At 55.0% G+C, this 56303-nt stretch carries 57 protein-coding genes, 2 tRNA genes and 1 other RNA gene (2 of these 60 only partly in view); 27 read left to right on the forward strand and 33 right to left on the reverse strand.

The features are described from left to right. From tdcA to garL, 7 genes are all read right to left on the reverse strand, one after another. Window positions 1–266, reverse strand: partial view of a transcriptional regulator TdcA gene (tdcA, locus tag ACOTZB_RS19465; RefSeq protein WP_047652748.1) — the start only. 655 nt of this gene lie to the left of the window's left edge; 266 of the gene's 921 nt are visible here — the first part of the coding sequence; its start codon is at window positions 264–266; the stop codon falls past the left edge of the window. An 872-nt stretch (window positions 267–1138) separates the two neighbouring features. Beyond that, window positions 1139–1336: a CPCC family cysteine-rich protein gene (locus ACOTZB_RS19470; protein WP_157189774.1), complete on the reverse strand. Its 198-nt coding sequence runs from the start codon at window positions 1334–1336 to the stop codon at window positions 1139–1141. 157 nt (window positions 1337–1493) lie between these two features. After that, the gene (locus ACOTZB_RS19475) at window positions 1494–2270 is read right to left on the reverse strand and encodes an S-type pyocin domain-containing protein (RefSeq protein ID WP_421628232.1); all 777 of its coding nucleotides are present in this window, start codon (window positions 2268–2270) and stop codon (window positions 1494–1496) included. A gap of 384 nt (window positions 2271–2654) precedes the next feature. After that, a complete protein-coding gene (locus tag ACOTZB_RS19480) occupies window positions 2655–2897 on the reverse strand; it encodes a PAAR domain-containing protein (RefSeq protein ID WP_421628233.1) in 243 nt (80 codons plus the stop codon). 884 nt (window positions 2898–3781) lie between these two features. Further along, an RNA gene (rnpB, locus tag ACOTZB_RS19485) (RNase P RNA component class A) lies at window positions 3782–4158 on the reverse strand. A 59-nt stretch (window positions 4159–4217) separates the two neighbouring features. After that, window positions 4218–5108: a 2-hydroxy-3-oxopropionate reductase gene (garR, locus tag ACOTZB_RS19490; protein ID WP_023309302.1), complete on the reverse strand. Its 891-nt coding sequence runs from the start codon at window positions 5106–5108 to the stop codon at window positions 4218–4220. Between the two features lie 21 nt (window positions 5109–5129). Next, entirely contained in the window at window positions 5130–5900 is a 771-nt protein-coding gene (gene garL / locus ACOTZB_RS19495; protein ID WP_421628235.1) for a 2-dehydro-3-deoxyglucarate aldolase, read from the reverse strand. A 373-nt stretch (window positions 5901–6273) separates the two neighbouring features. Here garL and garD point away from each other — a divergent pair, with 373 nt between their 5' ends. Then, complete coding sequence (gene garD / locus ACOTZB_RS19500; protein ID WP_421628236.1) at window positions 6274–7845, forward strand: galactarate dehydratase; 1572 nt, start codon at window positions 6274–6276, stop codon at window positions 7843–7845. A 46-nt stretch (window positions 7846–7891) separates the two neighbouring features. Here the strand turns inward: garD and ACOTZB_RS19505 are convergent, their stop codons facing one another. Further along, window positions 7892–8695 carry a DeoR family transcriptional regulator gene (locus tag ACOTZB_RS19505; RefSeq protein ID WP_126329214.1) on the reverse strand — a complete coding sequence of 268 codons (804 nt, stop codon included), beginning with the start codon at window positions 8693–8695 and terminating at the stop codon, window positions 7892–7894. Window positions 8696–8946: 251 nt separating this feature from the next. Between ACOTZB_RS19505 and kbaZ the strand changes: the two genes are divergently transcribed. From kbaZ to ACOTZB_RS19565, 12 genes are all read left to right on the forward strand, one after another. After that, window positions 8947–10242 carry a tagatose-bisphosphate aldolase subunit KbaZ gene (kbaZ, locus tag ACOTZB_RS19510; RefSeq protein ID WP_421628238.1) on the forward strand — a complete coding sequence of 432 codons (1296 nt, stop codon included), beginning with the start codon at window positions 8947–8949 and terminating at the stop codon, window positions 10240–10242. A gap of 20 nt (window positions 10243–10262) precedes the next feature. Further along, window positions 10263–10736, forward strand: coding sequence for a PTS N-acetylgalactosamine transporter subunit IIB (agaV, locus tag ACOTZB_RS19515; RefSeq protein WP_421628240.1), 474 nt, complete (start codon window positions 10263–10265; stop codon window positions 10734–10736). A 10-nt stretch (window positions 10737–10746) separates the two neighbouring features. Beyond that, entirely contained in the window at window positions 10747–11526 is a 780-nt protein-coding gene (gene agaW, locus ACOTZB_RS19520) for a PTS N-acetylgalactosamine transporter subunit IIC (RefSeq protein WP_024906387.1), read from the forward strand. Beyond that, complete coding sequence (gene agaE, locus ACOTZB_RS19525; RefSeq protein WP_126329212.1) at window positions 11516–12394, forward strand: PTS N-acetylgalactosamine transporter subunit IID; 879 nt, start codon at window positions 11516–11518, stop codon at window positions 12392–12394. Before agaW ends, agaE begins: the two co-directional genes overlap by 11 nt. A gap of 16 nt (window positions 12395–12410) precedes the next feature. Then, complete coding sequence (gene agaF, locus ACOTZB_RS19530) at window positions 12411–12845, forward strand: PTS galactosamine/N-acetylgalactosamine transporter subunit IIA (RefSeq protein ID WP_023333563.1); 435 nt, start codon at window positions 12411–12413, stop codon at window positions 12843–12845. After that, window positions 12842–13975 carry an N-acetylglucosamine-6-phosphate deacetylase gene (nagA, locus tag ACOTZB_RS19535; RefSeq protein WP_421628241.1) on the forward strand — a complete coding sequence of 378 codons (1134 nt, stop codon included), beginning with the start codon at window positions 12842–12844 and terminating at the stop codon, window positions 13973–13975. The genes agaF and nagA overlap by 4 nt, the downstream gene beginning before the upstream one ends. A gap of 246 nt (window positions 13976–14221) precedes the next feature. Continuing rightward, window positions 14222–15370, forward strand: a complete 1149-nt coding sequence (locus ACOTZB_RS19540; protein ID WP_421628243.1) for an SIS domain-containing protein — start codon at window positions 14222–14224, stop codon at window positions 15368–15370. A 12-nt stretch (window positions 15371–15382) separates the two neighbouring features. After that, window positions 15383–16258 carry a tagatose-bisphosphate aldolase subunit KbaY gene (kbaY, locus tag ACOTZB_RS19545; RefSeq protein WP_421628245.1) on the forward strand — a complete coding sequence of 292 codons (876 nt, stop codon included), beginning with the start codon at window positions 15383–15385 and terminating at the stop codon, window positions 16256–16258. A gap of 38 nt (window positions 16259–16296) precedes the next feature. Further along, window positions 16297–16773, forward strand: coding sequence for a PTS galactosamine transporter subunit IIB (agaB, locus tag ACOTZB_RS19550; RefSeq protein WP_421628247.1), 477 nt, complete (start codon window positions 16297–16299; stop codon window positions 16771–16773). 51 nt (window positions 16774–16824) lie between these two features. Beyond that, complete coding sequence (gene agaC / locus ACOTZB_RS19555) at window positions 16825–17628, forward strand: PTS galactosamine transporter subunit IIC (protein WP_421628248.1); 804 nt, start codon at window positions 16825–16827, stop codon at window positions 17626–17628. Next, window positions 17618–18409 (forward strand): PTS galactosamine transporter subunit IID, encoded by a 792-nt coding sequence (gene agaD, locus ACOTZB_RS19560; protein WP_421628296.1) that lies wholly within the window; start codon window positions 17618–17620, stop codon window positions 18407–18409. The genes agaC and agaD overlap by 11 nt, the downstream gene beginning before the upstream one ends. Then, window positions 18410–19120, forward strand: a complete 711-nt coding sequence (locus ACOTZB_RS19565; RefSeq protein ID WP_421628249.1) for a galactosamine-6-phosphate isomerase — start codon at window positions 18410–18412, stop codon at window positions 19118–19120. It abuts the gene before it with no gap. A gap of 120 nt (window positions 19121–19240) precedes the next feature. Here ACOTZB_RS19565 and rsmI read toward each other — a convergent pair whose 3' ends face one another. Then, window positions 19241–20104, reverse strand: a complete 864-nt coding sequence (gene rsmI / locus ACOTZB_RS19570; protein WP_421628251.1) for a 16S rRNA (cytidine(1402)-2'-O)-methyltransferase — start codon at window positions 20102–20104, stop codon at window positions 19241–19243. Window positions 20105–20166: 62 nt separating this feature from the next. Here rsmI and ACOTZB_RS19575 point away from each other — a divergent pair, with 62 nt between their 5' ends. The 4 genes from ACOTZB_RS19575 to dolP are packed head-to-tail and all read left to right on the forward strand — an operon-like array spanning window position 20167 to window position 23882. Next, a complete protein-coding gene (locus ACOTZB_RS19575) occupies window positions 20167–22332 on the forward strand; it encodes a penicillin-binding protein activator (RefSeq protein WP_421628252.1) in 2166 nt (721 codons plus the stop codon). Continuing rightward, window positions 22290–22685: a YraN family protein gene (locus ACOTZB_RS19580; RefSeq protein ID WP_198886078.1), complete on the forward strand. Its 396-nt coding sequence runs from the start codon at window positions 22290–22292 to the stop codon at window positions 22683–22685. The genes ACOTZB_RS19575 and ACOTZB_RS19580 overlap by 43 nt, the downstream gene beginning before the upstream one ends. A 21-nt stretch (window positions 22686–22706) precedes the next feature. Further along, window positions 22707–23297, forward strand: a complete 591-nt coding sequence (diaA, locus tag ACOTZB_RS19585) for a DnaA initiator-associating protein DiaA (RefSeq protein ID WP_003861754.1) — start codon at window positions 22707–22709, stop codon at window positions 23295–23297. 9 nt (window positions 23298–23306) lie between these two features. Then, the gene (gene dolP / locus ACOTZB_RS19590) at window positions 23307–23882 is read left to right on the forward strand and encodes a division/outer membrane stress-associated lipid-binding lipoprotein (protein ID WP_024906379.1); all 576 of its coding nucleotides are present in this window, start codon (window positions 23307–23309) and stop codon (window positions 23880–23882) included. A gap of 67 nt (window positions 23883–23949) precedes the next feature. Here the strand turns inward: dolP and ACOTZB_RS19595 are convergent, their stop codons facing one another. Next, window positions 23950–24987, reverse strand: coding sequence for a permease (locus ACOTZB_RS19595; protein ID WP_421628254.1), 1038 nt, complete (start codon window positions 24985–24987; stop codon window positions 23950–23952). A gap of 40 nt (window positions 24988–25027) precedes the next feature. Next, window positions 25028–25672 carry an NAD(P)H-binding protein gene (locus tag ACOTZB_RS19600; RefSeq protein ID WP_126329206.1) on the reverse strand — a complete coding sequence of 215 codons (645 nt, stop codon included), beginning with the start codon at window positions 25670–25672 and terminating at the stop codon, window positions 25028–25030. A 128-nt stretch (window positions 25673–25800) separates the two neighbouring features. Between ACOTZB_RS19600 and ACOTZB_RS19605 the strand changes: the two genes are divergently transcribed. Then, window positions 25801–26319, forward strand: a complete 519-nt coding sequence (locus tag ACOTZB_RS19605) for a type 1 glutamine amidotransferase domain-containing protein (protein ID WP_048981198.1) — start codon at window positions 25801–25803, stop codon at window positions 26317–26319. Here the strand turns inward: ACOTZB_RS19605 and ACOTZB_RS19610 are convergent. Then, entirely contained in the window at window positions 26299–26733 is a 435-nt protein-coding gene (locus ACOTZB_RS19610; RefSeq protein WP_421628255.1) for a YhbP family protein, read from the reverse strand. The genes ACOTZB_RS19605 and ACOTZB_RS19610 overlap by 21 nt on opposite strands. A gap of 14 nt (window positions 26734–26747) precedes the next feature. Between ACOTZB_RS19610 and ACOTZB_RS19615 the strand changes: the two genes are divergently transcribed. Further along, entirely contained in the window at window positions 26748–27077 is a 330-nt protein-coding gene (locus tag ACOTZB_RS19615; RefSeq protein WP_023309323.1) for a GIY-YIG nuclease family protein, read from the forward strand. Here ACOTZB_RS19615 and ACOTZB_RS19620 read toward each other — a convergent pair. Together ACOTZB_RS19620 and ubiT are read right to left on the reverse strand one after the other, a co-directional pair. Beyond that, entirely contained in the window at window positions 27064–27567 is a 504-nt protein-coding gene (locus ACOTZB_RS19620; protein ID WP_126329205.1) for a GNAT family N-acetyltransferase, read from the reverse strand. The genes ACOTZB_RS19615 and ACOTZB_RS19620 overlap by 14 nt on opposite strands. After that, on the reverse strand, window positions 27561–28085 hold the full coding sequence (gene ubiT / locus ACOTZB_RS19625; RefSeq protein WP_421628257.1) for a ubiquinone anaerobic biosynthesis accessory factor UbiT: 525 nt from the start codon (window positions 28083–28085) through the stop codon (window positions 27561–27563). The genes ACOTZB_RS19620 and ubiT overlap by 7 nt, the downstream gene beginning before the upstream one ends. Before the next feature lie 211 nt (window positions 28086–28296). Between ubiT and ubiU the strand changes: the two genes are divergently transcribed. The 3 genes from ubiU to ACOTZB_RS19640 all read left to right on the forward strand — a co-directional run bounded on the left by ubiU (window position 28297) and on the right by ACOTZB_RS19640 (window position 31264). Then, window positions 28297–29292: a ubiquinone anaerobic biosynthesis protein UbiU gene (gene ubiU / locus ACOTZB_RS19630; protein WP_023309326.1), complete on the forward strand. Its 996-nt coding sequence runs from the start codon at window positions 28297–28299 to the stop codon at window positions 29290–29292. A gap of 7 nt (window positions 29293–29299) precedes the next feature. Next, the gene (locus ACOTZB_RS19635) at window positions 29300–30178 is read left to right on the forward strand and encodes a U32 family peptidase (protein WP_421628259.1); all 879 of its coding nucleotides are present in this window, start codon (window positions 29300–29302) and stop codon (window positions 30176–30178) included. 78 nt (window positions 30179–30256) lie between these two features. Then, complete coding sequence (locus tag ACOTZB_RS19640; RefSeq protein ID WP_421628260.1) at window positions 30257–31264, forward strand: luciferase-like monooxygenase; 1008 nt, start codon at window positions 30257–30259, stop codon at window positions 31262–31264. Window positions 31265–31325: 61 nt separating this feature from the next. On the opposite strand, the gene mtr is transcribed toward ACOTZB_RS19640, so the two are convergent. The 12 genes from mtr to ACOTZB_RS19700 all read right to left on the reverse strand — a co-directional run bounded on the left by mtr (window position 31326) and on the right by ACOTZB_RS19700 (window position 45133). After that, the gene (gene mtr, locus ACOTZB_RS19645) at window positions 31326–32570 is read right to left on the reverse strand and encodes a tryptophan permease (protein WP_421628262.1); all 1245 of its coding nucleotides are present in this window, start codon (window positions 32568–32570) and stop codon (window positions 31326–31328) included. Between the two features lie 142 nt (window positions 32571–32712). After that, a complete protein-coding gene (locus ACOTZB_RS19650; protein WP_032639702.1) occupies window positions 32713–34608 on the reverse strand; it encodes a DEAD/DEAH family ATP-dependent RNA helicase in 1896 nt (631 codons plus the stop codon). Then, window positions 34601–34681: a protein YrbN gene (gene yrbN, locus ACOTZB_RS19655; protein ID WP_097397692.1), complete on the reverse strand. Its 81-nt coding sequence runs from the start codon at window positions 34679–34681 to the stop codon at window positions 34601–34603. Before yrbN ends, ACOTZB_RS19650 begins: the two co-directional genes overlap by 8 nt. Window positions 34682–34788: 107 nt before the next feature. Further along, on the reverse strand, window positions 34789–35673 hold the full coding sequence (gene nlpI, locus ACOTZB_RS19660; RefSeq protein ID WP_023309331.1) for a lipoprotein NlpI: 885 nt from the start codon (window positions 35671–35673) through the stop codon (window positions 34789–34791). A gap of 108 nt (window positions 35674–35781) precedes the next feature. Further along, window positions 35782–37920 (reverse strand): polyribonucleotide nucleotidyltransferase, encoded by a 2139-nt coding sequence (pnp, locus tag ACOTZB_RS19665; RefSeq protein WP_024906369.1) that lies wholly within the window; start codon window positions 37918–37920, stop codon window positions 35782–35784. Window positions 37921–38162: 242 nt separating this feature from the next. Then, window positions 38163–38432 (reverse strand): 30S ribosomal protein S15, encoded by a 270-nt coding sequence (gene rpsO / locus ACOTZB_RS19670; RefSeq protein ID WP_003861789.1) that lies wholly within the window; start codon window positions 38430–38432, stop codon window positions 38163–38165. Window positions 38433–38586: 154 nt separating this feature from the next. Further along, window positions 38587–39537: a tRNA pseudouridine(55) synthase TruB gene (gene truB, locus ACOTZB_RS19675; protein ID WP_421628264.1), complete on the reverse strand. Its 951-nt coding sequence runs from the start codon at window positions 39535–39537 to the stop codon at window positions 38587–38589. Next, window positions 39537–39941 carry a 30S ribosome-binding factor RbfA gene (gene rbfA, locus ACOTZB_RS19680; protein ID WP_003024988.1) on the reverse strand — a complete coding sequence of 135 codons (405 nt, stop codon included), beginning with the start codon at window positions 39939–39941 and terminating at the stop codon, window positions 39537–39539. The genes truB and rbfA overlap by 1 nt, the downstream gene beginning before the upstream one ends. A gap of 212 nt (window positions 39942–40153) precedes the next feature. Then, the gene (infB, locus tag ACOTZB_RS19685; RefSeq protein ID WP_421628267.1) at window positions 40154–42841 is read right to left on the reverse strand and encodes a translation initiation factor IF-2; all 2688 of its coding nucleotides are present in this window, start codon (window positions 42839–42841) and stop codon (window positions 40154–40156) included. 24 nt (window positions 42842–42865) lie between these two features. Next, window positions 42866–44368, reverse strand: a complete 1503-nt coding sequence (nusA, locus tag ACOTZB_RS19690; RefSeq protein WP_029739628.1) for a transcription termination factor NusA — start codon at window positions 44366–44368, stop codon at window positions 42866–42868. Between the two features lie 28 nt (window positions 44369–44396). After that, window positions 44397–44849, reverse strand: a complete 453-nt coding sequence (rimP, locus tag ACOTZB_RS19695; protein WP_014833432.1) for a ribosome maturation factor RimP — start codon at window positions 44847–44849, stop codon at window positions 44397–44399. 207 nt (window positions 44850–45056) lie between these two features. Beyond that, window positions 45057–45133, reverse strand: a tRNA-Met gene (locus ACOTZB_RS19700). A 287-nt stretch (window positions 45134–45420) separates the two neighbouring features. On the opposite strand from ACOTZB_RS19700, the gene argG reads away from it, so the two are divergent. After that, on the forward strand, window positions 45421–46767 hold the full coding sequence (gene argG / locus ACOTZB_RS19705; RefSeq protein ID WP_023309336.1) for an argininosuccinate synthase: 1347 nt from the start codon (window positions 45421–45423) through the stop codon (window positions 46765–46767). Between the two features lie 153 nt (window positions 46768–46920). Here the strand turns inward: argG and ACOTZB_RS19710 are convergent. The 6 genes from ACOTZB_RS19710 to rlmE form a co-directional block, all read right to left on the reverse strand. Beyond that, window positions 46921–47007: transfer RNA gene (locus tag ACOTZB_RS19710), tRNA-Leu, on the reverse strand. Window positions 47008–47016: 9 nt separating this feature from the next. Beyond that, complete coding sequence (gene secG, locus ACOTZB_RS19715) at window positions 47017–47349, reverse strand: preprotein translocase subunit SecG (protein ID WP_023309338.1); 333 nt, start codon at window positions 47347–47349, stop codon at window positions 47017–47019. A 223-nt stretch (window positions 47350–47572) separates the two neighbouring features. Next, on the reverse strand, window positions 47573–48910 hold the full coding sequence (gene glmM / locus ACOTZB_RS19720; protein ID WP_023309339.1) for a phosphoglucosamine mutase: 1338 nt from the start codon (window positions 48908–48910) through the stop codon (window positions 47573–47575). Further along, a complete protein-coding gene (gene folP, locus ACOTZB_RS19725) occupies window positions 48903–49751 on the reverse strand; it encodes a dihydropteroate synthase (protein ID WP_047650924.1) in 849 nt (282 codons plus the stop codon). Before folP ends, glmM begins: the two co-directional genes overlap by 8 nt. Window positions 49752–49849: 98 nt before the next feature. After that, window positions 49850–51784 carry an ATP-dependent zinc metalloprotease FtsH gene (gene ftsH / locus ACOTZB_RS19730; RefSeq protein WP_010436002.1) on the reverse strand — a complete coding sequence of 645 codons (1935 nt, stop codon included), beginning with the start codon at window positions 51782–51784 and terminating at the stop codon, window positions 49850–49852. A 102-nt stretch (window positions 51785–51886) separates the two neighbouring features. Beyond that, the gene (gene rlmE, locus ACOTZB_RS19735) at window positions 51887–52513 is read right to left on the reverse strand and encodes a 23S rRNA (uridine(2552)-2'-O)-methyltransferase RlmE (protein WP_003861812.1); all 627 of its coding nucleotides are present in this window, start codon (window positions 52511–52513) and stop codon (window positions 51887–51889) included. Window positions 52514–52640: 127 nt separating this feature from the next. Here rlmE and yhbY point away from each other — a divergent pair, with 127 nt between their 5' ends. Then, complete coding sequence (gene yhbY / locus ACOTZB_RS19740; protein WP_003861814.1) at window positions 52641–52934, forward strand: ribosome assembly RNA-binding protein YhbY; 294 nt, start codon at window positions 52641–52643, stop codon at window positions 52932–52934. Between the two features lie 151 nt (window positions 52935–53085). Here the strand turns inward: yhbY and greA are convergent, their stop codons facing one another. After that, a complete protein-coding gene (greA, locus tag ACOTZB_RS19745; RefSeq protein WP_014171793.1) occupies window positions 53086–53562 on the reverse strand; it encodes a transcription elongation factor GreA in 477 nt (158 codons plus the stop codon). A 228-nt stretch (window positions 53563–53790) separates the two neighbouring features. Here greA and dacB point away from each other — a divergent pair, with 228 nt between their 5' ends. The 3 genes in view from dacB to pmrB are tightly spaced (at most 2 nt apart) and all read left to right on the forward strand, a layout consistent with a single transcriptional unit that may run on beyond the window. Then, complete coding sequence (gene dacB, locus ACOTZB_RS19750) at window positions 53791–55224, forward strand: serine-type D-Ala-D-Ala carboxypeptidase (RefSeq protein WP_193805570.1); 1434 nt, start codon at window positions 53791–53793, stop codon at window positions 55222–55224. A 2-nt stretch (window positions 55225–55226) separates the two neighbouring features. Further along, a complete protein-coding gene (pmrA, locus tag ACOTZB_RS19755; RefSeq protein WP_023333595.1) occupies window positions 55227–55889 on the forward strand; it encodes a two-component system response regulator PmrA in 663 nt (220 codons plus the stop codon). Next, window positions 55886–56303 carry the start of a two-component system sensor histidine kinase PmrB gene (gene pmrB, locus ACOTZB_RS19760; RefSeq protein ID WP_421628271.1) on the forward strand. It continues 626 nt past the right edge of the window, so 418 of the gene's 1044 nt are visible here — the first part of the coding sequence; the start codon lies at window positions 55886–55888; its stop codon lies beyond the right edge, outside the window. The genes pmrA and pmrB overlap by 4 nt, the downstream gene beginning before the upstream one ends.

Here is a 56303-nt window from a genome sequence, read left to right on the forward strand (position 1 = left end):
TTAATCTCACTCACCATGTTTTTCATTTCGCGGGTGATCGACTCTGAGTACGAGAGCAGAACCTGACCCGCGGCAGTGAGTTTTACGCCGGTGTTTTTACGCACCATCACTTCCACGCCGAAGTAGGACTCAATATCGCTGATGATTTTGCTGACGGCGGGTTGCGTCAGGCCAAGCTGTCTTGCTGCAGAACCTATGGAGCCACTTTTAATGACTTCCTGAAATACCACGAGGTGCTGTGTTTTCGGTAGAATAATAGTGTTCATAATATTCTGCGCTTATTTCCCTATGACGGAGCGGATTCTACCTAATAGTGTTTAAGGGGGTATGTGCTGTCACTCACAATTTGCTTTTTCGCACGCTTCGCAGGAACAACAACAACCAAAAAAAACATTTATTATCAATAACATGAATAAATACAGCCACACCATTACGCTGATATCGATCAATAAAAGCAGTAGTAATAAATTTATTTTATGGCGATAACCTTGATAAATTTCTCAGCGTTAAAAAAATCAATAAAGACGATCTTTCAGGCAATTAAAGACCAATAAATAACCGCTATTTGTTTGAAACATTCTTTCAATTTATTAAATTTTTCCGACGCAAATTTTCAGGTTTGCGGAAAAGAGTGGAATGCGTCACATATTCACAGGAGAAATGTATTTGATTTCAATATATGCATATCAAACGAGAAAAGATTCGCGATCATAAAGGTAACAAACATAACAAATTATCAATACTGAAAATCGTGTGTTTTTTAGCGCGAAATTTTGTGATGCCGATCGTCTACAGGTACAGGATCGATACGAAAGGTATAAAAGCAGTGAAATGTGCTTAATGTCGCAAATATGAGAATTGATGTCGTTTGTCCGGCGCTGCGCTTCCCCATCCAGCATCACCCGGAAAGCAAAAACCCCGCCGAGGCGGGGTTTTTTAAGAAGTTGAAGCTGACCGATAAGTCAGCTTTGTATCCCATGCCACCAAGTACCAGAAGCGGTGGAATGCGGGTTGTAGCCCACAATGTATCCCATTCTCTATCCCACGTGAAGCGACAGATAAAACAGGTTAACAGGCAGAAGAAAGGCTGAGACAAGCCCAGCCAGTTCGTTCAGAAATGAAATCCGTCAAAACAGGGCTAACTTACCTTTCGGCCTTGCCGGAATGCTTCGCGCGCTTCGTTCAAACTCATTACATTAGCCCCGCCTTTGTAGCCAGGGTCCTCAGCCTGAACGGGATCATCTTCCCAGTTGCAAACTGGGCAAATCTCATAACTACCTTCTTCGGGGAATTCATACTGACCGCAGCAAGGGCACGAGTGTTTTGAATCTATCATTTCTGTTTCTCCCAGTATTCCATTCCACCCTTCGGCTTAAACATTGTCTTTGGTACTCCATCCTTAGTCTTCACGGAGAAAGTATTTGTCGCTGGATGATAGTACATTACATCGCCATTCTGTCGGGTCTTTGTTAGAGTCCCTGCGGGAGGTGTTCTTACAAAATCATGAGTGGCATCAACGTACTCTTCGAGTTGTTGAAAGACTTGTCTACGAATTCATGCCCGTGTTTAACCCAGTGACCATAAGCATTTTCCACAGGTTCGGCTGCTTTAGTTTTTGTCCAAATCGGGTCATCAGGATTTTTACTAAGGTAGATATAAATTGGGTCAAACGTCCCGGCTGGATGTACAAGGATATAATCCCGGAATGGACGCTCTCCCGGTGCTGGCGTTTCCGTTGACCACGGGCTGTTGATCTCACTTTCCGGGTAAACCAGCACATTCGGAGGAATGTATACTTTATCCTGATTGCTTGTGTTTGAAGGGGCGACATATCCAGGATCGTCCGGTGTCCATACGATAGTCGGTTTAGTTGCGCCATCTTCCCAGAACTCATAGTTCCCGGTGGTAGTGTTCTTTTGGAGCATACGCACAGGCACTTTGTCCTGCCCGCCTCTCGCGCTAACGTGGAAACCTTTAGGCTTCATCGTGCCATATTGATCTGCTTCCCAGCGAAAACGAACACGAGTGGGGACATCCTCTTTATTCTGTGCAGCCTGCTCAAGGCGCATCCTGTCGATATAATCCTGCTCACCGCTGTTGAGCTTTGGCGAGTAGAACATACCGAAGAGAAGAATTGTTGGGGGACTGGGGGCTATCCAACGACCAGCGGTAGCAAAGTTTCCACCGATTTGCTGCAATGCCGCATATCCAGCTTCGGTTGTTGCACCCGCTGTGATCCCGGTAGTTGTCGCCGCTCTCGCTGTTGCCATTCCTACTGTCGCAGCGGCTTTGGTTGTGTCCACAGAACTGAAAAGACGCTTATACCAGGGGCGATTGTCTTCTGGTGGTGGTGTCGGTTCGGCTGGTTTATGTTTCTTTGCTGCCTGGGCGTGCTGGACTGGTTCTTCCTGCGGTTGCTCCGCTTGAGGAGTTGCGCAGTAGTAGCCGCCATGACCAAAGTTATCAACGGATTCCTGATCTGTCCCCGCATCGGTACAACCATCACCCCGTAGACAGGATTTAGCGTAAACAGGTAATGCACTTAGCGCTGCCGCAGCGACAATAGCTTTATTAATGGGCCATTCTGCCGCCCATTTTTGATGCTCTTCAAAAGGGTTCTCTGGCGCATCTTCCGCCCATATTGTCGTGCTACCCTACACTTGGTTCATTTTGCAGTTACATAGGACTTGGTCTCCAGTAGCAACGCAGTCTTTACCTTCAAGAAAATGGTGCGCTGTACCGTTGATCTCAAAAAAACCTTTGCAAGTATCTTGAGGGCAATAAGCAGTGTCCCCCAATAAGGCAATTTTCCGTTCTTCAATAATCGTCGATGTTGCAGTAGCAATATACCCACCACTCGTCGTTTTATCTCCGAGCCTTGCCAGTGCTCTCGTCATAAGTCCCTCTACTTGTTATGGAAATAATCAAAGTGGTTATTTTACAAACAATAACCACAGGAGCAACAAGTATTAGACCTAAGTAAAACTGCGTTTCGTAACAGAAGATTAGTGAGGGCAGTTGCTTAAACCGTTAAGCCCGGATTTTTTGACGTACCCAGCAATAAACCGGCAAGCGTATCAAATATCTGTAAGCATTTTTTGGTTTAATGATCTTCAGAAACAATGACGTTTGCATACGCTTCGTCAGAAAGATTGAATCGCCACGGATAATCTAGACACTTCCGAGCCGTTGATAATACTGGTTTTCATATTCCGAGGCTATATAATCGATCTCCTCCGCCATGCCTGTAATGTCATACTGCCTGCTAAGATGTTCAATAACAGAGTCTTCCGACAAAGCTGGACCATCCGTTGTGATAGTATCACCAAGCACCTCCCCTAAGAGGGTGACGTTACTTTTTTCATAAGTTAATTAAGTCGAGCTACGCAGTCTCTTACGTACATTTGTTGGAATTTTTTTTGCTGCGGAATAAAAAGCGGCCTTAATACTGAGCAAATAATCATCAATGTCTTTTTGTTCTAATTTCTCCATTTTATGCACTATGTCCAATAGTAGGGCTGGCTCCATCTTGGACGATTTTACAAGAGAAATGAACATAGTGAGACGGGAAGATATAAACCTTGCTCTGCTGGCTGAATCGCAGCCCAGAGACACGCGAAAAAAACCGCCTGAAGGTAGTCGGAAATGAAGGCGGTAGCGGTTGCCGCGCTTTAGAGTATTCGGGATGGAACAGCCGTTGGTGTGCCTCGTTTGTATCACAGTCTGTGTCACATTTTCACCTATGAAGGCCTGAGACACACCAACGTATTGTTTTAGAAGAAGTTGAAGCTGACCGATAAGCCGGGTTCTGTCGTGGACAGTCATTCATCTAGGCCAGCAATCGCTCACTGGCTCAAGCAGCCTACCCGGGTTCAGTACGGGCCGTACCTTGTGAACCCCTATTTGGCCTTGCTCCGGGTGGAGTTTACCGTGCCACGGACTGTTACCAGCCGCGCGGTGCGCTCTTACCGCACCCTTTCACCCTTACCTGATCCCGCTTGCGCGGGCCATCGGCGGTTTGCTCTCTGTTGCACTGGTCGTGGGTTTCCCCCCCAGGCGTTACCTGGCACCCTGCCCTATGGAGCCCGGACTTTCCTCCCCTCCGCCCGTCTCCCCCGAAAGGGACGACGACGAAGCGGCGACTGTCTGGTCAGCTTCGGCGCGCAGTATAGAGGGTTTGCGCGCCGCTGTCACCCTCAGGTGTGGGCAAGGCGTGATTAACGCGCCACTTCCACCTTCGCCAGTTTTTCGTAGTAGCACGCAATCGCGCTGTGGTCGGCCGTGCCCAGGCCATCGGCACGCAGCGCCTGCATCATCTCCATGACCGCCGCGGTCAGCGGCAGCTGTGCGCCCACGCCGTGTGACGTATCCAGCGCGTTCGCCAGATCTTTGATATGCAGGTCGATGCGGAAACCGGGTTTGAAATTACGATCCATGACCATCGGCGCTTTGGCATCCAGCACGGTACTGCCCGCCAGACCACCGCGAATAGCCTGGTAGACCAGATCCGGGTTGACGCCCGCTTTGGTTGCCAGCGTCAGCGCTTCGGACATGGCGGCAATGTTCAGCGCTACAATCACCTGGTTTGCCAGCTTGGTCACATTACCCGCCCCGATGTCCCCGGTATGCACCACGGAGCCCGCCATGGCTTTCATCAGGTCGTAGTATCTATCGAAAATGGCTTTATCGCCGCCGACCATCACCGACAGCGTGCCGTCGATCGCTTTCGGCTCACCGCCGCTGACCGGTGCATCCAGCATATCGACGCCCTTCGCTTTTAACGCCTCGCTGATTTCACGGCTTGCGAGCGGTGCAATAGAGCTCATATCAATCAACACCAGGCCCGGCTTCGCACCGTCGATAATGCCGTTCTCACCCAGTGCAACTTCTTTAACATGCGGTGAGTTTGGCAGCATGGTGATGATGACATCGCACTGCTCGGCAATAGCCTTCGCGGTGGTGGCCGTTTCAGCGCCAGCCGCTATCACCTCTGCCACGGCCTGCGGATTGTGATCGGATACCACCAGCGAGTAACCCGCTTTGATGAGGTTCTTACTCATTGGTTTACCCATAATGCCCAGGCCAATAAAACCCACTTTCAGCGTCATAATCTGTTTCCTCAATGATGGTTATTTTTTAAAAGCGTTGGCTAATTTCTGCGTGGCCGAGCGGAATACGCCGAGGTCGCTGCCGACGGCTACAAACGTGGCTCCCCACTCCAGATAGCGGCGTGCGTCAGCCTCAACCGGCGCCAGAATGCCGCACGGTTTACCGTGTGCTTTGGCGCGGGCAAAGATGTGCTGGATCGCGCGCTGCACGTCAGGGTGGCCGGCGTTACCCAGATGACCAAAGGCGGCAGCCAGATCGCTTGGGCCGACGAAGATCCCGTCCACGCCGTTTGTGGCGGCAATCGCGTCGACGTTATCAACGCCCTGCTGGCTCTCGATCTGAACCAGAATGGTGATGTTGCTATTAGACTGCGCGAAATAGTCCGGCACGGTGCCAAACATATTGGCGCGATGCGAAACGGAAACGCCGCGGATCCCTTCTGGCGGATAGCGCGTTGAGGCTACGGCCAGGGCCGCTTGTTCTTCCGTCTCCACAAACGGGATCAGGAAGTTGTAGAAACCGATATCCAGCAGGCGCTTGATAATCACCGGCTCGTTGGTGGGCACGCGCACTACCGGGGCGCTGTGGCTGCCTTTCAGCGCCATCAGCTGCGGAATAAAGGTGCTGATATCGTTCGGCGCATGTTCGCCGTCCAGCACCAGCCAGTCAAAACCGGCCAGGCCCAGCACTTCGGTGCTGATAGGGTTTGCCAGCGCGGACCAGCAGCCAATCTGAATCTGGTGTGCCGCGAGGGCCGCTTTAAATTTATTCGGGAAGATATCGTTATTCATCGTATTTACCTTTTTAATTCGCAGCCTATATCAGCATCATTTTATTTATTCAGACACCGCACCAGCATTATATTTATTATTCTGACGTATTTTGGCGTTATAAAATCGTCATTCAGTATAAGACGCAATCCACAACCGCACATTGTTTTAATGCTCAATTATTGCGTTATACTTCGATAAATTTTTTTGCATATGCACAAGGCGCTGGGCGCTAATGCACAGAATCAGGCATTACTGGTTCTGGAGCGATCGAGATCACATTTTCATATCCCCTATGCTGACATGCTTTATTTCTGAAAGCCGCGTATTTATTTCTACCCTTTGAAAATTGGCTGAATTTATTATCAGACACTTTGCTGGAGAATACTGAACAATGGCCGACATTGAAATTCGACAGGCATCGCCGACGGCGTTTTATATAAAAGTCCACGACACCGATAATGTGGCGATTATTGTCAACGACAATGGCTTAAAAGCGGGCACCCGCTTCCCGGACGGGCTGGAACTGATTGAGCATATTCCGCAGGGACATAAAGTCGCCCTGGTGGATATCCCTGCTAACAGCGAAATCGTACGTTACGGTGAAGTCATCGGCTATGCCGTTCGCTCTATACCACAGGGGAGCTGGGTTGAGGAGTCGCTGGTGGCGCTGCCGGAAGCGCCGCCGCTAAACACGCTTCCGCTGGCGACTCGCGTACCGGAACCGCTTCCTCCGCTGGAGGGCTATACCTTCGAAGGCTACCGCAACGCGGACGGCAGCGTCGGCACCAAGAATCTGCTCGGCATTACCACCAGCGTGCACTGCGTGGCGGGCGTAGTGGATTACGTGGTGAAAATCATCGAACGCGATCTGCTGCCGAAATACCCGAACGTCGACGGCGTGGTTGGCCTGAACCACCTCTACGGCTGCGGCGTGGCGATTAACGCCCCCGCTGCCGTAGTGCCTATCCGTACCATCCACAATATTGCCCTCAACCCGAACTTTGGCGGCGAGGTGATGGTCATCGGTCTGGGGTGTGAAAAATTGCAGCCAGAACGCCTGCTGCAGGGTACCGAGGATGTGAAAGCAATTCCGGCAGACGAGGCCAGCATCGTGCGTCTGCAGGACGAGCACCACGTGGGTTTCCGCTCAATGGTCGACGATATCCTGCAGGTGGCTGAACGCCATCTGGACAAGCTCAACAAGCGCCAGCGCGAAACCTGCCCGGCGTCTGATTTGGTAGTGGGAACACAGTGCGGCGGCAGCGATGCCTTCTCCGGCGTGACGGCCAACCCGGCGGTGGGCTATGCGTCCGATCTGCTTGTGCGCTGCGGCGCCACGGTGATGTTCTCCGAGGTGACCGAAGTGCGTGACGCCATCCATCTGCTCACGCCACGCGCCGTTAATGAAGAGGTCGGCAAGCGCCTGCTCGAGGAAATGGCCTGGTACGATAGCTATCTCGATATGGGCAAAACCGACCGCAGCGCCAACCCGTCTCCGGGGAACAAAAAAGGCGGCCTGGCAAACGTGGTGGAAAAAGCCCTTGGATCGATTGCCAAATCCGGCCAGAGCGCAATTGCGGAAGTCCTCTCTCCGGGCCAGCGTCCGACGAAACGCGGCCTAATCTACGCGGCAACGCCGGCCAGCGATTTCGTCTGCGGCACGCAGCAGGTAGCTTCCGGCATTACAGTGCAGGTCTTTACCACCGGGCGCGGCACGCCGTACGGCCTGATGGCGGTGCCGGTGATCAAGATGGCGACCCGCACCGAGCTGGCAAACCGCTGGTATGACTTAATGGACATCAACGCGGGCACCATCGCCACCGGAGAAGAAAGCATTGAGGACGTGGGCTGGAAGCTGTTCCACTTCATTCTGGATGTCGCCAGCGGGCGGAAGAAAACGTTCTCCGACCAGTGGGGACTGCATAATCAGCTGGCGGTGTTTAACCCGGCACCGGTGACGTGATTTCCCCTCACCCTGCCCTCTCCCATAGGGGAGAGGGTAAAAAAACTTAAACCAACACCACCTCAATCCCGCTTTTCCGCAGCCCGTCCAGGCTCTCCGCCGGAATGCCTTCATCGACAATAATCATATCAATCCTTTGCGTATCAATGATTTTATGCAGGCTTGAGCGGTTAAATTTGCTGGAGTCCGTGACAACGATAATACGCTCCGCCACCTCGCACATTTTGCGGTTAAGGCGGGCTTCGTCTTCGTTATGCGTACTTACGCCGCGGTCGAGATCGATGGCGTCAACGCCGAGGAACAGCAGGTCAAAATGGTAATTCTGTAGCGACTGTTCTGCCTGGTCACCGTAGAAGGATTGCGACTGACGGCGCAAGTGCCCGCCGGTCATCAGCAATTCCACGCCTTCCGCTTCCAGCAACGCATTCGCCACGTTCATCCCGTTGGTCATCGCAATCACGTCCGTGTGCTGGCGCAGCATGCGGGCGATTTCAAACGTCGTGGTGCCGGAGTCCAGAATAATACGGTGCCCGGGTTTGACCAGCGCGGCAGCGGCCTGCGCGATACTGCGCTTCACCGCCGTATTCAGCGAGCTTTTATCCTCCACGGAAGGCTCAGCACCCGGCGCATTGCCCTCGCAAATCAATGCCCCGCCGTAGGCGCGAACGGCGATGCCCTGCTTCTCCAGGAACGCCAGATCGTTGCGGATCGTCACCGTCGATACGCCGTACAGATGAGACAGATCGTTAACCTGCACGCTTCCCTGCGCCCGCAACCGCTGAATGATCTGCTCTCGCCTTTCACTGGTGCCGGTGATGCGCTTTTCCGCGGATGAATCGGTGCTGCTCATACGAGATCCTTAATCAATATTCTTTCGTTTCATTTCGTTTTGCCTATTAACGCCTTTCTTTTTCGGGAATGCAAGTCCCGCCTTACGTACAGACGCAAGCCAACACTGCGCTGAAACCTTTCATTATGTTTCTTTTGTGAAACAGATCGGAAAACTATTATCTTTCGTTTTATTTTTATATCACCATGATGCAGGATTAAATGAAACAAAACGAAAGATATATATCATGACCATCCGAAATGGAGAGGAAAGTGAAACATCTGACAGAAATGGTGGAACAACATAAACGAGGGAATTCAAACGGGATCTATGCCGTCTGTTCCGCACATCCGCTGGTACTTGAAGCAGCCATTCGTTACGCGCATTCGCATCAGTCGCCGCTGCTGATAGAGGCCACCTCCAACCAGGTGGATCAGTTTGGCGGCTATACCGGCATGACGCCTGCGGATTTTCACGGGTTTGTCTGCCGGCTGGCCGAGTCGCTCGGTTTCCCGACGTCACAGCTGATCCTCGGCGGCGATCACCTGGGTCCTAACCGCTGGCAAAATCTCCCTGCAGAACAGGCGATGGCAAATGCCGACGATCTGATCAAAAGCTATGTTTCCGCCGGATTCAAAAAGATCCACCTCGACTGCAGCATGTCCTGCGAGGACGACCCGGTTCCCCTGACCGACGCGATCGTCGCCGGTCGCGCCGCACGTCTGGCGAAGATTGCCGAAGCAACCTGTCGCGAGCAGTTTGGTGAATCCGATCTGGTCTACGTTATCGGTACGGAAGTGCCGGTTCCCGGTGGCGCGCACGAGACGCTCACCGAACTTGCCGTCACCACGCCGGACGCTGCCCGCGCCACGCTTGAAGCGCACCGCCACGCGTTTGAAAAGGAAGGCTTAAGCGATATCTGGCAGCGCATTATTGGCCTGGTGGTCCAGCCTGGCGTGGAGTTCGACCACGCGCACGTCTGCGACTATCAGCCGCAGAAAGCCGTTGCCCTGAGCAAAATGGTTGAAGCCTACGACACGCTGGTGTTTGAAGCGCACTCCACCGACTACCAGACGCCGCAGGCGCTACGCCAGCTGGTTAACGATCACTTTGCCATTCTGAAAGTTGGCCCCGCCCTGACCTTCGCCCTACGCGAGGCGCTGTTTTCGCTGGCCGCCATTGAAGAGGAGCTGCTGCCGGCAAAAGCCAGCTCCGGCCTGCGTCACGTGCTGGAAAACGTCATGCTCGACCGTCCGGAATACTGGCAAAGCCATTACCACGGTGACGGCAACGCGCGTCGCCTGGCGCGCGGCTACAGCTACTCAGACCGCGTGCGCTACTACTGGCCGGACAGCCAAATTGACGACGCCTTTGCACGGCTGGTGCGTAACCTGGCAGACGAGCCTGTTCCTCTGCCGCTGATCAGCCAGTACCTGCCGCTGCAGTACAGCAAAGTTCGCGAGGGCGCTCTCAAGTCAACGCCACGGGAACTCATCATCGACCACATTCAGGACATACTCCAGCAGTACCACGCCGCCTGCGAAGGCGTAACGACTCAAAACGCATAATTAAAAAAGAGGAAAACGCTATGCCAAACATTGTTTTATGCCGCATCGACGAACGCCTGATCCACGGTCAGGTGGGCGTGCAGTGGGTGGGGTTTGCGGGGGCAAACCTGGTGCTGGTCGCTAACGATGAGGTCGCTGAGGATCCGGTTCAACAGAACCTGATGGAAATGGTGCTCGCGGAAGGGATAGCCGTGCGCTTCTGGTCGCTGCAAAAGGTCATCGACAACATTCACCGCGCCGCTGACCGCCAGAAAATCCTGCTGGTCAGCAAATCACCCGCCGATTTTCTGAAGCTGGTCGAGGGCGGCGTGCCCATCACCCGTATCAACGTCGGAAACATGCACTACGCCAGTGGCAAACAACAAATTGCCAAAACGGTCTCTGTCGACGCGAACGATATTGACGCGTTCAACGGCCTGAAAGCGGCCGGTGTGGAATGCTTCGTTCAGGGCGTTCCAACAGAAACTGCTTTGGATCTCTTTAAACTGCTCTGAGGGATTCACAATGGAAATCAGTCTGTTGCAGGCGCTTGGGTTGGGCATACTCGCCTTTATCGCCGGTCTGGATATGTTTAACGGGTTAACGCACATGCACCGCCCGGTGGTACTCGGGCCGCTGGTCGGCCTGATTCTGGGCGATCTGCATACCGGTATTTTAACCGGCGGCACGTTAGAGCTGGTCTGGATGGGGCTGGCCCCGCTCGCCGGTGCCCAGCCGCCGAACGTTATTATCGGCACCATCGTGGGGACCGCATTTGCCATCAGCACCGGCGTGAAGCCAGAAGTCGCGGTTGGCGTCGCCGTGCCGTTTGCCGTTGCGGTGCAGATGGGGATTACGTTCCTCTTCTCGGTGATGTCCGGCGTGATGTCACGCTGCGATCGCATGGCGGCCAATGCAGATACTCACGGTATTGAACGGGTGAACTATCTTGCGCTGCTGGCGCTCGGCATCTTCTATTTTCTTTGCGCGTTCCTGCCGATCTACTTCGGCGCGGAACATGCGAAAACCGCCATTGATGTGTTGCCGGCGCGGTTGATTGACGGCCTCGGCGTCGCGGGCGGCATCATGCCCGCCATCGGCTTTGCCGTGCTGCTGAAGATCATGATGAAAAACGTCTACATCCCTTACTTCATTATCGGTTTTGTCGCCGCCGCCTGGCTCAAGCTTCCGGTGCTGGCGATTGCGGCGGCCGCGCTGGCCATGGCGCTGATCGACCTGATGCGTAAATCACCTGAACCGACGGCTCCCGCGGCCCAGAAAGAGGAATTCGAAGATGGCATCTAACCACACCACCCTGCCGGACGTGTCTGAAAGCGAAGAGACGCTGCTGACCGGCGTGAATGAAAACGTCTACGAAGACCAGAACATCGGTGCCGAGCTGACGAAAAAGGATATTAACCGCGTGGCCTGGCGTTCCATGCTGCTGCAGGCCTCGTTTAACTACGAGCGTATGCAGGCCTCCGGCTGGCTGTACGGGCTGCTGCCCGCGTTGAAAAAGATCCACACCAACAAGCGGGACCTGGCGCGGGCGATGAAAGGGCATATGGGCTTCTTTAACACCCATCCGTTCCTGGTGACCTTTGTTATCGGCATCATTCTGGCGATGGAGCGATCCAAGCAGGATGTGAACAGCATCCAGAGCACCAAAATTGCCGTCGGCGCGCCGCTCGGCGGTATTGGCGACGCCATGTTCTGGCTAACCCTGCTGCCCATCTGCGGCGGTATTGGCGCCAGCCTGGCGCTGCAAGGGTCGATTCTGGGCGCGGTGGTCTTTATCGTACTGTTTAACGTGGTGCACCTCGGCCTGCGCTTTGGCCTGGCGCACTACGCTTACCGGATGGGCGTCGCGGCCATTCCGCTGATCAAAGCCAACACCAAAAAGGTCGGCCACGCGGCGTCTATCGTCGGGATGACGGTGATTGGCGCGCTGGTGGCAACCTACGTCCGCCTCAATACCACGCTCGAAATCAAGGCGGGTGATGCGGTTGTCAAACTGCAGGCCGACGTCATCGACAAGCTGATGCCCGCGTTCCTGCCGCTGGTCTACACCCTGACCATGTTCTGGCTGGTGCGCCGCGGCTGGAGCCCGCTGCGGCTGATCGGTATCACCGTGCTGCTGGGCGTTGTCGGTAAATTCTGTCACTTCCTGTAAAAGCAAAGAGGTTGCGATGTTAGGCATTATTTTGACGGGTCACGGCGGTTTTGCCAGCGGGCTTGAGCAGGCGATGAAGCAGATCCTCGGCGAGCAGCCGCAGTTTATCGCCATCGATTTTCCGGAAACCTCCACCACCGCGCGGCTGACCGCTCAGCTTGAGCAGGCGGTAAGCGAACTCGATGCGCAGCACGATATTGTGTTTCTCACCGATTTGCTCGGCGGCACGCCGTTCCGCGTGGCGTCAACGCTCGCGATGCAAAGGCCGGGTAGCGAAGTGATTACCGGCACCAACCTGCAGCTGCTGCTGGAGATGGTGCTGGAGCGCGACGGATTAAGCAGCGAGGCGTTTCGCCTGCAGGCGCTGGAGTGCGGGCACCGCGGCCTGACGAGCCTGGTGGACGAGCTGGGGCGCTGTCGCGAGGAAGCCCCGGCTGAGGAAGGGATATGAGCCAGCTGCTGCGCGCGCGACGGATCCTTACCGAACAGGGCTGGCTGGACGACCACCAGCTACGCATTGAAAGCGGCGCGGTTGCGGCGATTGAACCCATCCCGGCGGGCGTGACGACGCGCGATGCGGAACTGCTTTGCCCGGCGTATATCGATACGCACGTCCACGGCGGCGCGGGCGTGGACGTCATGGATGATGCGCCTGACGCGCTGGACATTCTGGCAGTGCATAAAGCGCGCGAAGGTGTGGGCGCATTTCTGCCCACTACCGTGACCGCGCCGCTGGAGATTATCCACGCCGCGCTGATGCGTATCGCCCGGCGCAGTCAGTCCGGCGGACCCGGCGCGCAGATCCTGGGCAGTTATCTGGAAGGACCGTTCTTTACGCCGCAGAACAAAGGGGCGCATCCGCCCGAGCTGTTCCAGGAGCTGGATATCGCCGAGCTGAACAGGCTGATTGACGTTTCACAGAGCACGCTACGGGTTGTGGCGCTCGCGCCAGAAAAACCCGGCGCGCTGCAGGCGATTCATCATCTTAAACAGCGAGGCATACGCGTGATGCTTGGCCACAGCGCGGCCACGTACGAGCAAACTCTCGCCGCGCTTGACGCGGGTGCCGACGGGCTGGTGCACTGCTACAACGGCATGACGGGGCTGCACCACAGAGAACCCGGCATGGTCGGCGCAGGGCTTACGGACAAACGGGCGTGGCTGGAGCTGATTGCCGACGGCCACCACGTCCATCCGGGGGCGATGCGCTTATGCTGCTGCTGTGCGAAGGATCGCGTGGTGCTGATTACCGATGCCATGCAGGCGGCAGGTATGCCGGACGGACGGTATACCCTGTGCGGCGAAGAGGTCACGATGCAAAACGGCGTGGTTCGAACCGGCTCCGGCGGGCTGGCGGGCAGCACGCTGTCGCTGGATGCTGCGGTCAGAAATATGGTGGAGTATGCGGGCGTAACAGCCGAAGAGGCGATCCATATGGCCTCGCTGCATCCTGCCCGGCTGCTGGGCGTTGACGGTCAGCTTGGATCCTTAGCCGCGGGCAAACGCGCCAATATTATTGCGCTGGACGGTGGTTTACACCTCCAGCGGATCTGGATTCAGGGCCAGGCTCTCCCCCTTTAGCCCTTTCATTGTGTCTCCTTTTGGCTTTACGGCCTGAAACCGTAAGGCCTTTCTTTTCCTTTCCTTAAATTTTCCCTTTCCTTTCACGATCACACTTTTCGCTTTATTTCTTTTCTTCCATTGAAGTTTCGATTTCTTTTCTATAGATTTTATTTAACTGTTTAAGTGAACAAGTGAAACGAAACGAAAGATAGCGACACGATTGCCAGCGTCTGATGTGGAATTCACACGACTAAGGACTGAGTTATGCCACAAACCACTCCCGCCGCGACAACCGGCACCTGGACCGAGGAAGAAATCCGCCAGCAGCCTGCCAGCTGGATCCGCTCGCTCAACAACATCGATAACCTGCGTGCTTCGATCGACAGTTTCCTGACGCCGCTGCTGCGCAAGCGCGATCTGCGGATCGTCCTGACCGGCGCGGGCACGTCCGCCTTTATCGGCGATATCATTGCGCCATGGCTTTCAAGCCACACCGGGAAAAACTTCACCGCCGTCCCGACAACCGATCTGGTCACGAACCCGATGGACTACTTCAGCTCTGAGCACCCGCTGCTGCTGGTTTCGTTTGCCCGCTCCGGCAATAGTCCGGAAAGCGTCGCGGCCGTTGAGCTGGCAAACCAGTTCGTGCCGGAGTGCTACCATCTGTCGATCACCTGCAACGAGGCGGGGAGCCTGTACCAGAACGCCGTCGACAGCGATAACGCCTTTGCGCTGCTGATGCCTGCCGAAACGCACGATCGCGGGTTCGCGATGACCAGCAGTATCACCACCATGATGGCGAGCTGTCTGGCCGTGTTCGCCCCGGAAACGATCAACAGCCACACCTTCCGCGACGTCGCCGAACGCTGTCAGGCGATCCTCACTACGCTCGGCGATTTCAGCCACGGCGTCTTTGGCAGCGAACCGTGGAAACGGATCGTGTATCTGGGAAGCGGCGGCCTGCAGGGCGCGGCGCGCGAATCGGCGCTAAAGGTGCTGGAGCTGACGGCGGGCAAGCTGGCGGCATTTTACGACTCCCCGACGGGCTTCCGTCACGGGCCGAAGTCGCTGGTCGACAACGAAACGCTGGTGGTGGTGTTCATCTCCAGCCATCCGTATACGCGTCAGTACGATCTGGATCTGCTGGCCGAGCTGCGCCGCGATCGCCAGGCCCTGCGCGTCGTCGCCATCGCCGCTGAAAACGATCCGGTCATTGAAGCGGGTCCGCATATTCTCCTGCCGCCTTCACGTCCGTTTATCGATATGGAACAGGCGTTCTGCTTCCTGATGTATGCCCAGGTCTTTGCGCTCACCCAGTCGCTCAGCGTGGGCAATACGCCCGATACGCCATCCGCCAGCGGGACGGTTAACCGCGTGGTGCAGGGCGTCGTTATTCATCCGTGGCAGGCTTAAGAGGATCTGATTATGAGTATTATCTCGACGAAATATCTTCTGCAGGACGCACAGGCAAAAGGCTACGCCGTACCGGCGTTCAACATCCACAACGCGGAAACGATCCAGGCGATCCTCGAAGCGTGCAGCGAAATGCGATCGCCGGTGATCCTCGCGGGCACGCCGGGCACCTTTAAGCACATTGCGCTGGAAGAGATCTACGCCCTGTGCAGCGCCTACTCCCACACCTACGACATGCCGCTGGCGCTGCACCTCGATCACCACGAATCGCTGGACGATATTCGCCGCAAGGTCAACGCGGGCGTGCGCAGCGCGATGATCGACGGCAGCCACTATCCGTTTGACCAAAACGTGAAGCTGGTGAAGTCGGTGGTCGATTTCTGCCACCTCAACGACTGCAGCGTCGAGGCCGAGCTGGGCCGTCTGGGCGGCGTGGAAGATGACATGAGCGTGGACGCGGAAAGCGCATTTCTCACCGATCCGCAGGAGGCGAAACGCTTCGTCGAACTGACCGGCGTAGACAGTCTTGCCGTCGCCATCGGCACCGCGCACGGCCTGTATACCAAGCGCCCGAAAATCGACTTCCAGCGGCTGGCAGAAATCCGCGAAGTGGTCACCGTGCCGCTGGTGCTGCACGGCGCGAGCGATGTGCCGGATGAGTTTGTTCGCCGCACCATCGAGCTGGGCGTGTGCAAAGTCAACGTGGCGACCGAGCTGAAAATTGCTTTCTCTGACGCGGTTAAGGCCTGGTTTGCCGAAAACCCGCAGGGCAACGATCCGCGCTTCTATATGCGGGTCGGCATGGACGCCATGAAAGAGGTGGTCAGAAGCAAAATTATGGTTTGCGGCTCGGCGAATAAATTAACGCTAAGCCCTGTGACGGTATAAATGTGTAAACACCAGACTATGCCTTGAGGAGCAGAAATATGAGTGCACCAAATATTTTATTAACCCGCATCGATAATCGCCTCGTGCATGGCCAGGTCGGTGTGACCTGGACATCCACTATTGGCGCGAATTTATTGATAGTTGTTGATGATGAGGTGGCAAAAGATGAAATCCAGCAAAAGCTAATGGGAATAACGGCTGAAACCTACGGGTTTGGCATCCGCTTTTTCTCTGTCGAAAAAACCGTAGCCATCATCGCGAAAGCCGCACCACATCAGAAAATCTTCTTGATATGCCGTACGCCTGAAACGGTGAAAAAATTGATTGAAGGCGGTGTGCCGCTGAGAGATGTCAATGTGGGAAATATGCATTTCTCTGAGGGAAAGAAACAGATCAGCAGCAAGGTCTATGTCGACGATAGAGATCTGTGCGATCTTCATTTTATTCAACAACGTGGCGTAAACCTCTTTATTCAGGACGTGCCAGGAGATGCTAAAGAAAGCATTCCTGACTAATTTCGCTGTCTCGACATTCTAAAAAGCGGAACATGATTACGAGGCAATAAAATGCATGAAATAACATTAGTTCAGGGTTTATCTCTGGCAGCATTAGTCTTCATTTTGGGAATCGATTTTTGGCTGGAAGCACTTTTTCTGTTTCGTCCTATCATCGTCTGTACGCTTACTGGCGCGATTCTGGGCGATATTCACATTGGCCTGATAACCGGTGGACTGACCGAGCTGGCGTTTGCCGGGCTAACCCCGGCAGGGGGCGTGCAGCCCCCTAACCCAATTATGGCAGGCGTCATGACGACAGTTATCGCCTGGTCAACCGGAGTCGACGCGAAAACGGCCATTGGTCTTGGTCTGCCTTTTAGCCTGCTGATGCAATACGTCATCCTGTTCTTCTACTCGGCATTTTCCCTGTTTATGTCCAAAGCGGATAGATGCGCGAAAGAGGCTAACACCGCAGCGTTTGCGCGCCTCAACTGGACGACAACGCTTATCGTCGCCAGCACGTACGCCGTTATCGCGTTTCTGTGTACCTACCTTGCACAGGGCGCGATGCAGGCTCTGGTAAAAGCCATGCCAGGCTGGCTTACGCATGGCTTTGAAGTCGCAGGAGGCATCCTGCCTGCGGTGGGTTTTGGCTTATTACTTCGCGTTATGTTCAAGGCGCAGTACATCCCTTATCTGATCGCAGGCTTCCTGTTCGTCTGTTATATCCAGGTCAGTAACTTACTGCCTGTGGCCGTGCTGGGTGCTGGATTCGCTGTGTACGAGTTCTTTAACGCAAAATCCAGAAATGCGGCCCAGCCTCCTGCTGCAAGAGTAAAAAATGATGAAGAGGACTACAGCAATGGGATCTGAAATCAGTAAAAAAGACATTACTCGCCTGGGATTCCGTTCTTCTTTGCTCCAGGCCAGCTTTAACTATGAGCGAATGCAAGCAGGCGGATTTACCTGGGCCATGCTGCCGATTCTTAAGAAGATATACAAAGGTGATAAAGACGGCCTAAGTGCCGCAATGAAAGATCATCTGGAATTCATCAATACGCATCCAAATTTGGTTGGCTTCCTGATGGGCTTGCTGATTTCAATGGAAGAGAAAGGTGAAAACCGCAGCACAATTAAAGGGCTGAAAGTCGCGCTGTTTGGACCGATTGCCGGGATTGGTGACGCAATTTTTTGGTTTACGTTGCTCCCCATTATGGCGGGGATTTGCTCATCGTTTGCCAGCCAGGGAAACTTACTGGGGCCGATCCTTTTCTTCGCTGTCTATCTCGCCATTTTCTTCCTGCGCGTCGGCTGGACACACGTAGGGTATTCTGTAGGGATCAAAGCGATCGATAAGGTGCGGGAAAACTCGCAGATGATTGCCCGCTCAGCCACCATTCTGGGGATCACGGTGATTGGCGGGCTGATCGCTTCTTACGTCCATATCAACGTCGTGACGACCTTCGCCATCGACAGCACCCATAGTGTTGCGCTCCAGCAGGATTTCTTCGACAAGGTGTTCCCCAACATTTTGCCAATGGGGTATACGCTGCTGATGTACTACCTGCTGCGCGTGAAGAAAGCGCATCCTGTGCTGTTGATTGCGATTACCTTTATGCTGGCCATTGTCGGCTCGGCCTTCGGAGTTCTTTAAATGAGCACGATCGAGTTTCTGGAACATCCTGACTACGAAAGCCTGAGCGAAGCGGCTAGCGAACACTTGCTGGCGCTGGTTCAGTCCAGGCCCGATGCGGTGATTTGCGTGGCAACGGGAGCAACCCCTTTGCTGACCTACCATCGTTTCGTCGAAAAAGTCAAAGCAGACAGGATCGATATCAGTAGTGTGACCTTTGTGAAGCTGGATGAATGGGTGGGACTGGTGCCTGATAATCCCGCAACCTGTGAGGTCTTCCTGCAACAGCATCTACTTAAGCCACTCGGCGTTGCTCCCGAGCGCTATATTTCGTTTATCTCTGACAAAGCGGATCAGCAAGAGTGTAACCGTGTGATCAGAGAAATTAAGGCGCGCGGTGGTCTGGATCTCTGTGTGTTAGGCATTGGCAAAAATGGTCACCTGGGGCTAAACGAACCCGATGAATGGCTGGAGCCAGGTTGTCATATTACCTCCCTCGACGAGCGTACGCAGTTGCATGATATGCTCAGAGTGGCAGGCACACCGGTTGAACAAGGCATCACTCTGGGTTTGCAGGATATTATGGCGGCAAAGGAAGTTTTGTTGCTGGTTGCCGGAGAAGGTAAACAGCACGCGTTTGCGGCAATGAGAGAAGGAAAAGTGTCAACGAGAATACCAGCGTCCTTCCTTTGGCTACACCCGAATACATCGTGTCTTTATTGCACAACGTAAGACACAAAGGGTATCAGGCAGCTCTTCTGGATCTGCCTGCTTTTTCTTTTCCGACATTATTCCGACATGTTTTTGTCGGGTTAGGCGCAGCCGCCACCCGGCAAAACAGGCGGCAGGGGCTTACTCCCCCTGCTGCTCCAGCGCATGCTTATACAGCGCATTTTTCTTCACGCCGTGAATTTCCGCCGCCAGCGCAGCGGCCTTCTTCAGCGGCAGTTCCGCCTGCAGCAGCGCCAGCGTGCGCAGCGCGTCGGCAGGGAGCGCGTCTTCCTGCGCCTTATGCCCTTCGACAATCAGCACCATTTCACCCTTGCGACGGTTTTCGTCTTCCTTCACCCACGCCAGCAGTTCACCCACTGGGGCACCGTGAATGGTTTCCCAGGTTTTGGTCAGCTCGCGCGCCAGCACCACGTAGCGGGCTTCTCCCCACACGGTCACCATATCTTCCAGGCTTTCCAGCAGGCGGTGCGTGGATTCGTAGAAAATCAGGGTGCGCGGTTCCGCTTCCAGATCTTTTAACACGTCACGGCGGCCTTTGGATTTGGCAGGCAGGAAGCCTTCATAGCAGAAACGGTCAGACGGCAGACCCGCGGCGCTCAGCGCAGCAATGGCAGCGCACGGTCCCGGCAGCGGCACAACGCGAATACCGGCTTCGCGACAGGTACGCACCAGGTGATAGCCGGGATCGTTTATCAGCGGCGTACCGGCGTCGGAGACCAGGGCAATGTTCTGTCCCTCTTTCAGCTTCGCCAACAGCGTTTCGGCTTTTTGTTGCTCATTGTGATCGTGCAGAGCAAACAAACGGGCGTTAATCGCGAAATGTTGCAGCAACAAGCCAGTGTGGCGGGTATCTTCAGCAGCTATTAAATCAACAGCTTGCAGTACGGTGAGCGCACGTTGGGTAATATCAGACAAATTCCCGATAGGAGTAGGTACAATATAAAGCTGGCCTTGAGAATTATCTGCCGTTTCGTGTTGTTTCATTGTTTCGTCCGTATTGCCGATTTAATATTGAGCATTGCGTAAAAAAAATCACTGGATACAGTATGGTACCGTTAACGTTTCTTCGAAAAAAAGCCACGCGCAGCGTGCCGCTTCTGCTGGCAGCCCTGATCTTAGCAGGCTGTGGCACCCAGGCACCTGACCAGAGCACAGCCCATCTTCAGGGTTCTGCTCAGGCTGATTCTGGCTTTTATCTGCAACAAATGTCGCAGAGTTCAAATGATACCAAGACCAACTGGCAATTACTCGCCATTCGTGCACTGCTGAAAGAGGGTAAAAGCCAGCAGGCAGCCGAACTGTTTAACCAGCTGCCGAAAGATCTTAACGACGCCCAGCGTCGTGAGCAGAGCCTGCTCTCTGCCGAGCTGAAGGTCGCGCTGAAAGATTACGCCACCGCGAAGAAGATCCTCGGTGACATTGACGTGAGCGCGCTGGATAAAAATCAGCAGGCTCGCTTCTGGCAGGCGGGCATTACCGCGGAGCAGGGGCGCCCTTCCCTGACGTTGCTCCGCGCCCTCGTCGCGCAAGAGCCGCTGCTCGGCGGTGCCGATAAGCAGAAAAATATCGATGCCACCTGGCAAGCGCTTGCCTCTATGACCCAGGAACAGGCGCAGGCGCTGGTCATCAACGCCGATGAAAACGTCCTGCAGGGCTGGCTGGATCTGCAGCAGATGTGGTTTAACAACCGCAGCGATCCAAAGATGCTGAAAGCCGGTATTACGGACTGGCAGACGCGCTACCCGCAAAACCCGGGTGCGAAAATGCTGCCAACCCAGCTGGTGAACGTGCAGAACTTTAAGCCAGCGTCCACCAGCAAAATCGCCCTGCTTCTGCCGCTCAACGGCCAGGCGGCGGTGTTTGGCCGTACCATTCAGCAGGGCTTTGAAGCCGCGAAAAACGGTACCACCTCGGTAACCGGCAGCGCGGTTCCCGCGCAGGCGGCCCAGGCGGCTAACGTGAATGATGTTGTCAGCCCGTCCGCAGCGGAGACCAGCGATCTGACCACGGCGCAAGCGCCGGCGCAGGGTACGATGCAAAACCCGGTGACGGCCCCGACGACGCCTCCGGCTACAGCGGCACCGGCTGCAGCAGCTCCGGCTACTACAGCACCTGCAACTCAGGCTCCGGCCGAGACGCAAGCGGCTCCAGCGCCTGACGCAACGGCAGAACAGTCTCAACAGCAGACTGCCCAACCTGCCGCGCAGCCGCAGACCGTGGCAACCACCAGCGCCAACCCGGGCGCTGAGGTGAAAATCTACGACACCAGCTCGCAGCCGCTTGACCAGGTTCTGGCGCAGGTTCAACAGGACGGGGCGAGCATCGTTGTCGGTCCGCTGCTGAAAAATAACGTGGAAGAGCTGATGAAGAGCAATACCTCGCTGAACGTGCTGGCGCTCAACCAGCCTGAGCAGGTTCAGAACCGGGCCAATATTTGCTACTTCGCGCTTTCCCCTGAAGATGAAGCCCGCGATGCGGCGCGCCATATTCACGAGCAGGGTAAGCAGGCTCCGCTGCTGCTCATCCCACGCAGCGCGCTGGGCGATCGCGTGGCCAATGCCTTTGCCGATGAGTGGCAGAAGCTCGGCGGCGGCGTGGTGCTGCAGCAGAAATTCGGTTCCGTCTCTGAACTGCGCGCGGGCGTAAACGGTGGAGCGGGTATCGCGCTTAACGGCAGCCCTGTCACCGCCAGCCTGCCACAGCAGCAGGGCGTGACGATTGGCGGCCTGACGATCCCTGCCCCACCAACCGACGCGCAGATTAGCGGTGGCGGCAAAGTGGATGCGGCCTATATCGTTGCCACGCCGCAGGAGATCGCCTTTATCAAACCGATGATCGCGATGCGTAACGGCAGCCAGAGCGGCGCAACGCTCTACGCCAGCTCGCGCAGCGCGCAGGGCACCGCTGGCCCGGATTTCCGCCTGGAAATGGACGGTCTGCAGTACAGCGAAATTCCGATGCTGGCAGGCAGCAACCCGGCGCTGATGCAGCAGGCGCTGAGTAGCGTACGTAACGATTATTCGCTGGCGCGTCTGTATGCGATGGGTGTCGATGCATGGGCGCTGGCGAACCACTTTACCCAGATGCGGCAGGTGCCGGGCTTTGAGCTTAACGGCAACACCGGCGATCTGACCGCGACTCAGGACTGCGTGATCAACAGGAAGTTATCATGGCTCAAATACCAGCAGGGGCAAATCGTCCCGGCCAGTTAAGCCGTAAAGAGACCGGCGATGCGTGGGAGTTAAAGGCGCGTCGCTGGCTTGAAGGCAAAGGACTGCGCTTTATCGCCGCTAACGTCCGCGGGCGCGGCGGCGAAATTGATCTGATCATGAAAGACGGTCAGGTCACCGTATTTGTAGAAGTCCGCTTTCGACAGTCCTCCCGTTTTGGCGGTGCTGCCGCCAGCGTGACGCTCGCCAAACAACATAAATTATTACAGACTGCCCACTTGTGGCTTGCCCGCCATAATGGGAGCTTTGATACTGTGGATTGCCGGTTCGATGTGATAGCCTTCACCGGAAATGAGATCGAATGGCTCAAAAACGCTTTTGGCGAAGATGCATAATTAAGATTTAAAAGGGATAACGTGCTCGAAAGAATTAAAGTGTGCTTCACAGAAAGCATCCAGACTCAGATTGCCGCGGCGGAAGCCCTTCCGGATGCTATCTCGCGTGCCGCAATGACGCTGGTGCAATCCCTGCTTAACGGCAACAAAATCCTCTGTTGTGGCAACGGCACGTCAGCCGCCAACGCACAGCATTTTGCTGCCAGCATGATCAATCGCTTTGAAACAGAACGCCCGAGTTTACCCGCCATTGCACTTAATACCGATAATGTGGTCTTAACGGCGATTGCTAACGATCGTCTGCATGACGAAATTTACGCAAAGCAGGTGCGAGCCCTGGGTCATGCCGGAGATGTGCTGTTGGCCATCTCCACGCGCGGCAACAGCCGGGACATTGTCAAAGCCGTTGAAGCCGCCGTCACCCGCGACATGACCATCGTGGCCTTAACCGGCTATGACGGTGGTGAGCTGGCGGGTCTGCTCGGGCCGCAGGATGTGGAAATCCGCATTCCTTCTCACCGGAGCGCGCGTATTCAGGAGATGCATATGCTCACGGTGAACTGCTTATGTGATTTGATCGATAACACGCTTTTCCCTCACCAGGATGATTAAGGAGTTCTTATGAAGGCTTTATCGACCCTCGCAGTCCTTATGTCTGCATTACTGCTTCAGGGATGTATCGCTGCGGCCGTTGTGGGCACCGCTGCAGTGGGTACCAAAGCAGCGACCGATCCGCGCTCTGTGGGGACGCAGGTAGATGACGGTACGCTGGAGCTGCGCGTCAACAGCGCGCTGTCGAAAGACGAACAAATCAAGAAAGAAGCGCGTATCAACGTGACGGCTTATCAGGGCAAAGTGCTGCTGGCAGGCCAGGCGCCGAATATGGAGCTCGCCTCGCGTGCGAAACAGATTGCGATGGGCGTCGAAGGAACCACAGAGGTGTTTAACGAAGTGCGCCAGGGCAAGCCAATTGGCCTGGGTGACGCCTCTTCCGATACCTGGATCACCACCAAAGTGCGTTCCCAGCTGCTGGGCTCGGACCAGGTGAAATCCTCCAACGTGAAAGTGACGACGGAAAACGGCGAAGTGTTCCTGCTGGGTCTGGTGACCGACCGTGAAGGGAAAGCGGCGGCCGATATCGCCAGCCGGGTGAGCGGCGTGAAGCACGTCACCACCGCGTTTACTTACATCAAATAAAAAAAATCCCCTCGCTTGAGGGGATTTTTTTGTAGGCCCGGTAAGCGCTAGCGCCACCGGGCTTTTTTTACATCAACGCAATACTGCCCACCATCACCCCGCTCAGCGCCACCAGCCCTGCGGTCATCCACAGCGCTTTCGCCGGGAACGACTTACGCAGCATGATAAGCGACGGCAGGCTGATCGCCGGCAGCGTAATCAGCAGCGCCAGCGCCGGCGCGGTGCCCATACCGGCCAGCATCATGGTCTGAACAATCGGGATCTCCGCCGCCGTTGGGATCACAAACAGGCAGCCCGCAACGGCCATTGCGATAACCCACATCAGCGTATTGTCGATAGCGCCATCCGCATGCGGGAAGAGCCAGACGCGCGCCGCCCCCAGAACCAGTACCGCCAGGATATAGACCGGGATGGTGCTCCAGAAAAGTTGCCATAGCGCCCTGCCCCAGCGCGCAAAGAAGCCACCCTGCGGCTCGCTGACGTCCAGCTCAACGGCTGCGGGTTCTGCGGCATTATCCTTCACCAGTTTTTGCACCAGCGTCGCCACCACCAGCACGGTCAGCAGCCCGGCGACCAGACGGATGAACGCGAAATGCCAGCCCAGCACAAAGCCCATAAACACCAGTGTTGCCGGGTTGAGCAGCGGGTTGCCCATCCAGAACGCCAGCGCGCCGCCCATCGACACGCGCTGGCGGCGCATTCCTGCGGCCACGGGCGCGGCGCAGCAGGAACACATCATGCCCGGCAGGGAGAAAATCGTCCCCAGCAGCGTGCCCTGAAAGCGCGGCTGCCCGAGGGTTTTCACCAGCCAGTTACGGGGGATAAGCACCTGAATTAGTGACCCAAGGATCACACCTAAGACGGCAGCTTTCCAGACGGCAAGGAAGTAGACCATGGCGTAATCCCACGCCGCCTGCAGCGGGCTGGAATCAGCCTGTGCGAGAATAGATTTACCGATGCTGTGCGTTTCGGCGGCGGTGAAGGCTTTACCGTAGTACGGCTGCCATTTCACGTACCAGAGGCCAACAATGACCACGAGAAAGAAGAGTGCGGGCTTCCACCATTGAACAGGTGTTGCCGCCTGAGATGAAGACTGACCAGTCATAGCATTCCCCGGAGAATATTAGGTTATTAGCCGGGGGAGTTTACGCCTCGCCCTGCGCGATTTCACGCAGTTTTGCCGAAGGGATAATGTTTACGCCCGCTTTCGACGGGGCCAGCCCTTCTTTTAACATCGCGCGCGCGACGTCCCGCGCCTCGATCGCTTTCCAGTTGCCGGGAAGGACCCGAAACAGCGGGGCCAGGATCGACTCGTTAAAGCGGCGTTCGTCCCGGTGGCCGATCAGCATCGAAGGGCGCACAATCGTCAGCTGCTCCCATTTCTGCGCAATCAGTGCCTCCTCCATCTTGCCCTTCACCTTGTTGTAGAAGAACGGCGATCCGGCACTGGCGCCCAGCGCGCTGACCACCAGAAAATGTTTGGCCCCCAGCTTTTTCGCCGTGAGCGCGGTGTCCACCACCAGCGTATAGTCGGCGTGGATAAAGGCCTCCTTGCTGCCCGCCTCCCGCCGCGTGGTGCCCAGACAGCAAAAGGCGATATCAATCGGGTCCTGCACCTGCGCCAGCGCGTCCGTCAGCTGAGGATCGTGCGGATTAAAGACGCCGGAAATGTCCGCCAGCGGTCGACGGGTCGGAGCGGCGATGTAGTTCACGCGGCGATCCTGAATCAGCAGCCGCAGCAGATGATCGCCCACTAAGCCGGTAGCACCTGTAATCAATACCTGACTCATCTTTTCCCCTTTACAGAATTGTCCGTTTGCGAACTCAGCGTCGTCGACCACACTTAGAAGTCTGTTACAGGTAAGTATTTACCACAAGCGGAGAAAAATCAGTCTGAAGCCAAAACAACGGAGGAAGCATGGGCAAGAAAATCGCAGTCTTGATTACCGACGAGTTTGAAGATTCAGAATTCACCTCTCCAGCAGAGGCGTTCCGCAAGGCGGGACATGAGGTCATCACCATTGAGAAAGAGGCGGGCAAAACGGTGACAGGCCATAAGGGCGAGGCGACCGTGACCATCGATGAGAGCATTGATAACGTTAGCCCCTCAGATTTCGACGCTCTGCTGTTACCCGGCGGCCATTCCCCGGATTCCCTGCGCGGAGATGAGCGCTTCGTGACCTTTACCCGGGACTTTGTCTCGACCGGCAAACCGGTGTTTGCCATCTGCCACGGCCCGCAACTGCTCATCAGCGCAGAAGTGGTCCGCGGGCGTAAGCTTACCGCCGTGAAACCGATCGTTATCGATCTGAAAAATGCGGGGGCCGAGTTTTACGATCAGGAGGTGGTCAACGACAAAGACCAGCTGATCACCAGCCGGACCCCGGACGATCTCCCGGCGTTTAACCGCGAAGCGCTACGCCTGCTCGGCGCGTAACCAGTGCAGCTTTTTGCCAAAGCCCAGGGTATTGTCGGTAAATTTCAGCTCATCGAGGCGAATTTCCCAGACCGGGGCTTTTAGCGCAGCGGCAACGGGAAAGCGGCGCGTGTAGAGCTTACGGCGCGCGTCGCTCTCTTCACCATCCAGACGACGGATCTCACCTTTAAACTGCACGCCGCGGATTAGCGCGACCGTTTTCGGCTGGCCGTTTACCGTACCTGCCACCTTTGCCTGCTGGCCGGTCATCTGCGCATGACGCGTGTTGTCTTCACTCATGACATAAAAAGCCACGCGCTCAGGATCGTAGTAGTAAAACGCGTTTGCGCACCACATCTCACCCTCGTCACAGACGCACCAGGTGACAACGTGCTGCTTCGCCAGCCAGCGGTTAATGGCGGCCAGTGTTTCCATTTTCGTTCTCTCTCATGCTATGGTGCGTTCACCTTAACATACTGAATCCGTTTACCGTGTGCTGGTTTCTCTATCTTGTCCGAACCGCTGATAACGCCCTCTACACCGGGATCACCACCGATGTGGCGCGGCGTTTTTTACAACATCAAACGGGGAAAGGGGCAAAAGCTCTGCGGGGGAAAGGGGAACTACAGCTCGCCTTCTCAGCGGCCGTCGGCGACCGATCGCTGGCGCTCAGGCTGGAATACCGCATCAAGCAGCTGACGAAGCGCCAGAAAGAGCGCCTCGTGACCGGAGACGGCTCCTTTGAGGCGCTACGCGAGAGCCTGATTAAAAGCGATTGAAATGGTCGTGGTACTCGACCAGGCCATTCACGCCGTTGAGCGCGTCGTCCGCCAGGCGATGGACCTGGAAAGCAGATTCCGTCCCCGGCCAGCGGCAGCGCAAATCGTAATGCGCGGCCTGCTCAAAGCCTAAACGGCCATAGAACGCCGGATCGCCCAGCGTGACAACGGCGGCATAGCCAAACTCATTGAGCGAATCCAGCCCTTCATAGACCAGCTGACGCGCCAGCCCTTGCCCGCGATAGTTTTCATCTACCGCCAGCGGTGCCATTCCCACCCACTGAAGATCTTCGCCCTGAACGATGACCGGACTGAAGGCCACATAGCCGACCACCTGACCTTCGTCATCGGTGGCAACCAGCCCCAGCGTAATCAGGCCATCCTCGCGAAGGTCGTGGACCAGTTGGGCTTCGGCATCGCTCGCAAAGGCGCGGCGTAACAATGCATCGATCCCCGGCGCATCAATCCCAATTTCGACTCGAATCAGCATGGCTCACCTACTGAAGTGTGTTTACCGTCCGGCGGGGTTTTCAGCCCGGCCTCAACGAAATCTGCCATTTGCATTAACATCACGCGCAGCGCTTTCGGCATCTGCTCCAGCTCAATGGCATCCATTAAATTCTTAACGTACAGGCCCAGCTCCGTGTCGCCTTCAATTACCAGACGGCGCTGGAAGAAGAGCGTATCCGGATCCTGCTTGCGCGCGGCGATCATCAGCAGATCGCTGGCGTTGGCGCTAAAGCTCACATCCGCGTCGACGGACTCGCGTACGATCAGCTGGTCATTCTCAACGGAGGTAAACCAGCGCAGCCCGATGTCACGCACCTCAATGCTTAACCAGCGGCCTTCCAGGAATTCCAGCTCGCCGTCCTGCAGCGCCTGGCGGAACTGCCAGCTCAGGACCTGCTCCAGCACCTGACGTTTAAGCGCGAACGGCGCCAGCTTGACCGGCACGCTCAGCATTGATGGACCAAATTGTACGAGACGTGAACGCAGTTTATCCAGCACGAGCTTTACTCCCTGATATCTATAGTCCGGCTATTTTGCCATATCCGACGCGCAACATAGCGGCGTAAATCAACAAACCTTCGTCCGCCGTACCTCATTATTGGTGTCATCAATACGCCATTAGCTGCCTTAAATCAAAAATTGTCGCGTATGGGTTAATTAAAATCCCAGCTCGTTAACAATTTTGCGATCGACTACATCAGGATAAATTATGGAGCTGCTCTGCCCTGCCGGAAATCTTCCGGCGCTTAAGGCGGCCATCGAAAATGGGGCCGATGCGGTCTATATCGGGCTGAAAGATGACACCAACGCCCGCCATTTTGCTGGCCTCAACTTTACGGAGAAAAAGCTTCAGGAAGCCGTTAACTTCGTTCACCAGCACCGCCGCAAGCTGCATATCGCCATCAATACCTTTGCTCATCCTGACGGCTATGCCCGCTGGCAGCGCGCGGTGGATATGGCGGCACAGCTGGGTGCCGATGCGCTGATCCTGGCCGACCTCGCCATGCTTGAGTATGCGGCAGAACGCTATCCCCATATTGAGCGCCACGTCTCTGTTCAGGCATCTGCCACCAACGAAGAGGCGGTGCGTTTTTATCATCAACACTTTGACGTGGCCCGCGTGGTGCTGCCGCGCGTGCTCTCTATTCATCAGGTTAAGCAACTCGCGCGCGTCACGCCAGTGCCGCTGGAAGTTTTTGCCTTTGGCAGCCTGTGCATCATGGCCGAAGGCCGTTGCTATCTTTCCTCTTATTTAACCGGTGAATCGCCGAATACCGTCGGGGCCTGCTCTCCTGCCCGCTTTGTTCGCTGGCAGCAGACCCCGCAGGGGCTGGAATCCCGCCTGAATGAGGTGCTGATCGACCGCTACCAGGACGGGGAAAACGCCGGTTATCCAACCCTGTGTAAAGGCCGCTATCTGGTCGACGGCGAGCGCTATCACGCGCTGGAGGAGCCGACCAGCCTCAACACGCTGGAGCTGCTGCCGGAACTGCTGGCGGCCAATATTGCCTCGGTGAAAATCGAAGGACGTCAGCGCAGCCCGGCCTATGTGAGCCAGGTTGCGAAAGTGTGGCGTCAGGCCATCGACCGCTGCATGGCGGACCCGCAGAACTACGCGCCACAGCAGGCCTGGATGGAAACGCTCGGTTCGATGTCCGAAGGCACGCAAACCACGCTGGGCGCGTATCACCGTAAATGGCAGTGAGAAAATCATGAAATATTCATTAGGACCGGTGCTCTACTACTGGCCAAAAGAGACGCTGGAAAATTTTTACCAACAGGCCGCTGCCAGCAGCGCCGACGTGATTTACCTCGGCGAAGCGGTTTGCAGCAAGCGCCGCGCCACCAAAGTGGGCGACTGGCTGGATATGGCGAAAGGCCTGGCCGGAAGCGGCAAGCAGGTGGTGCTCTCCACGCTCGCGCTGGTGCAGGCGTCGTCCGAACTGGGCGAGCTGAAGCGCTACGTTGAAAACGGCGAGTTCCTGCTGGAAGCGAGCGATCTGGGCGTGGTGAACATGTGCGCTGAACGCAGGTTGCCGTTTGTTGCGGGTCATGCCCTGAACTGCTACAACGCCGTGACCCTGCGCCTGCTGCTAAAACAGGGGATGACGCGCTGGTGCATGCCGGTAGAGCTCTCCCGTGACTGGCTGGCTAACCTGCTTAACCAGTGCGACGAGCTGGGCATTCGCAATCAGTTTGAAGTGGAAGTGCTGAGCTACGGGCATCTGCCGCTGGCCTACTCCGCCCGCTGCTTCACCGCGCGCTCGGAAGACCGCCCGAAAGACGAATGCGAAACCTGCTGCATCAAGTACCCGAACGGACGCAGCATGCTGTCGCAGGAGAATCAGCAGGTGTTTGTCCTCAACGGTATTCAGACCATGAGCGGCTATGTCTATAACCTCGGCAACGAGCTGGCGTCGATGGATGGGCTGGTGGATATGGTTCGTCTGTCGCCGCTGGATACCGGCGTGTTCGCGATGCTGGACGCCTTCCGCGCCAACGAAAACGGCGCCGCTCCGCTGCCGCTGACGGCAAACAGCGACTGCAACGGCTACTGGAAGCGTCTGGCCGGGCTGGAGCTGCAGGCGTAAAAAAGGCTCACTTTGTTAACAACGGTTATCATTATTTAATGCAGTATTAAAGATTGACCGTCGACAAAGTGAGCTGTTATGACTGACAAAACCATTCCGTTTTCGGTGCTGGATCTGGCGCCGATCCCACAAGGCTCCTCGGCAAGAGAAGCCTTTTCGCACTCTCTCGCTCTTGCTCAGCTGGCCGAGAAGCGTGGCTATCACCGCTACTGGCTGGCCGAACATCACAACATGGTGGGCATTGCCAGCGCCGCCACCTCTGTACTGATTGGCTATCTGGCAGCAAATACCACCACCCTGCACCTGGGCTCCGGTGGCGTGATGCTGCCAAACCACGCCCCGCTGGTGATTGCCGAGCAGTTTGGCACTCTGAATACGCTCTACCCGGGCCGTATAGATTTGGGCCTTGGTCGTGCGCCGGGCAGCGACCAGCCAACGATGCGCGCCCTGCGTCGCCATATGAGCGGCGATATCGACAACTTCCCGCGCGATGTGGCCGAGCTGGTGGACTGGTTCGACGCGCGCGATCCGAACCCGCACGTGCGCCCGGTCCCGGGCTACGGCGAGAAGATCCCGGTGTGGCTGTTGGGATCAAGCCTCTACAGCGCACAGCTCGCCGCGCAGCTTGGGCTGCCGTTTGCGTTTGCCTCCCACTTTGCCCCGGATATGCTGCATCAGGCGCTGCATCTCTACCGCACGAACTTCAAACCGTCCGAGCGTCTTGAGAAACCGTACGCGATGGTGTGCATCAACATCATTGCCGCTGACAGCAATCGCGACGCGGAATTCCTGTTCACCTCCATGCAGCAGGCGTTTGTGAAGCTGCGTCGCGGTGAGACGGGCCAGCTTCCACCGCCGGTGGAGAATATGCATCAGCTGTGGTCAGCCTCCGAGCAGTATGGCGTGCAGCAGGCCCTGAGCATGTCGCTGGTAGGCGATAAATCGAAAGTGCGTCACGGGCTGGAGGCGGTGCTGCGCGAAACGCAGGCGGATGAAATTATGGTTAACGGCCAGATTTTCGATCACCAGGCGCGTTTGCATTCGTTTGATTTAGCCATGCAGGTGAAAGAGGAGTTGGTGGGGTAGTTTTTGCTTTTCTCCCTCTCCCTATGGGAGAGGGCCAGGGTGAGGGGTTCAACCCCTCGTTTTACTGATACACGGGTAACAGGTTAAAGCTCGACAATATGTGTACCACCGCGTTACCCACGCCAAACACCAGGATCAGCGCAATCATCGGCTTGCCGCCCCAGACGCGGAATTTCGGGCTACCGAAACGTTTACGTGATTTACGCGCCAGCAGCGCCGGCACAATTGCCGCCCAGATAGTTGCCGCCAGCCCTGCATAGCCGATGGCGTACAGGAAGCCGTTCGGCCACAGCAGGCCGCCCACTATCGGCGGCAGGAAGGTTAGCAGCGCGGTTTTGAAGCGCCCCATCGCAGAATCATCAAAGCCGAACAGATCCGCCAGATAGTCAAACAGGCCCAGCGTCACGCCCAGGAAAGAGCTCGCCACCGCAAAGTTAGAGAAAACCACCAGCAGCAGATCCAGGCTGCGGCTGTTCAGCACGCCGCTCAGCGCCTGCACCAGCACGTCGATGTTACCGCCCTTCTGGGCGATGCCGATGAAATCCGGACGCGGGATGTTGCCCATCGTCCCCAGCAGCCAAATCACATACAGACCCAGCGCCAGCAGCGTTCCGTAGACCAGACACTTCACAATAGTGAGCGGATCTTTGCCGTAGTACTTCATCAGGCTCGGCACGTTACCGTGGTAGCCAAACGACGCCAGACAGAACGGCAGCGTCATCAGCAGGTACGGCGTGTAGGAGGTGTTCACTTCGGCAACGTTAAACAGCGTGGCGGGCGTCACGTGCCCCAGCAGGCTGCCGAAGGTCAGGAAGAAGGTGATGACCTTAGCGCCTAATACAATCGCCGTCATGCGGCTCACCGCTTTGGTACTCATCCAGACGATAAACGCCACAGCCAGCGCAAAACATAGCCCTGCCAGACGTGCCGGAACGTTCAGTGACATCTCCGAGAAGGTGTGATGCAGAATCGAGCCGCTCGCTGAAATGTACGCGTAGGTCAGGATATAGAGTACAAACGCGATGGACAGCCCGTTCACCAGGTTCCAGCCTTTGCCCAGCAGATCTTTGGTGATGGTGTCGAAGCTGGAGCCAATGCGGTAGTTCAGGTTTGCTTCAAGGATCATCAGCCCGGAATGGAGCATGCAGAACCAGGTAAAGACCAGCGCCGCCAGCGACCAGAAGAACCACGCACCGGACATGACCACAGGCAGGGAAAACATCCCGGCACCAATAATGGTTCCGCCGATGATCACCACGCCGCCAAGCAGCGAAGGTGACGTTTGGGTGGTGGTTAGTGTCGCCATACAGCCTTTTCTCCAGTCAATCATGCGGTTCTGCATTTTAATGTGACGCACTGTACCAGTACAAGAGTACAAAGGGAATAAAAAAAGCCCCGATAGCGTATATCGGGGCTGTATATTTTACTTTACGTCAGAAGCGTAAGGCTTATGCGTCACCGAAACGACGGCGGCTGGTGCCTTCTTCACGACGTGGGCCACGGTTTTCGCGACGCTCGCCGGAGAAACGACGACCTTCACCACCGCGACCTTCGCTGCGGCCGCCTTCACGACGCTCACCACCGAAGCTGCGACCACCGCCACGACGTTCACCACCGCGGTCAGGGCGTGGCTGTGCATCGCCCATCAGCTGCATGTTCATCGGCTTGTTCAGGATGCGGGTACGCGTAAAGTGCTGCAGCACTTCGCCCGGCATGCCTTTTGGCAGCTCGATAGTAGAGTGTGATGCGAACAGCTTGATGTTACCGATGTAACGGCTGCTGATGTCGCCTTCGTTAGCGATCGCGCCAACGATGTGACGAACTTCAACGCCATCATCACGACCCACTTCAATGCGGTACAGTTCCATATCACCCGCGTCACGACGCTCGCGACGTGGACGGTCTTCACCACCACGCTCTGGACGGTCACCACGTGGGCCACGGTCATTGCGGTCGCCACGACGTTCGAAGCGATCGTCACGGTCACGGAATTCACGCTTAGGACGCATCGGCGCATCTGGTGGCACGATCAGGCTACGTTCGCCCTGAGCCATTTTCAGCAGTGCTGCAGCCAGGGTTTCCATGTCCAGCTCTTCGCCTTCAGCAACAGGCTGAATCTGCGACAGCAGCGCGCGGTACTGATCCAGATCGCTGCTTTCCAGCTGCTGCTGGACTTTGGCGGCGAATTTTTCCAGACGGCGTTTGCCCAGCAGATCTGCGTTTGGCAGGTCAGCTTCTGGAATGGTCAGCTTCATGGTGCGTTCGATGTTGCGCAGCAGACGACGCTCGCGGTTCTCAACGAACAGCAGCGCGCGGCCAGCACGACCCGCACGACCGGTACGGCCGATACGGTGAACGTAAGACTCGGAATCCATCGGGATGTCGTAGTTCACAACCAGGCTGATACGCTCAACGTCCAGACCACGTGCTGCCACGTCGGTTGCAATCAGGATATCCAGACGACCGTCTTTCAGACGCTCCAGAGTCTGCTCACGCAGGGCCTGGTTCATGTCGCCGTTCAGCGCTGCGCTGTTGTAGCCGCTACGCTCCAGGGCTTCAGCCACTTCCAGGGTCGCGTTTTTGGTACGAACGAAGATAATCGCCGCATCAAAATCTTCCGCTTCCAGGAAACGTACCAGCGCTTCGTTTTTGCGCATGCCGTACACAGACCAGTAGCTCTGGCTGATGTCCGGGCGAGTGGTTACGCTGGACTGAATACGCACTTCCTGAGGATCTTTCATGAAGCGCTTGGTGATACGACGAATCGCTTCTGGCATGGTGGCAGAGAACAGCGCGGTCTGATGACCGTCCGGGATCTGCGCCATGATGGTTTCGACGTCTTCGATGAAGCCCATACGCAGCATTTCATCTGCTTCATCCAGTACCAGGCCGCTCAGTTTAGAGAGGTCCAGAGTACCACGCTTCAGGTGATCCAGCAGACGGCCCGGCGTACCGACAACAATCTGTGGGCCCTGGCGCAGGGCGCGTAACTGCACGTCATAACGCTGGCCACCGTACAGGGCTACCACGTTTACGCCGCGCATATGTTTAGAGAATTCCGTCATGGCTTCTGCAACCTGAACAGCCAGTTCACGGGTTGGAGCCAGGACGAGGATCTGCGGTGCACGCAGGTCCGGATCAATGTTGTTCAGCAGCGGCAGCGAGAATGCTGCAGTTTTACCGCTACCAGTCTGGGCCATGCCCAGCACGTCACGACCAGAAAGCAGGTGTGGGATACACTCAGCCTGGATCGGAGATGGTTTTTCGTAACCCAGATCGTTAAGGGCTTCAAGGATAGGAGCCTTCAGGCCCAGATCTGCAAAAGTGGTTTCGAATTCAGCCATGTAGTACAAGTGCCTCGATATTAATGGCGGCCAGTCTACTTAGCTCATCGTGAAAATGATTAGCAATTTTCATTGAAAAGTGTGAACCGGCTCAAAGTAGGTGTATTGACGAACAACAACGCCCTCACCAGTTAAGGTGATGGCAATCAAAAGATTACGGGCTGATGTTTATGTCGTCAGCTATTGCTGGTCCGATTCTGCCAGGTCGTCATGCTCCTGGCCCAAGAGCGATAATTCCAACAATGCATAACGGTGCTCAACGAAGTTGTGTACGTTGTTAGCAACCGCTAATTTGAACAGTGCCGTAGCGCTGTCCATATCCCCCAGACTTAGGTAGTACTTACCTAAATAGAAGTTGGTTTCACTGAGATGCTCAGCGAGCGAGGTGTTATCCGTTGCGTCCGCCTTGAGGCGTTCCATCAGCGTTGCTTCGCTAATGTTGCCCAGGTAGAACTCGACAATGTTCCATCCCCACTGTTCCTTGTCCGATTTATCGAAGCGCTGTTTCAGTGCCTCTTTTGCCTGCTTCTCATCGAGCTTCCGCTCAACGATGTAAAGCCACAGGCTACGGAAAGGATCATTAGGATCGTCTTGATAAAACGCCAGCAGATCATCTTGCGCTAACTTATCACGACCGCCGTAATACAATGCGATACCGCGATTCAAGTGCGCGTAGTTGTAAGTTGGATCAAGCTCAAGTACAGAATCAAACGCTTCATAGGCAGCATCAAAATTGCCTGCCTGCGTTAAATAAATGCCTAAGTAATTGAATACTTCAGGCATATCAGGTCGGATAGCCAGCGCTTGTGAAAAATCATTTCGCGCCAATGCCCTCAGACCGAGACTATCATACAACACTCCGCGCTCATATAAAAGCTGTGCGCGTTCTTCATCGGTTAAAGCCCGACTGGCAAGAATTTGTTCCATGCGTGCCAGAATCACTTCCTGCTGCAAAGTCGGTTGCAATGGCACTGCGAGGACTTCGCTCTTACGCCAGGCAGAGTTGCTGCATCCTGCCAGCGTTAAAGCTGTCGCAACGAAACACCAGCGCAAAAAAGGCTTCATTTCCCACTCCCGAAGACAACTATTGGATGAACGTCCTGTCCCCCGGCGGCTTAACAAGGCGTCCTGCCTGATAATAGGCCCTCCGCAAAGCGGAGGGCAAATGGCAACTTACTCGCCTTGCTGTTCTGCTGCCTGTGCTTCTGGCGCAGCAGCTGGCTGAGACTGCTCGGTTGCTTCTTTAATGCTCAGACGGATACGGCCCTGGCGATCAACTTCCAGAACTTTAACCGGTACTTCCTGACCCATTTGCAGGTAATCGGTCACTTTCTCAACGCGCTTATCAGCGATCTGAGAGATGTGAACCAGACCTTCTTTACCGCCACCGATGGCAACGAACGCGCCAAAGTCAACGATACGGGTCACTTTACCTGCGTAGACGCGGCCCACTTCGATCTCTGCAGTGATTTCTTCGATGCGACGGATCGCGAATTTCGCTTTCTCGCCGTCGGTTGCTGCGATTTTCACAGTACCGTCATCTTCGATTTCGATCGTGGTGCCAGTCTCTTCGGTCAGCGCACGGATTACGGAACCGCCCTTACCGATAACATCTTTGATCTTGTCTGGATTGATCTTGATGGTGTGGATACGTGGAGCGAACTGAGAAATGTCGCCACGCGGCGCGTTAATCGCCTGTTCCATCACGCCCAGGATGTGCAGACGTGCACCTTTAGCCTGGTTCAGAGCAACCTGCATGATCTCTTTGGTGATACCTTCAATTTTGATATCCATCTGCAGCGCAGAGATACCTTCGCGGGAACCCGCTACTTTGAAGTCCATATCGCCCAGGTGGTCTTCGTCGCCCAGGATGTCAGACAGAACAACAAAGTTGTCGCCTTCTTTCACCAGACCCATAGCGATACCAGCCACAGCGGCTTTGATTGGTACGCCTGCATCCATCAGCGCCAGAGAGGCACCACACACGGAAGCCATGGAAGAAGAACCGTTGGATTCGGTGATTTCAGACACCACACGTACGGTGTACGGGAATTTGTCTGCTTCTGGCATCACTGCCAGCACGCCGCGCTTCGCCAGACGACCGTGACCAATTTCACGACGCTTCGGCGAGCCAACCATACCGGTTTCGCCTACGGAGTACGGAGGGAAGTTGTAGTGGAACAGGAAGCTGTCAGTGCGCTCGCCCATCAGTTCGTCGATGATCTGTGCGTCACGTGCAGTACCCAGAGTCGCGGTAACCAGCGCCTGCGTTTCGCCACGGGTGAACAGCGCGGAACCGTGAGTACGTGGCAGAACGCCAGTACGCACATCCAGACCACGGATCATGTCTTTTTCGCGACCATCGATACGCGGCTCGCCTGCCAGTACACGGCTACGAACAACGTTTTTCTCGATTGCGTGCAGGATGTCGCTCAGTTCGTTAGCGTCCAGCGTTTCATCTTCAGCAACCAGAGTGGCGATAGTTTCAGACTTGATCACGTCAACCTGAGCATAACGCTCCTGCTTGTCAGTGATGCGGTATGCATCGCTCAGACGAGATTCTGCCAGGGCTGCAACGCGTGCGTTCAGCGCGTCGTTTGCCGCTTCTGGCTGCCAGTCCCAACGTGGTTTACCGGCTTCTTTCACCAGGTCGTTGATGTTCTGGATAACGATCTGCTGCTGATCGTGGCCAAAGACCACAGCGCCCAGCATCTGGTCTTCGCTCAGCAGTTCAGCTTCGGATTCAACCATCAGCACAGCCGCTTCAGTACCCGCAACAACCAGGTCCAGCTTACTTTCTTTCAGCTCTTCCTGGGTTGGGTTCAGCACGTACTGGTCGTTGATGTAGCCAACGCGCGCGGCACCGATTGGGCCATTGAATGGAATACCAGACAGTGACAGGGCAGCGGATGCGCCGATCATGGCAACGATGTCCGGGTTAACCTGTGGGTTAACGGAAACAACGGTAGCGATAACCTGTACTTCGTTAACGAAGCCTTCCGGGAACAGCGGACGAACCGGGCGGTCGATCAGACGCGCAATCAGGGTTTCGCCTTCGCTTGGACGGCCTTCACGACGGAAGAAACCACCCGGGATTTTACCGGCAGCGTAGGTACGCTCCTGGTAGTTAACGGTCAGCGGGAAGAAGTCCTGACCTGGTTTAGCTTTTTTCTGGCCAACAACGGTAACGAATACCGCAGTGTCATCCATGCTTACCATAACGGCAGCAGTAGCCTGACGTGCCATCATGCCGGTTTCCAGCGTGACGGTATGTTGACCATACTGGAATTTACGAACGATCGGATTCAGCAAAGTTCTGTCCTTTCTTAAATGTTTGACAGCACACCACCGGTGTGCTGTCGATTTAACCCGACCTTCTTCGCATCCTCGCGACTAATGACAACCAACACCCCCATGGGTGAAGCCTCTCATTAGCCGCGCGAACCTCTGCAATGAAGATCATTTATAGCAACAATACAATAGTTTCCAGTGAATTGCTGCCGTCTGGTTGAAAAAAGGGGCCATCAGGCCCCCTTTTCTGAAACTCGCAAGACTTAGCGACGCAGACCCAGACGCTCGATCAGCGCGGTGTAGCGTGCAACATCTTTACGTTTCAGGTAGTCGAGCAGTTTACGACGCTGAGAAACCATACGCAGCAGACCACGACGGCTGTGGTGATCTTTTTTGTGCTCTGCAAAGTGACCCTGCAGGTGGTTAATCTGTGCAGTCAGCAGTGCAACCTGAACTTCGGTAGAACCGCTGTCGTTAGTACCACGACCAAACTCAGAAACGATTTTAGCTTTAGCTTCAACGCTTAGAGACATTTTCAAACTCCAAAGTATAAAGAATGTAAGGATGCCGATCTCTAATTCAGCAATCCCATGTACGCCCCGCAGATTGTTAAACAATTTGCCAGGCGTTAAGCGGCGATATTCTACTCGTCTCCCCTGCTTATCGCAAGGTGAGCCGTTATCACCGTCACGCGTCGACCGGATATTCGACGACCAGACGACGCGGCGCAACGCGCCCTTCGCCATCCATTTCGCCCATACCGATGAATTTCCCTTCTTCACCTTCGGTCACGCGTACCAGTCCTTCCAGCGGCGCTTGTGCCGTACGAACCGGGTTGCCGTTCTTAAAGTAAACGGACGATGTTAAAGGAAGATTAACAACCGGAAAGTCCGCTGCCGGACTGTCCATCGGCATCAGCAAGGGATCCAGCAAATCTGCCGGCGCAATCCCCTGCGCTTCCGCCTGTTCTACCAGCTCGCGCAGATGTTCCAGGGTTACCATCCGCTCCACCGGGTACTTGCTCACCGCCAGACGGCGCAGGTATATCACATGCGCGCCGCAGCCCAGTTTTTCACCGAGGTCGTCGATGATGGTGCGAATGTACGTCCCTTTCGAACAGTGCACTTCCAGCTCCAGCTCATCACCTTCGTGGCGAATAAACAGCAGCTCATACACGGTTATCGGACGGGATTCACGCGGGACGTCAATGCCCTGGCGCGCATATTCGTAGAGCTTCTTGCCCTGATATTTCAGCGCCGAATACATCGACGGCACCTGCATCGTGTCCCCACGGAAGCTCTCCAGCGCAGCGTCAAGCTGTTCGGCGCTGAACGTCACCGGACGCTCTTCCACCACCTGACCATCCGCGTCGGAGGTATCCGTGCGCTGGCCCAGCTTAGCGATCACACGGTAGCGCTTATCGGAGTCGAGCAGGTACTGGGAAAACTTTGTCGCCTCTCCCAGGCAGACCGGCAGCATGCCGGTTGCCAGCGGATCGAGCGCGCCGGTGTGGCCCGCACGGTTGGCGTTATAAATACGCTTAACTTTTTGCAGCACGTCGTTGCTGGAAGCGCCCTGGGGTTTATCCAGCAGCAGCACACCATGCACGTCGCGACCGCGACGACGAGGACGACTCATTAGTCCTCCTTGCTGTCGTCCGCCGGGTTAACACGACGCTCATCGTCATGTTTAACCACGCTGGTCACCAGGTTGGACATACGCATACCTTCGACCAGCGAGTTGTCGTAGAAGAAGGTCAGTTCAGGCACGATACGCAGGCGCATCGCTTTGCCAAGCAGGGAGCGGATGAAACCAGAGGCTTCCTGCAACGCTTTAATGCCGTTTTTCACTGCCGCTTCGTCCTGATCGTTCAGGAAGGTGACGAACACTTTTGCATAGGCCAAATCGCGGGACATTTCGACACCGGAAACGGTGGTCATCATGCCGACGCGCGGGTCTTTAATTTCACGTTGCAGAATGAGTGCGATCTCTTTCTGCATTTCCTGCGCTACGCGCTGAGGGCGACCAAATTCTTTCGCCATAATAAATTCTCCAGACAAAAAAGGGGCTAAAAGCCCCTTTTAAAATTATTGCCGGGTGGCGCTTCGCTTACCCGGCCTACGCTAGTTAATCTTCTAAGGATTTTGGGTTGCAACAAGGCGGCAAGCTCGTGAATCCCCGGGAGCATAGATAACTATGTGACCGGGGTGAACGAGCGCAGCCAACGCAGTGGCGGCCCAAAAGCCGACGAAGATTAAGCGATGGTACGCTGAATTTCGATGATCTCGAACACTTCGATCATATCGCCAACGCGAACGTCGTTGTAGTTCTTCACGCCGATACCACATTCCATGCCGTTACGGACTTCGTTAACGTCATCTTTGAAGCGGCGCAGGGATTCCAGCTCGCCTTCGTAGATAACCACGTTGTCACGCAGGACGCGGATTGGGTTGTGACGCTTGATGTTACCTTCGGTAACCATACAGCCCGCGATCGCACCGAATTTCGGTGATTTGAACACGTCACGTACTTCAGCCAGACCGATGATCTGCTGTTTCAGCTCAGGAGACAGCATGCCGCTCATCGCTGCTTTCACTTCGTCGATCAGGTTATAGATGACGGAGTAGTAACGCAGATCCAGGCTTTCAGCTTCAATCACTTTACGCGCGGATGCATCCGCACGAACGTTGAAGCCAACCAGGATAGCGTTGGAGGCAGCAGCCAGGGTTGCGTCGGTTTCGGTGATACCACCTACGCCAGAACCGATGATCTTCACTTTCACTTCGTCGGTAGACAGTTTCAGCAAGGAGTCGGAGATCGCTTCCACAGAACCCTGAACGTCAGCTTTCAGAACGATGTTCACTTCGTGAACTTCGCCCTCGGTCATGTTGGCAAACATGTTCTCGAGTTTAGATTTCTGCTGGCGAGCCAGTTTAACTTCACGGAATTTACCCTGACGATACAGCGCAACTTCACGCGCTTTCTTCTCGTCACGCACAACGGTCACTTCGTCACCGGCAGCCGGAACACCGGACAGACCCAGGATTTCAACTGGAATGGACGGACCTGCTTCCAGTACCTCCTGGCCCAGTTCGTTACGCATCGCACGGACGCGACCGTATTCGAAACCGCACAGAACGATATCGCCTTTATGCAGTGTACCTTCACGAACCAGAACGGTAGCAACCGGGCCACGTCCTTTATCCAGGAAGGATTCGATTACCGCGCCGCTCGCCATACCGTTACGGATGGCTTTCAGCTCAAGAACTTCGGCCTGCAGCAGGATCGCGTCCAGCAGTTCGTCGATACCGGTACCCGCTTTCGCAGACACGTGTACGAACTGGCTTTCGCCGCCCCACTCTTCCGGCAGAATACCGTACTGGGAAAGTTCGTTTTTAACACGATCGGGATCCGCTTCTGGCTTATCGATCTTGTTAACTGCAACCACAACCGGCACACCTGCTGCTTTCGCGTGCTGGATAGCTTCGATGGTTTGCGGCATGACGCCGTCGTCCGCCGCAACAACCAGAACAACGATATCCGTCGCCTGAGCACCACGAGCACGCATTGAGGTAAACGCGGCGTGGCCTGGGGTATCCAGGAAGGTGATCATACCGTTGTCAGTTTCTACGTGGTATGCACCGATGTGCTGGGTAATACCACCCGCTTCGCCAGAGGCAACCTTGGTAGAACGAATGTAGTCAAGCAGAGAGGTTTTACCGTGGTCAACGTGACCCATGATGGTCACTACCGGTGCGCGTGGTTCAGCCGCAGCGCCAGTATCACGGTCGCTCATTACTGCTTCTTCCAGCTCGTTTTCACGACGCAGGATAACTTTGTGGCCCATCTCTTCCGCAACCAGCTGTGCAGTTTCCTGATCGATCACCTGGTTGATGGTCGCCATAGCGCCCAGCTTCATCATCGCTTTGATGACCTGAGAGCCTTTAACCGCCATCTTGTTCGCCAGTTCGCCAACGGTAATGGTTTCGCCGATCACAACGTCACGGTTAACGGCCTGAGCCGGCTTCTGGAAGCCCTGCTGCAGCGCGGAACCTTTACGCTTACCGCCTTTACCGCCGCGAACAGCAGCGCGTGCTTCTTCACGGTCAGCTTTAGATTCAGCGTGCTTGTTGCCTTTTTTCGCCGGACGCGCAGCTTTTGCATTACGGCCACGGCCACGACCGCCTTCAACTTCACGGTCGTTATCATCTTCAGCCTGACGCGCATGCTGAGAAGTGGTCACGTGATAGTCGCTGGTGTCTTCAGTCGGCTCAACGGTATTCACACCATTCTTCTCGTTTTCTTCTGCCATGCGGCGCGCTTCTTCGGCGACGCGGCGAGCTTCTTCTTCCAGCTTACGGCGGGCTTCTTCTTCCGCTTTACGCTTCAGCTCGGCAGCTTCATTTTCACGGCGGGCTTTTTCAGCCTGGGCGGTTTTGGTCATTTCGTCTGTCTGTTGATTGCTCACTTTGTCTTTTTCCGCAGCGTCACGCTTCACTTTATCACTTGCGTCGCGTTTCGCTTTTTCTGCGGCCTCACGTTCAGCTTTTAATTCTGCTTCACGTTTGGCGGTTGCTTCCGCCTCACGCTGAGCTTGTTCTTCCGCTTCACGCTGTGCCTGCTCTTCCGCGGCAAGGCGCTCTGCCTCTTGCGGATCACGTTTTACAAAGGTGCGCGTCTTGCGGACTTCAATTTGGACCGATTTGCTTTTGCCACCGGTACCAGGGATGTTTAACGTACTACGCGTTTTGCGCTGCAGCGTTAACTTGTCAGGCGTAGAACCGTGTTCACGGTTCAGGTGCGTTAACAAGGTTTGTTTTTCTTGCGCGGTCACCGAGTCATCAGCGGACTTCGGGATCCCTGCATCAGCAAATTGCTGTACCAGGCGGTCCACGGAGGTCTGAATCTCAGCAGCCAGCGATTTTACAGTTACATCAGTCATGCTGTTCCTTCCTGCTACAGTTTATTACGCTTCGTCGCCGAACCAGCAAATATTACGTGCGGCCATGATGAGCTCGCCGGCTTTCTCGTCGGTTAAACCTTCGATATCAGCCAGGTCATCAACGCCTTGCTCAGCGAGATCTTCCAGCGTACAAACACCACGGGCAGCCAGCTTGAACGCAATCGCACGATCAAGACCTTCCAGATTCAGCAGGTCATCAGCCGGCTTTTTGTCGCCAAGGCTTTCTTCCTGAGCCAGTGCCAGGGTGGTCAGTGCGTTTTTAGCGCGTTCACGCAGGGCTTCAACGGTTGGTTCATCCAGACCGTCAATTTCCAGCAGCTCTTTCATTGGCACATAGGCCAGTTCTTCCAGCGTAGAGAAACCTTCTTCAACCAGAACAGTGGCGAAGTCTTCGTCAATATCCAGGTATTTAGTGAAGGTATCGATCGCCGCATGGGCTTCAGCCTGATGCTTAGCCTGCAGGTCATCAACGGTCATTACGTTGAGTTCCCAGCCGCTCAGCTGTGACGCCAGGCGTACGTTCTGACCGTTACGGCCAATTGCCTGCGCCAGGTTGCCCGCTTCAACAGCGATATCCATGGTGTGTTTGTCTTCGTCAACAACGATAGACGCCACATCAGCTGGAGCCATTGCGTTGATCACGAACTGCGCCGGGTTGTCATCCCACAGAACGATATCAATACGTTCGCCGCCCAGCTCAGTAGAAACGGCCTGGACACGCGCACCGCGCATACCGACGCAAGCACCGACCGGGTCGATACGCTTGTCGTTGGTTTTCACCGCAATTTTCGCACGGGAGCCCGGATCGCGAGCCGCCGCTTTAATCTCGATAACTTCTTCACCGATTTCCGGCACTTCGATACGGAACAGTTCTACCAGCATTTCTGGTTTAGAACGGGTCACGAACAGCTGTGCACCACGCGCTTCAGGGCGAACGGCGTACAGAACACCGCGAATACGGTCGCCTGGGCGGAAGTTTTCACGCGGCAGCATATCTTCACGCAGGATCACGGCTTCAGCGTTACCCGGCAATCCTTCGGATTTGATCTCCAGGGAGATGTTGTCGCGGTTCACTTTCTTCACCACGCCGGTGATGATTTCGCCTTCCTGATCGCGGAACTGATCGACAACCAGCGCGCGCTCGGCTTCGCGCACTTTCTGCACGATAACCTGTTTAGCCGTCTGGGTCGTGATACGGTCAAAGGTGACAGATTCAATCTGATCTTCAACGTACTCGCCCACGTTCAGACTTTCGTCTTCAAAACGGGCAGCTTCCAGCGTGATCTCTTTGGTCGGCTGGGTCACTTCTTCAACGATTACCCAACGACGGAATGTATCGAAGTCACCGCTTTTACGATCGATTTCTACGCGAACATCGATCTCTTGTTCGTATTTTTTCTTGGTTGCTGTAGCCAGTGCACTTTCCAGCGCTTCGAAAATCTTCTCACGCGGCAGTGATTTCTCGTTGGAGACGGCTTCAACAACAGCCAAAATTTCTTTGTTCATCGCGGGCTTTTCACCTCAATCCAGACTGTTAAAAGTGGGGAACCAGGTTCGCCTTCTGGATATTACTCAGCGCGAACACTTCATCTTTGCCTTCGACTGTCACCGTGATCATTTCACCATCAACGGCTTTGATAATTCCCTGCCATTTACGGCGGTTCTGTACGGCCATACGCAGAACGAGAGCCACTTCTTCACCGGTAAAGCGCACATAGTGCTCGGCCGTGAACATCGGGCGATCGAGGCCAGGTGAGGAAACTTCCAGGTTGTACGCAACGGTAATCGGGTCTTCAACATCAAGAACCGCACTCACCTGGTGGCTGACATCAGCACAATCATCAACATTGATGCCATCTTCACTATCAATATAGATGCGCAGCGTCGATGTACGGCCGCGAACGAATTCGATGCCGACCAGTTCGTAGCCCAGTGCTTCGACCGGTGCAGTAATCATCTCTGTTAATTTTTGCTCTAATGTGGACAAGCCCACCCCCAAGACATAAAAAAAGGGCGTAAAGCCCAGTTATTCTGTAGTCAGATAACAAAAAACCCCGATAAATCGGGGCTTTAGATAACTGAACCCTATAGCCACAACTGTGGCCTGGAGCACTTTCCGAAAGAATTTTTTCAAATCCAGCTACGAAGGCTCTAAGTCTTCACAGTATATTTGAAAAAGAACTTTATGGGAAAGTGGTTGCGGGGGCCGGATTTGAACCGACGACCTTCGGGTTATGAGCCCGACGAGCTACCAGGCTGCTCCACCCCGCGCCTGAAACGTGGCAAATTCTACGCGTTTTGGACAGAATTTGCAAATAATGCTGGGATTTGGTACCGAAGACGGGACGTAAAATCGGCGTTTAGTATATTGATAGTTGACCCCACCTGTCAAGGCGACTTCCGCCAGATCGATTAGACCAAAATTTTTACAAAAAACGCACGACTCTCTTCCGGTCTTCGCCAAAAGATGATTAAATGAATACTCACTTATTTTGCATAAAAATGCACAAGAGAGCGAAAGCGGTCTCTAATCAGTCAATCAAGCAGGGTTTTATTCTATGACGACGATTCTCAAGCATCTTCCGGTAGGACAACGTATTGGCATCGCTTTCTCAGGCGGCCTGGATACCAGCGCTGCACTGCTGTGGATGCGCCAGAAGGGAGCGGTTCCGTATGCCTATACTGCGAACCTGGGTCAGCCGGATGAGGACGACTATGATGCCATTCCTCGTCGCGCTAAAGAGTATGGTGCAGAGAACGCGCGCCTGATTGACTGCCGTAAGCAACTGGTCGCTGAAGGTATCGCAGCTATTCAGTGCGGTGCGTTCCATAACACCACCGGCGGTCTGACCTATTTCAACACCACCCCGCTGGGCCGTGCGGTCACCGGTACCATGCTGGTTGCGGCGATGAAAGAAGACGGTGTTAACATCTGGGGTGACGGCAGCACCTATAAAGGTAACGATATTGAACGTTTCTATCGTTATGGCCTGCTGACCAACGCCGAACTGCAGATTTACAAACCGTGGCTGGATACCGACTTCATTGACGAGCTGGGTGGCCGTCATGAAATGTCCGAATTCATGATTGCCTGCGGCTTCGACTATAAGATGTCAGTTGAGAAGGCCTACTCCACCGACTCCAACATGCTGGGTGCGACGCACGAAGCGAAAGACCTGGAATTCCTGAACTCCAGCGTGAAGATCGTTAACCCGATCATGGGCGTGAAGTTCTGGGACGAGAACGTCAAAATCCAGGCTGAAGAAGTGACCGTACGTTTCGAACGCGGCCATCCGGTTGCGCTGAACGGTAAAACCTTCTCTGATGATGTTGAGCTGATGCTGGAAGCGAACCGTATTGGCGGTCGTCACGGTCTGGGTATGAGCGATCAGATTGAAAACCGTATCATCGAAGCGAAAAGCCGCGGCATCTATGAAGCCCCGGGAATGGCGCTGCTGCACATCGCTTACGAGCGTCTGCTGACCGGCATTCACAACGAAGACACCATCGAGCAGTATCACTCTCATGGCCGTCAGCTGGGTAAACTGCTGTATCAGGGCCGCTGGTTCGATCCACAGGCGCTGATGCTGCGCGATGCGCTGCAGCGTTGGGTGGCAAGCGCGATCACCGGTGAAGTAACGCTGGAACTGCGTCGCGGTAACGACTACTCCATCCTGAACACCGTGTCTGACAACCTGACCTACAAAGCAGAGCGTCTGACCATGGAGAAAGGTGAATCCGTGTTCTCACCGGACGATCGTATTGGTCAGCTGACCATGCGTAATCTGGACATCACCGATACCCGTGAGAAGCTGTTCAACTATGTTGAGAACGGTTTGCTGTCAGCCAATTCAGGTAACGGCCTACCGCAGGTTGAAAACCTGGAACACAGCGATAAAAAGTAACCGCGAGTATAAAATGCAAAAGGCGTCCGATGGACGCCTTTTTTGTGGGCTTTTGTCGGGCCGATAAGCACAACGCCATCCACCACTTTGCCCGCCACACACAATCTACAAACGAAAAAAAAGACGTCTTTCGACGTCTTTCTTCTGGAATATTGGTACCGAGGATGGGACTCGAACCCACAAGCCCGTTAGGGCACTACCACCTCAAGGTAGCGTGTCTACCAATTCCACCACCTCGGTACAGAATACTTAGTGCGGGATATCGCTGGTTGGCTTAGCCGGTGCAGCTGGCTGAGTCTGCTCAGTTTTCGCTGGCGCGCTCAGATTTTCCCACTCGCTTCCTTTGCTGGTCTTGTTGCTGTTGATATTGCCAAGCACCAGACTGATGATGAAGAACAGCGTAGCCAGAATCGCCGTCGTACGGGTCATGAAGTTCGCAGAACCACTTGAACCGAACAGCGTACCGGAAGCGCCTGCTCCGAAGGAGGCTCCCATATCAGCGCCTTTACCTTGCTGCAGCATAATCAGCGCTACGAGAGCGATGGCTACAATAAGGAAAACAACTAAAAGAGCTTCGTACATAATCAACCTGTTCCTTGCGGATTTGCCGCATACCAATGCTTCGACCAATTAGCAGGATTTTTGTTTCCCACTGAAGCGGGTGTGAATACTAACCAAAGCGAATGACCTTCGCAAGGGCATTTTTGACGCATTGTATCAACTGCGGAAAAAAACAGCAAAAAGCCATTAATTGCTTAAAACAAAGGCGACAAAAGCCGCCTTTTTATACATTTAGCGTGCACAATTATGCAGCTTTAACAGCATCCGCAATACGGTGCGCAAATTCGGTGACCTGCGCTTCGTCTTCGCCTTCTACCATCACGCGGATCAGCGGTTCGGTACCGGACTTACGCAGCAGCACGCGTCCACGATTGCCCAGCGCCGCTTCAACGTCAGCCATCACCGCTTTGACGTTCTCATTTTCCAGCGGATCGCCTTTGCCGGCAGTGAAACGTACGTTTACCAGGATCTGTGGGAACATTTTCATTCCGCTGCACAGATCGTGCAGGCTCATATGGTTACGCGCCATTGCGGCAACCACCTGCAGCGCGGCCACGATACCGTCACCGGTGGTGGTTTTATCAAGCAGGATCACGTGACCCGAGTTTTCTGCGCCGATGCGCCAGCCCTTCTCCTGCAGTTTTTCCAGCACATAGCGGTCACCCACTTTCGCGCGGACAAACGGAATACCGAGCTGTTTCAGCGCCAGTTCCAGGCCCATGTTACTCATCAGCGTGCCCACCGCACCGCCGCGCAGCTGGCCCTGACGCAGGCCCTCACGGGCAATGATGTAGAGGATCTGATCGCCGTCGACCTTGTTACCTTCGTGGTCGACCATGATCACGCGGTCACCGTCGCCGTCCAGCGCAATACCCAGGTCGGCTTTCTCTGCCAGAACACGCGCCTGCAGGGCACGAACGTCAGTTGCGCCGACCTGTTCGTTAATGTTCAGACCATCCGGCTCGCAGCCAATAGTGATGACTTTCGCACCCAGTTCGCGGAAGACATTCGGGGCGATGTGATAGGTCGCGCCATTAGCACAGTCCACCACAATTTTGAGGTGAGCCAGGCTCAGCTCATTCGGGAAGGTGCCTTTACAGAATTCGATATAACGGCCCGCCGCATCAACGATACGGTTCGCTTTACCCAGCTCTGCGGAATCAACGCAGGTGATCTCTTTTTCCATTTCGGCTTCAATGGCTTCTTCCACGTCATCCGGGAGCTTGGTGCCGTCAATGGAGAAGAATTTAATGCCGTTGTCGTAGAACGGGTTGTGAGAAGCTGAAATGACAATCCCCGCTTCCGCACGGAAGGTGCGCGTCAGATACGCGACTGCAGGTGTCGGCATCGGGCCCGTAAAGGACGCAGACAGTCCGGCCGCCGCCAGACCCGCTTCCAGCGCGGACTCCAGCATATAGCCGGAAATACGGGTGTCTTTACCGATAATGATCTTACGGGAACCATGACGCGCCAGCACTTTGCCAGCAGCCCAGCCGAGCTTCAGGACAAAATCAGGGGTGATGGGAGCATCGCCTACACGCCCACGGATACCATCGGTACCAAAATACTTACGATTACTCATAGCGTTTGTTTTCCTTCGCTGCCAGTGTGGCTTCCACCACACGCATGGCTTCTACTGTTTCTTTGACGTCATGGACACGAATAATGTGCGCACCCTGCATCGCCGCAATCACTGCGCAGGCCAGGCTGCCGCTCAGGCGTTCGCTCGGCCCCACGTTCAGCAACTGCCCAATCATCGACTTTCTCGACATCCCCACCAGTAACGGCAGGCCAAAATGATGGAATTCCGACAGGCGCGCAAGCAACGCATAATTGTGGGAGAGATTTTTACCGAAACCGAACCCCGGGTCGAGCAGCAATTTCTCTTTTGGGATACCTGCACGTTCACAGCGTGCAATATGCTCAATAAAGAAGCGATTCACGTCGGCAAAGACATCATCATACCTCGGTGCTTCCTGCATGGTTTTTGGTTGACCCTGCATGTGCATCAGGCATACCGGTAACCCGGTCTCTGCCGCGGCTTCAAGTGCGCCAGGCTCGGTGAGCGAGCGAATATCATTGATAATGTGAGCGCCCACTCTCGCCACTTCACGGATCACTTCGGGTTTAGAGGTATCAACGGAGATCCATACTTCAAACCGCTGCGCGATAGCTTCAACCACCGGCACCACGCGCGCCAGCTCTTCTTCCACAGACACGTCCGCCGCACCAGGACGCGTCGATTCGCCGCCCACGTCAATAATGGTGGCACCCGCATTAATCATTAAATTCGCGTGCTTAACCGCCTCGATAAGCGTGTTATGCGTGCCGCCGTCAGAGAAAGAGTCAGGGGTAACATTCAGGATCCCCATCACATGGGGATGTGAAAGATCGAGATGCGAGTCCTGAGCGAATAATTTCATGGCGAAATCCCTGGTATCTATATCGTTAAACAGAAATGAAAAACCCCGGAGCAAGCTCCAGGGTTTGAGGTACAGACAAACGCTTCAACAGCAGTGGCTTACTTATCGCCCAACTGTTCTGACATGGTGTTGCCCGGATTTGGCGTACGCGGTTCATCAACCGGACGCGGCGCACGCGGGGTGCCATTGTTGTCAGAATTATTGGAAGCGCCTGGGTCTTCCCAGCCTGCTGGCGGACGCACTTCGCGGCGCGCCATCAGGTCGTCAATCTGTGGTGCATCGATGGTCTCATATTTCATGAGCGCATCTTTCATCGAATGCAGGATGTCCATATTGTCGTTCAGGATCTGGCGTGCACGTGCGTAGTTACGCTCTACCAGAGATTTTACTTCCTGGTCGATGATACGAGCCGTCTCATCGGACATATGTTTCGCTTTAGCCACAGAACGGCCCAGGAATACTTCACCCTCTTCCTCTGCATACAGCAGCGGACCGAGTTTGTCGGAGAAGCCCCACTGCGTCACCATGTTACGCGCCAGGTTTGTCGCAACTTTAATGTCGTTGGACGCACCGGTAGAAACATGTTCCACACCGTAGATAATCTCTTCTGCCAGACGACCACCGTACAGGGTCGAAATCTGGCTTTCCAGCTTCTGACGGCTGGCGCTGATCGCATCGCCTTCAGGCAGGAAGAAAGTCACACCCAGCGCACGACCGCGCGGAATAATCGTCACTTTATGCACCGGATCGTGTTCCGGCACGAGGCGACCGATAATCGCGTGACCCGCTTCGTGGTATGCCGTGGACTCTTTCTGCGCTTCCGTCATCACCATGGAGCGACGTTCCGCACCCATCATGATTTTGTCTTTCGCTTTCTCAAACTCCACCATAGATACGACGCGCTTGTTACCGCGAGCGGCAAACAGAGCAGCTTCGTTGACCAGGTTCGCCAGGTCCGCACCGGAGAAGCCCGGAGTACCGCGCGCAATGATTGCCGCGTCGATATCTGGCGCCAGCGGTACGCGACGCATGTGAACTTTCAGAATCTGTTCACGACCGCGAACGTCCGGCAGACCCACAACAACCTGACGGTCGAAACGGCCTGGACGCAGCAGCGCTGGGTCAAGTACGTCCGGACGGTTAGTCGCCGCGATAACGATGATACCTTCGTTACCTTCGAAGCCGTCCATCTCAACCAGCATCTGGTTCAGCGTCTGTTCACGTTCATCGTGACCACCGCCCAGACCTGCGCCACGCTGGCGGCCTACGGCGTCGATTTCATCGATGAAGATAATGCACGGTGCTGCCTTCTTGGCCTGCTCAAACATGTCACGCACACGAGATGCACCGACACCCACGAACATTTCAACGAAGTCAGAACCTGAAATAGTAAAGAACGGCACCTTCGCTTCACCCGCAATGGCTTTCGCCAGCAGGGTTTTACCGGTACCCGGAGGGCCAACCATCAGCACGCCTTTCGGGATCTTACCGCCCAATTTCTGGAAACGGCTCGGTTCACGCAGGTATTCAACCAGTTCACCTACCTCTTCTTTCGCTTCGTCACAACCGGCGACGTCAGCGAAGGTGGTCTTGATCTGGTCTTCCGTCAGCATACGCGCCTTGCTCTTACCGAACGACATGGCACCTTTGCCACCGCCGCCCTGCATCTGGCGCATAAAGAAGATCCAGACGCCAATAAGAAGCAGCATCGGGAACCAGGAAATGAAGATAGAAGCCAGCAGGCTTGGTTCTTCTGGCGGCTCGCCAACTACCTTGACGTTTTTGGTCAGAAGGTTATCAAGCAGCTTAGGATCGTTCACCGGGATGTAAGTCGTGTAACGGTTACTATCTTTCTTGGTAACGTTGATCTCACGTCCGTTGATACGCGCTTCGCGAACCTGGTCCTGATTGACCTCCTGCAAGAAGGTAGAATAATCCACCTTGCGGCCATTCGACTCGCTGGGCCCAAAGCTCTGGAATACTGACATCAGCACAACGGCAATGACCAGCCAGAGTATTAGGTTTTTCGCCATGTCACTCAAGGGATTAACCTCATATTACAACTGTGTTAAAAACAGCGTCAGGATACTCTATATCCAGTTTCATTCAAACTTTCGCCTGAAATCTACCGGTTATCATTTTCGCCCGGTCGCTACAATATACACTTCTCGGGAACGGGCCCGGGAAGAGTCCGGCTTACGAACTTTAACCTTCGCAAACAGGGAGCGAATTTCCTTAAGATACTCCTCGAAACCTTCGCCCTGAAACACCTTCACAACAAAACTACCACCAGGCGCTAGTACATCACGACACATTTCTAACGCTAGCTCCACCAGATACATGGCGCGGGGGATATCCACCGCCGGTGTTCCACACATATTTGGTGCCATATCTGACATGACAACCTGGACCTTACTGTCACCTACACGATCAAGTAACGCTTTCAGCACTAATTCATCACGAAAGTCGCCCTGAAGGAAGTCGACACCGACGATGGGATCCATTGGTAAAAGATCGCACGCGATGATTCGGCCCGTTCCGCCGATCTGCGTTACCGCATACTGGGACCATCCGCCAGGTGCCGCACCGAGGTCAACAACCGTCATCCCCGGCTTAAAAAGTTTGTCACTTTGCTGTATTTCATCAAGTTTAAACCAGGCACGGGAACGCAACCCCTTTTTCTGTGCCTGTTGAACATATTTATCGCTAAAGTGTTCCTGAAGCCAGCGGCTGGAGCTGGCAGAACGCTTTTTACCTGTCATTTAACATTTCCGTCCTGGTTCATCGTTACCTGCCTGTGACGTAAATTTCTACGCAGCTATTTGGCGATATAAGGGAGATGGCGGTAGAATGAACCGTTTTCAATCCCAACGTAAGCAAAAATATACGATGAATCTGAGTACTAAACAAAAACAGCACCTTAAAGGTCTGGCACATCCGCTCAAGCCTGTAGTGATGCTTGGCAACAATGGTTTGACCGAAGGGGTGCTTGCCGAGATTGAACAAGCGCTGGAACACCACGAGCTGATCAAGGTGAAAATCGCCTCTGAAGACAGAGACACTAAAAACCTGATCGTGGAAGCCATCGTGCGCGAAACCGGCGCCTGTAATGTACAGGTCATCGGTAAAACGCTGGTGCTCTACCGCCCATCTAAAGAGCGTAAAATCTCGCTGCCACGCTAAGGATATCCTGAATTAAACACATTTTCTGTGTGAAACGAGGGATTTCTGTCAGCAGGCGAGCAAAATGCCATGCTCCTTGAGTTGATAAAAGGCCGCTATGCGGCCTTTTTCTTTTCTTTACAATGTATCAACATCTTAGTAGAGAAGCGAATTACAGGTATTCAACCTTGATAATTTCGTATTCCACTTCACCGCCAGGGGTGCGGATGGTGACAACATCGTCCTGCTCTTTGCCAATCAGGCCGCGAGCAATCGGGGAGTTCACTGAAATCAGGTTCTGTTTGAAGTCTGCCTCATCATCACCCACGATGCGATAGGTCTGCTCTTCGTCGTTGTCCAGGTTCAGGACGGTAACGGTAGAACCAAAAATCACACGCCCGTTGTTAGGCATTTTGGTGATATCGATAACCTGTGCATTGGACAGTTTTGCCTCGATATCTTTAATACGCCCTTCACAGAAACCCTGCTGCTCACGCGCGGCGTGGTATTCAGCGTTCTCTTTCAGGTCGCCATGCTCGCGCGCATCCGCGATAGCGGCGATGATTTCAGGGCGACGCACGGATTTCAGGAAATCCAGCTCTTCGCGCAGTTTTTCGGCACCACGTAAGGTCATCGGAATAGCTTGCATTTGTTATACCTCTTAAACATTCCTGTTGGGAGCAGTGTTCCCTGCTCCTGCCCACCTAAGCGGGCAAGAAGCAAAAAGAAAACCGACCCGGGAGCAATGCCCCAGGTCAGCAGCAATTTTTCAATTTGATATGCATTTTACCGCGAAGTTCACTATGGGTCATCGTTTACTTTGCAGTGCCATGCACCGTAGTATGACGGTTTGTTTTCGGGTTGTTAGCGCGAGATTATGCGATTTTCCAGATTTATCATCGGATTGACTACCAGTATAACGTTCACCGCCCAGGCCGCGAATGTTGATGAGTACATTAATCAGCTCCCCGCAGGCGCGAACCTTGCTCTGATGGTGCAGAAGGTTGGCGCACAGGTTCCCGAGATTGACTATCACAGTCAACAGATGGCGCTGCCTGCCAGTACCCAAAAGGTGATCACTGCCCTCGCCGCCCTGCTCCAGCTCGGTCCTGACTTCCGTTTTACTACCACACTCGAGACCAAAGGTAACGTCGAGGGTGGCGAACTGAAAGGCGATCTTATCGCCCGTTTTGGCGGCGATCCGACCTTTAAGCGCCAGGATATCCGCAATATGGTTGCGGTACTGAAAAAATCTGGCGTGCAGAAAATTGATGGCAATGTGCTGATCGACACGTCCATTTTTGCCAGCCACGATAAAGCCCCAGGCTGGCCGTGGAACGACATGACCCAATGTTTTAGCGCCCCGCCCGCCGCCGCGATTGTTGACCGTAACTGCTTCTCGGTTTCTCTTTACAGCGCGCCAAAGCCAGATGATTTAGCGTTTATCCGCATAGCGTCCTACTACCCGGTCACCATGTTTAGCCAGGTTCGCACGCTGGCGAAAGGCTCCCCGGATGCGCAATATTGTGAGCTTGACGTCGTGCCAGGCGATCTTAACCGCTTCACGCTTACCGGCTGCCTGACGCAGCGCGCCGATCCGCTGCCGCTGGCCTTTGCGATACAGGATGGTGCAAGCTATGCGGGTGCCATTCTGAAAGATGAGCTGAAACAAGCGGGCATAACATACACCGGCACGCTGCTTCGCCAGACGCAGGTTAATCAGCCCGGCACGGTCATCGCCAGCAAACAGTCTCCTCCGCTGCACGATTTACTGCGAATCATGCTGAAAAAGTCGGACAACATGATTGCCGACACCGTGTTCCGCATGATTGGCCACGCGCGTTTCGGCGTGCCGGGAACCTGGCGCGCGGGTTCAGACGCCGTTCGTCAGATCCTGCGCCAGCAGGCCGGGATCGAGCTGGGCAATACCATCGCCGTCGATGGCTCCGGATTATCGCGTCATAATTTGATCTCGCCGGCCACGATGATGCAGGTGCTTCAGTACATTGCACAGCATGACACTGAACTAAACTTTATTTCAATGCTACCGCTGGCCGGGCATGACGGTTCGCTGCAGTACCGCGCAGGGCTTCACGCCGCGGGCGTGGATGGCAAAGTCTCCGCGAAAACAGGCTCACTGCAGGGGGTTTATAACCTTGCAGGCTTCATCACTACCGCCAGCGGACAGCGCATGGCATTCGTGCAGTATCTTTCCGGCTATGCCGTCGAACCGACCGACCAGCGCAATCGTCGTATTCCGCTGGTTCGCTTCGAAAGCAGGCTTTATAAGGACATCTACCAGAATAACTAGCGATGAAACTACTTATAGTTGAAGACGATCTGTTATTGCAGGAAGGGCTGGCGCTGGGGCTGGCCAATGAAGGGTATGCTCTCGACTGTGCTGGCACCGCAGCGGAGGCGGACTCTCTGATCCAGAGCGGCGAATACAGTCTGGTGATCCTCGATTTGGGCTTACCTGATAAAGACGGCGCCACGCTGCTCAGCCAGTGGCGACGCCGCGGTATTGCCAACCCGGTGTTGATCCTGACGGCACGCGATGCCATTGAGGATCGTATCACCGGCCTTGATGCAGGCGCAGATGATTACCTGGTGAAGCCTTTTGCGCTCGCGGAGCTGCAGGCCCGGGTACGAGCGTTGATTCGCCGCTATCAGGGCCATAGTGATAACTTGCTGACCGACGGCGATATTACGCTGAATTTGCAAACCCAGCAGGTGCTGCGTCAGGATCAGGCGGTAGAGGTGACGCCAAAAGAGTTCGCCCTGCTTACGCGTCTGATCATGCGCAGCGGGCAAACGGTGCACAGAGAGACGCTCCAGCAGGATATCTACTCCTGGCAGGACGATCCCGGCTCAAATACCCTTGAAGTTCACATTCATAACCTGCGTCGCAAGCTCGGCAAGGACAGAATCAAAACCGTCCGTGGCGTTGGCTATCGCCTTGAGAGCCAAAAATGAACAGCATGCGTCGGCGTTTGATGGTGCTGCTGGCGGTCATTCTCTTATTTTTCCAGCTGATAAGCGTCATCTGGCTGTGGCATGAAAGCCGTGAGCAGATTGGTTTTCTGGTGAATGAAACGCTGTCGGCAAAAGCCCGCAATAACCATGTCGAGAAAGAGATCCGCGAAGCGATTGCTTCCCTTCTCGTCCCTTCTCTGGTGATGGTAGGCTTTACGCTGTTTTTCTCTTTCTGGGCAGTCACCTGGATAACCCGACCGCTGAATAAACTGCGTGACAGCCTTGCTAACCGTTCGGCGGATAACCTAACACCGCTTCCCATGTATTCCGACATGGAAGAAATAGGCGCGGTGACAACCTCCCTGAACCAGCTGCTCGCCCGGCTGGACAATACCATTCAGCAGGAGCGTCTCT

The sequence above is a fragment of the Enterobacter cloacae complex sp. SHL020 genome (genome assembly GCF_049236945.1).
Classification (GTDB): domain Bacteria; phylum Pseudomonadota; class Gammaproteobacteria; order Enterobacterales; family Enterobacteriaceae; genus Enterobacter; species Enterobacter dykesii.

What these genes read in the sequence shown, in the direction of transcription:
- ubiU (WP_023309326.1), top strand. Translation starts at nt 28,297, where the DNA reads ATGGAGCTGCTCTGCCCTGCCGGAAATCTTCCGGCGCTTAAGGCGGCC.
- ACOTZB_RS19505 (WP_126329214.1), bottom strand. Translation starts at nt 8,695, where the DNA reads ATGAGCAGCACCGATTCATCCGCGGAAAAGCGCATCACCGGCACCAGT.
- rsmI (WP_421628251.1), bottom strand. Translation starts at nt 20,104, where the DNA reads ATGAAACAACACGAAACGGCAGATAATTCTCAAGGCCAGCTTTATATT.
- pmrA (WP_023333595.1), top strand. Translation starts at nt 55,227, where the DNA reads ATGAAACTACTTATAGTTGAAGACGATCTGTTATTGCAGGAAGGGCTG.
- nusA (WP_029739628.1), bottom strand. Translation starts at nt 44,368, where the DNA reads ATGAACAAAGAAATTTTGGCTGTTGTTGAAGCCGTCTCCAACGAGAAA.
- ACOTZB_RS19635 (WP_421628259.1), top strand. Translation starts at nt 29,300, where the DNA reads ATGAAATATTCATTAGGACCGGTGCTCTACTACTGGCCAAAAGAGACG.
- agaV (WP_421628240.1), top strand. Translation starts at nt 10,263, where the DNA reads ATGCCAAACATTGTTTTATGCCGCATCGACGAACGCCTGATCCACGGT.
- mtr (WP_421628262.1), bottom strand. Translation starts at nt 32,570, where the DNA reads ATGGCGACACTAACCACCACCCAAACGTCACCTTCGCTGCTTGGCGGC.
- agaB (WP_421628247.1), top strand. Translation starts at nt 16,297, where the DNA reads ATGAGTGCACCAAATATTTTATTAACCCGCATCGATAATCGCCTCGTG.
- nlpI (WP_023309331.1), bottom strand. Translation starts at nt 35,673, where the DNA reads ATGAAGCCTTTTTTGCGCTGGTGTTTCGTTGCGACAGCTTTAACGCTG.
- garL (WP_421628235.1), bottom strand. Translation starts at nt 5,900, where the DNA reads ATGAATAACGATATCTTCCCGAATAAATTTAAAGCGGCCCTCGCGGCA.
- garD (WP_421628236.1), top strand. Translation starts at nt 6,274, where the DNA reads ATGGCCGACATTGAAATTCGACAGGCATCGCCGACGGCGTTTTATATA.
- ACOTZB_RS19610 (WP_421628255.1), bottom strand. Translation starts at nt 26,733, where the DNA reads ATGGAAACACTGGCCGCCATTAACCGCTGGCTGGCGAAGCAGCACGTT.
- dacB (WP_193805570.1), top strand. Translation starts at nt 53,791, where the DNA reads ATGCGATTTTCCAGATTTATCATCGGATTGACTACCAGTATAACGTTC.
- rpsO (WP_003861789.1), bottom strand. Translation starts at nt 38,432, where the DNA reads ATGTCTCTAAGCGTTGAAGCTAAAGCTAAAATCGTTTCTGAGTTTGGT.
- ACOTZB_RS19540 (WP_421628243.1), top strand. Translation starts at nt 14,222, where the DNA reads ATGCCACAAACCACTCCCGCCGCGACAACCGGCACCTGGACCGAGGAA.
- ACOTZB_RS19650 (WP_032639702.1), bottom strand. Translation starts at nt 34,608, where the DNA reads ATGGCTGAATTCGAAACCACTTTTGCAGATCTGGGCCTGAAGGCTCCT.
- yhbY (WP_003861814.1), top strand. Translation starts at nt 52,641, where the DNA reads ATGAATCTGAGTACTAAACAAAAACAGCACCTTAAAGGTCTGGCACAT.
- garR (WP_023309302.1), bottom strand. Translation starts at nt 5,108, where the DNA reads ATGACGCTGAAAGTGGGTTTTATTGGCCTGGGCATTATGGGTAAACCA.
- ftsH (WP_010436002.1), bottom strand. Translation starts at nt 51,784, where the DNA reads ATGGCGAAAAACCTAATACTCTGGCTGGTCATTGCCGTTGTGCTGATG.
- rbfA (WP_003024988.1), bottom strand. Translation starts at nt 39,941, where the DNA reads ATGGCGAAAGAATTTGGTCGCCCTCAGCGCGTAGCGCAGGAAATGCAG.
- yrbN (WP_097397692.1), bottom strand. Translation starts at nt 34,681, where the DNA reads ATGAAAATTGCTAATCATTTTCACGATGAGCTAAGTAGACTGGCCGCC.
- agaF (WP_023333563.1), top strand. Translation starts at nt 12,411, where the DNA reads ATGTTAGGCATTATTTTGACGGGTCACGGCGGTTTTGCCAGCGGGCTT.
- argG (WP_023309336.1), top strand. Translation starts at nt 45,421, where the DNA reads ATGACGACGATTCTCAAGCATCTTCCGGTAGGACAACGTATTGGCATC.
- ACOTZB_RS19600 (WP_126329206.1), bottom strand. Translation starts at nt 25,672, where the DNA reads ATGAGTCAGGTATTGATTACAGGTGCTACCGGCTTAGTGGGCGATCAT.
- agaD (WP_421628296.1), top strand. Translation starts at nt 17,618, where the DNA reads ATGGGATCTGAAATCAGTAAAAAAGACATTACTCGCCTGGGATTCCGT.
- kbaY (WP_421628245.1), top strand. Translation starts at nt 15,383, where the DNA reads ATGAGTATTATCTCGACGAAATATCTTCTGCAGGACGCACAGGCAAAA.
- agaE (WP_126329212.1), top strand. Translation starts at nt 11,516, where the DNA reads ATGGCATCTAACCACACCACCCTGCCGGACGTGTCTGAAAGCGAAGAG.
- ACOTZB_RS19480 (WP_421628233.1), bottom strand. Translation starts at nt 2,897, where the DNA reads ATGACGAGAGCACTGGCAAGGCTCGGAGATAAAACGACGAGTGGTGGG.
- ACOTZB_RS19475 (WP_421628232.1), bottom strand. Translation starts at nt 2,270, where the DNA reads ATGGCAACAGCGAGAGCGGCGACAACTACCGGGATCACAGCGGGTGCA.
- secG (WP_023309338.1), bottom strand. Translation starts at nt 47,349, where the DNA reads ATGTACGAAGCTCTTTTAGTTGTTTTCCTTATTGTAGCCATCGCTCTC.
- rlmE (WP_003861812.1), bottom strand. Translation starts at nt 52,513, where the DNA reads ATGACAGGTAAAAAGCGTTCTGCCAGCTCCAGCCGCTGGCTTCAGGAA.
- ACOTZB_RS19575 (WP_421628252.1), top strand. Translation starts at nt 20,167, where the DNA reads ATGGTACCGTTAACGTTTCTTCGAAAAAAAGCCACGCGCAGCGTGCCG.
- ACOTZB_RS19580 (WP_198886078.1), top strand. Translation starts at nt 22,290, where the DNA reads ATGGCTCAAATACCAGCAGGGGCAAATCGTCCCGGCCAGTTAAGCCGT.
- dolP (WP_024906379.1), top strand. Translation starts at nt 23,307, where the DNA reads ATGAAGGCTTTATCGACCCTCGCAGTCCTTATGTCTGCATTACTGCTT.
- ACOTZB_RS19620 (WP_126329205.1), bottom strand. Translation starts at nt 27,567, where the DNA reads ATGCTGATTCGAGTCGAAATTGGGATTGATGCGCCGGGGATCGATGCA.
- ACOTZB_RS19615 (WP_023309323.1), top strand. Translation starts at nt 26,748, where the DNA reads ATGCTATGGTGCGTTCACCTTAACATACTGAATCCGTTTACCGTGTGC.
- truB (WP_421628264.1), bottom strand. Translation starts at nt 39,537, where the DNA reads ATGAGTCGTCCTCGTCGTCGCGGTCGCGACGTGCATGGTGTGCTGCTG.
- ACOTZB_RS19640 (WP_421628260.1), top strand. Translation starts at nt 30,257, where the DNA reads ATGACTGACAAAACCATTCCGTTTTCGGTGCTGGATCTGGCGCCGATC.
- folP (WP_047650924.1), bottom strand. Translation starts at nt 49,751, where the DNA reads ATGAAATTATTCGCTCAGGACTCGCATCTCGATCTTTCACATCCCCAT.
- agaC (WP_421628248.1), top strand. Translation starts at nt 16,825, where the DNA reads ATGCATGAAATAACATTAGTTCAGGGTTTATCTCTGGCAGCATTAGTC.
- greA (WP_014171793.1), bottom strand. Translation starts at nt 53,562, where the DNA reads ATGCAAGCTATTCCGATGACCTTACGTGGTGCCGAAAAACTGCGCGAA.
- nagA (WP_421628241.1), top strand. Translation starts at nt 12,842, where the DNA reads ATGAGCCAGCTGCTGCGCGCGCGACGGATCCTTACCGAACAGGGCTGG.
- infB (WP_421628267.1), bottom strand. Translation starts at nt 42,841, where the DNA reads ATGACTGATGTAACTGTAAAATCGCTGGCTGCTGAGATTCAGACCTCC.
- ACOTZB_RS19605 (WP_048981198.1), top strand. Translation starts at nt 25,801, where the DNA reads ATGGGCAAGAAAATCGCAGTCTTGATTACCGACGAGTTTGAAGATTCA.
- ACOTZB_RS19470 (WP_157189774.1), bottom strand. Translation starts at nt 1,336, where the DNA reads ATGATAGATTCAAAACACTCGTGCCCTTGCTGCGGTCAGTATGAATTC.
- ACOTZB_RS19595 (WP_421628254.1), bottom strand. Translation starts at nt 24,987, where the DNA reads ATGACTGGTCAGTCTTCATCTCAGGCGGCAACACCTGTTCAATGGTGG.
- ACOTZB_RS19565 (WP_421628249.1), top strand. Translation starts at nt 18,410, where the DNA reads ATGAGCACGATCGAGTTTCTGGAACATCCTGACTACGAAAGCCTGAGC.
- glmM (WP_023309339.1), bottom strand. Translation starts at nt 48,910, where the DNA reads ATGAGTAATCGTAAGTATTTTGGTACCGATGGTATCCGTGGGCGTGTA.
- agaW (WP_024906387.1), top strand. Translation starts at nt 10,747, where the DNA reads ATGGAAATCAGTCTGTTGCAGGCGCTTGGGTTGGGCATACTCGCCTTT.